50 protein-coding genes and 1 pseudogene are annotated in these 57671 nt (G+C 59.7%); 34 read left to right on the top strand and 17 right to left on the bottom strand.

Annotated elements, in window-relative coordinates:
* Positions 1-95 precede the first annotated feature (95 nt).
* A complete protein-coding gene (locus tag A8O26_RS26405) occupies positions 96-377 on the top strand; it encodes a DUF3509 domain-containing protein (RefSeq protein ID WP_064120581.1) in 282 nt (93 codons plus the stop codon).
* A 175-nt stretch (positions 378-552) separates the two neighbouring features.
* Here the strand turns inward: A8O26_RS26405 and A8O26_RS26400 are convergent, their stop codons facing one another.
* Both A8O26_RS26400 and A8O26_RS26395 read right to left on the bottom strand, forming a co-directional pair.
* On the bottom strand, positions 553-1512 hold the full coding sequence (locus A8O26_RS26400; protein ID WP_064120580.1) for a TIGR02285 family protein: 960 nt from the start codon (positions 1510-1512) through the stop codon (positions 553-555).
* Positions 1460-2659, bottom strand: a complete 1200-nt coding sequence (locus A8O26_RS26395) for a CaiB/BaiF CoA transferase family protein (protein ID WP_064120579.1) — start codon at positions 2657-2659, stop codon at positions 1460-1462. The genes A8O26_RS26400 and A8O26_RS26395 overlap by 53 nt, the downstream gene beginning before the upstream one ends.
* Before the next feature lie 146 nt (positions 2660-2805).
* On the opposite strand from A8O26_RS26395, the gene A8O26_RS26390 reads away from it, so the two are divergent.
* The 3 genes from A8O26_RS26390 (at position 2806) to A8O26_RS26380 (ending at position 6504) form a co-directional block, all read left to right on the top strand.
* Entirely contained in the window at positions 2806-3348 is a 543-nt protein-coding gene (locus A8O26_RS26390) for a YaeQ family protein (RefSeq protein ID WP_007908961.1), read from the top strand.
* A gap of 55 nt (positions 3349-3403) precedes the next feature.
* Positions 3404-5113 (top strand): single-stranded-DNA-specific exonuclease RecJ, encoded by a 1710-nt coding sequence (gene recJ / locus A8O26_RS26385; RefSeq protein ID WP_064120578.1) that lies wholly within the window; start codon positions 3404-3406, stop codon positions 5111-5113.
* A 284-nt stretch (positions 5114-5397) separates the two neighbouring features.
* The gene (locus tag A8O26_RS26380) at positions 5398-6504 is read left to right on the top strand and encodes an NADH:flavin oxidoreductase/NADH oxidase (RefSeq protein ID WP_064120577.1); all 1107 of its coding nucleotides are present in this window, start codon (positions 5398-5400) and stop codon (positions 6502-6504) included.
* Positions 6505-6711: 207 nt separating this feature from the next.
* Here A8O26_RS26380 and A8O26_RS26375 read toward each other — a convergent pair whose 3' ends face one another.
* Positions 6712-8340, bottom strand: a complete 1629-nt coding sequence (locus A8O26_RS26375) for a glucan biosynthesis protein D (protein ID WP_064120576.1) — start codon at positions 8338-8340, stop codon at positions 6712-6714.
* Between the two features lie 403 nt (positions 8341-8743).
* On the opposite strand from A8O26_RS26375, the gene A8O26_RS26370 reads away from it, so the two are divergent.
* The 3 genes from A8O26_RS26370 to A8O26_RS26360 all read left to right on the top strand — a co-directional run bounded on the left by A8O26_RS26370 (position 8744) and on the right by A8O26_RS26360 (position 10516).
* The gene (locus tag A8O26_RS26370; protein ID WP_016986386.1) at positions 8744-8929 is read left to right on the top strand and encodes a hypothetical protein; all 186 of its coding nucleotides are present in this window, start codon (positions 8744-8746) and stop codon (positions 8927-8929) included.
* 442 nt (positions 8930-9371) lie between these two features.
* Positions 9372-9953 carry a ComF family protein gene (locus A8O26_RS26365; protein WP_064120575.1) on the top strand — a complete coding sequence of 194 codons (582 nt, stop codon included), beginning with the start codon at positions 9372-9374 and terminating at the stop codon, positions 9951-9953.
* Positions 9954-9958: 5 nt separating this feature from the next.
* On the top strand, positions 9959-10516 hold the full coding sequence (locus tag A8O26_RS26360) for a hypothetical protein (RefSeq protein ID WP_064120574.1): 558 nt from the start codon (positions 9959-9961) through the stop codon (positions 10514-10516).
* Positions 10517-10574: 58 nt separating this feature from the next.
* Here A8O26_RS26360 and A8O26_RS26355 read toward each other — a convergent pair whose 3' ends face one another.
* The 8 genes from A8O26_RS26355 to A8O26_RS26320 form a co-directional block, all read right to left on the bottom strand.
* Positions 10575-12059 carry an APC family permease gene (locus A8O26_RS26355; RefSeq protein WP_064120573.1) on the bottom strand — a complete coding sequence of 495 codons (1485 nt, stop codon included), beginning with the start codon at positions 12057-12059 and terminating at the stop codon, positions 10575-10577.
* A 225-nt stretch (positions 12060-12284) separates the two neighbouring features.
* Positions 12285-13709: a gamma-aminobutyraldehyde dehydrogenase gene (locus tag A8O26_RS26350; protein WP_064120572.1), complete on the bottom strand. Its 1425-nt coding sequence runs from the start codon at positions 13707-13709 to the stop codon at positions 12285-12287.
* A gap of 164 nt (positions 13710-13873) precedes the next feature.
* On the bottom strand, positions 13874-14698 hold the full coding sequence (locus tag A8O26_RS26345; RefSeq protein WP_016986393.1) for an ABC transporter permease: 825 nt from the start codon (positions 14696-14698) through the stop codon (positions 13874-13876).
* On the bottom strand, positions 14688-15608 hold the full coding sequence (locus A8O26_RS26340) for an ABC transporter permease (RefSeq protein WP_400754107.1): 921 nt from the start codon (positions 15606-15608) through the stop codon (positions 14688-14690). Before A8O26_RS26340 ends, A8O26_RS26345 begins: the two co-directional genes overlap by 11 nt.
* 16 nt (positions 15609-15624) lie before the next feature.
* On the bottom strand, positions 15625-16662 hold the full coding sequence (locus A8O26_RS26335) for an ABC transporter ATP-binding protein (protein WP_064120570.1): 1038 nt from the start codon (positions 16660-16662) through the stop codon (positions 15625-15627).
* Positions 16663-16940: 278 nt separating this feature from the next.
* The gene (gene ydcS, locus A8O26_RS26330; RefSeq protein ID WP_064120569.1) at positions 16941-18092 is read right to left on the bottom strand and encodes a putative ABC transporter substrate-binding protein YdcS; all 1152 of its coding nucleotides are present in this window, start codon (positions 18090-18092) and stop codon (positions 16941-16943) included.
* Positions 18093-18175: 83 nt separating this feature from the next.
* Positions 18176-19633 (bottom strand): gamma-aminobutyraldehyde dehydrogenase, encoded by a 1458-nt coding sequence (locus A8O26_RS26325; protein WP_064120568.1) that lies wholly within the window; start codon positions 19631-19633, stop codon positions 18176-18178.
* Between the two features lie 131 nt (positions 19634-19764).
* Complete coding sequence (locus A8O26_RS26320; protein ID WP_064120567.1) at positions 19765-20679, bottom strand: LysR family transcriptional regulator; 915 nt, start codon at positions 20677-20679, stop codon at positions 19765-19767.
* A 189-nt stretch (positions 20680-20868) separates the two neighbouring features.
* Between A8O26_RS26320 and A8O26_RS26315 the strand changes: the two genes are divergently transcribed.
* From A8O26_RS26315 to A8O26_RS26220, 17 genes and pseudogenes are all read left to right on the top strand, one after another.
* Positions 20869-21591, top strand: a complete 723-nt coding sequence (locus A8O26_RS26315) for a tellurite resistance TerB family protein (RefSeq protein WP_064120566.1) — start codon at positions 20869-20871, stop codon at positions 21589-21591.
* A gap of 277 nt (positions 21592-21868) precedes the next feature.
* Positions 21869-22966, top strand: a pseudogene (locus A8O26_RS26305) (acyltransferase family protein).
* Positions 22963-24051, top strand: a complete 1089-nt coding sequence (locus A8O26_RS26300; RefSeq protein ID WP_253757039.1) for an acyltransferase family protein — start codon at positions 22963-22965, stop codon at positions 24049-24051. Before A8O26_RS26305 ends, A8O26_RS26300 begins: the two are co-directional and overlap by 4 nt.
* A 278-nt stretch (positions 24052-24329) precedes the next feature.
* Complete coding sequence (locus A8O26_RS26295; RefSeq protein ID WP_064120563.1) at positions 24330-25952, top strand: methyl-accepting chemotaxis protein; 1623 nt, start codon at positions 24330-24332, stop codon at positions 25950-25952.
* Positions 25952-26488, top strand: coding sequence for a chemotaxis protein CheW (locus A8O26_RS26290; RefSeq protein ID WP_064120562.1), 537 nt, complete (start codon positions 25952-25954; stop codon positions 26486-26488). Before A8O26_RS26295 ends, A8O26_RS26290 begins: the two co-directional genes overlap by 1 nt.
* Entirely contained in the window at positions 26485-27756 is a 1272-nt protein-coding gene (locus tag A8O26_RS26285) for a CheR family methyltransferase (RefSeq protein ID WP_064120561.1), read from the top strand. The genes A8O26_RS26290 and A8O26_RS26285 overlap by 4 nt, the downstream gene beginning before the upstream one ends.
* The gene (locus A8O26_RS26280; RefSeq protein WP_064120560.1) at positions 27753-28436 is read left to right on the top strand and encodes a chemotaxis protein CheW; all 684 of its coding nucleotides are present in this window, start codon (positions 27753-27755) and stop codon (positions 28434-28436) included. Before A8O26_RS26285 ends, A8O26_RS26280 begins: the two co-directional genes overlap by 4 nt.
* Positions 28433-30718 (top strand): hybrid sensor histidine kinase/response regulator, encoded by a 2286-nt coding sequence (locus A8O26_RS26275; protein WP_064120559.1) that lies wholly within the window; start codon positions 28433-28435, stop codon positions 30716-30718. Before A8O26_RS26280 ends, A8O26_RS26275 begins: the two co-directional genes overlap by 4 nt.
* Positions 30715-31725: a chemotaxis response regulator protein-glutamate methylesterase gene (locus A8O26_RS26270; RefSeq protein WP_064120558.1), complete on the top strand. Its 1011-nt coding sequence runs from the start codon at positions 30715-30717 to the stop codon at positions 31723-31725. Before A8O26_RS26275 ends, A8O26_RS26270 begins: the two co-directional genes overlap by 4 nt.
* Before the next feature lie 48 nt (positions 31726-31773).
* Positions 31774-32775: a response regulator gene (locus A8O26_RS26265; protein ID WP_064120557.1), complete on the top strand. Its 1002-nt coding sequence runs from the start codon at positions 31774-31776 to the stop codon at positions 32773-32775.
* 588 nt (positions 32776-33363) lie between these two features.
* Positions 33364-34459, top strand: a protein-coding gene (gene prfB, locus A8O26_RS29880) for a peptide chain release factor 2 (RefSeq protein WP_102358477.1) whose coding sequence is annotated in 2 segments (ribosomal slippage) — positions 33364-33435 and positions 33437-34459 — 1095 coding nt in all. Because the reading frame shifts where the segments join, the coding sequence is not laid out codon by codon here.
* A 112-nt stretch (positions 34460-34571) separates the two neighbouring features.
* Positions 34572-36074, top strand: coding sequence for a lysine--tRNA ligase (gene lysS, locus A8O26_RS26245; protein WP_064120555.1), 1503 nt, complete (start codon positions 34572-34574; stop codon positions 36072-36074).
* Positions 36075-36178: 104 nt separating this feature from the next.
* Positions 36179-36892 (top strand): TetR/AcrR family transcriptional regulator, encoded by a 714-nt coding sequence (locus A8O26_RS26240; RefSeq protein WP_064120554.1) that lies wholly within the window; start codon positions 36179-36181, stop codon positions 36890-36892.
* Between the two features lie 162 nt (positions 36893-37054).
* Entirely contained in the window at positions 37055-37609 is a 555-nt protein-coding gene (locus A8O26_RS26235) for a hypothetical protein (protein WP_064120553.1), read from the top strand.
* A gap of 60 nt (positions 37610-37669) precedes the next feature.
* Positions 37670-38920, top strand: coding sequence for a flavohemoglobin expression-modulating QEGLA motif protein (locus tag A8O26_RS26230; RefSeq protein ID WP_172828215.1), 1251 nt, complete (start codon positions 37670-37672; stop codon positions 38918-38920).
* 162 nt (positions 38921-39082) lie between these two features.
* Positions 39083-39988: an alpha/beta hydrolase gene (locus A8O26_RS26225; RefSeq protein ID WP_064120551.1), complete on the top strand. Its 906-nt coding sequence runs from the start codon at positions 39083-39085 to the stop codon at positions 39986-39988.
* On the top strand, positions 39985-40314 hold the full coding sequence (locus tag A8O26_RS26220) for a hypothetical protein (protein ID WP_034154859.1): 330 nt from the start codon (positions 39985-39987) through the stop codon (positions 40312-40314). The genes A8O26_RS26225 and A8O26_RS26220 overlap by 4 nt, the downstream gene beginning before the upstream one ends.
* 569 nt (positions 40315-40883) lie before the next feature.
* Here the strand turns inward: A8O26_RS26220 and A8O26_RS26215 are convergent.
* The 3 genes from A8O26_RS26215 to A8O26_RS26205 all read right to left on the bottom strand — a co-directional run bounded on the left by A8O26_RS26215 (position 40884) and on the right by A8O26_RS26205 (position 42855).
* Entirely contained in the window at positions 40884-41672 is a 789-nt protein-coding gene (locus A8O26_RS26215) for an OmpA family protein (protein WP_064120550.1), read from the bottom strand.
* Between the two features lie 55 nt (positions 41673-41727).
* Positions 41728-42132: a DUF4398 domain-containing protein gene (locus tag A8O26_RS26210; RefSeq protein WP_034154861.1), complete on the bottom strand. Its 405-nt coding sequence runs from the start codon at positions 42130-42132 to the stop codon at positions 41728-41730.
* A 378-nt stretch (positions 42133-42510) separates the two neighbouring features.
* Positions 42511-42855, bottom strand: coding sequence for a hypothetical protein (locus A8O26_RS26205; protein WP_064120549.1), 345 nt, complete (start codon positions 42853-42855; stop codon positions 42511-42513).
* Positions 42856-43068: 213 nt separating this feature from the next.
* Between A8O26_RS26205 and ppc the strand changes: the two genes are divergently transcribed.
* On the top strand, positions 43069-45699 hold the full coding sequence (gene ppc / locus A8O26_RS26200) for a phosphoenolpyruvate carboxylase (RefSeq protein ID WP_064120548.1): 2631 nt from the start codon (positions 43069-43071) through the stop codon (positions 45697-45699).
* A gap of 106 nt (positions 45700-45805) precedes the next feature.
* Here ppc and A8O26_RS29875 read toward each other — a convergent pair whose 3' ends face one another.
* On the bottom strand, positions 45806-46000 hold the full coding sequence (locus A8O26_RS29875; protein WP_155740692.1) for a hypothetical protein: 195 nt from the start codon (positions 45998-46000) through the stop codon (positions 45806-45808).
* On the opposite strand from A8O26_RS29875, the gene adk reads away from it, so the two are divergent.
* The 6 genes from adk to A8O26_RS26165 all read left to right on the top strand — a co-directional run bounded on the left by adk (position 45990) and on the right by A8O26_RS26165 (position 50396).
* Entirely contained in the window at positions 45990-46640 is a 651-nt protein-coding gene (adk, locus tag A8O26_RS26190) for an adenylate kinase (RefSeq protein ID WP_008078383.1), read from the top strand. The genes A8O26_RS29875 and adk overlap by 11 nt on opposite strands.
* A 93-nt stretch (positions 46641-46733) precedes the next feature.
* Positions 46734-47408 (top strand): tRNA (adenosine(37)-N6)-threonylcarbamoyltransferase complex dimerization subunit type 1 TsaB, encoded by a 675-nt coding sequence (gene tsaB / locus A8O26_RS26185; protein WP_064120546.1) that lies wholly within the window; start codon positions 46734-46736, stop codon positions 47406-47408.
* Between the two features lie 255 nt (positions 47409-47663).
* Entirely contained in the window at positions 47664-47972 is a 309-nt protein-coding gene (locus A8O26_RS26180) for a hypothetical protein (protein ID WP_064120545.1), read from the top strand.
* Positions 47972-48832: a DUF72 domain-containing protein gene (locus A8O26_RS26175; RefSeq protein WP_064120544.1), complete on the top strand. Its 861-nt coding sequence runs from the start codon at positions 47972-47974 to the stop codon at positions 48830-48832. The genes A8O26_RS26180 and A8O26_RS26175 overlap by 1 nt, the downstream gene beginning before the upstream one ends.
* A gap of 32 nt (positions 48833-48864) precedes the next feature.
* Positions 48865-49701, top strand: coding sequence for an isocitrate lyase/PEP mutase family protein (locus A8O26_RS26170; RefSeq protein ID WP_064120543.1), 837 nt, complete (start codon positions 48865-48867; stop codon positions 49699-49701).
* Positions 49702-49703: 2 nt separating this feature from the next.
* Entirely contained in the window at positions 49704-50396 is a 693-nt protein-coding gene (locus tag A8O26_RS26165; RefSeq protein ID WP_064120542.1) for an extensin-like domain-containing protein, read from the top strand.
* A gap of 3 nt (positions 50397-50399) precedes the next feature.
* On the opposite strand, the gene A8O26_RS26160 is transcribed toward A8O26_RS26165, so the two are convergent.
* Positions 50400-51020 (bottom strand): hypothetical protein, encoded by a 621-nt coding sequence (locus A8O26_RS26160; protein WP_064120541.1) that lies wholly within the window; start codon positions 51018-51020, stop codon positions 50400-50402.
* Positions 51021-51112: 92 nt separating this feature from the next.
* Between A8O26_RS26160 and A8O26_RS26155 the strand changes: the two genes are divergently transcribed.
* Positions 51113-51895, top strand: a complete 783-nt coding sequence (locus A8O26_RS26155; RefSeq protein WP_064120603.1) for a class I SAM-dependent methyltransferase — start codon at positions 51113-51115, stop codon at positions 51893-51895.
* Positions 51896-52002: 107 nt separating this feature from the next.
* Here the strand turns inward: A8O26_RS26155 and A8O26_RS26150 are convergent, their stop codons facing one another.
* On the bottom strand, positions 52003-52638 hold the full coding sequence (locus A8O26_RS26150; protein ID WP_064120540.1) for a TetR/AcrR family transcriptional regulator: 636 nt from the start codon (positions 52636-52638) through the stop codon (positions 52003-52005).
* A 94-nt stretch (positions 52639-52732) separates the two neighbouring features.
* On the opposite strand from A8O26_RS26150, the gene A8O26_RS26145 reads away from it, so the two are divergent.
* A complete protein-coding gene (locus A8O26_RS26145; protein WP_064120539.1) occupies positions 52733-53833 on the top strand; it encodes an efflux RND transporter periplasmic adaptor subunit in 1101 nt (366 codons plus the stop codon).
* A 6-nt stretch (positions 53834-53839) separates the two neighbouring features.
* Entirely contained in the window at positions 53840-56908 is a 3069-nt protein-coding gene (locus tag A8O26_RS26140) for an efflux RND transporter permease subunit (RefSeq protein ID WP_064120538.1), read from the top strand.
* The last annotated feature ends 763 nt before the right edge of the window (positions 56909-57671 follow it).

The raw sequence follows: 57671 nt of genomic DNA, 5'->3' as shown, positions 1-57671 counted from the left end.
CAGTCGGCAGGCAGAACTTTCTTCTCGGGCCGGTGGTCATTTACTGTGAACATGCCCCAGACACAATGTTTTCGGACTATTGAGTGGAGATCGAGATGGAAAGTATCAGTCTATTGCTCGGTGAGGCTCTGAGCCCGTATCAGGTTTCGTTGTCTGCAAGCGGTGCCCGTGGCGAATGCCGGGTGACCTTGAAAAACAGCAACGGTGCGATTGTGGTGGAACGCGAATTCAATCAGGCGCAATTGAGCGACAAGCGCTTGCTGACGGATGTGGTCGACGGGCTGCACCGTGACGTTCTTATCGCCGAAGGACGCCTGGAGCCCTGCGTGATCGCGGCATTGCGCAACGCGGCGCTGGATAAGCGTGCCGCGCTGTAAAGATGAAATATTTTTTGTGGGAACCTTCCTGCATCCCTGTCAGTCAGACCCCATAACAGCAGGATCAAGCATTGTGCTCCGGTGCTTGTCGCTTGCTGCTACGGGTCCTTTGTAGACCACGTTTAACCCCGAGTCGTCTCCCCACTTCTCGGGGTTTCTTTTGTCCGGCGTTTACCTACTGCGCGGCCTGCTGTTCGAAAAACAGGCGGGCCTGTTGCAGATAATCGGCTTGGCGCTCGGGGTCCAGCCACGCCGCGTAGAGCTGATTCAAATGCTCGTGGGGCAGGGTGCGCAGCAGTTGATTGATCTCGCTGATCGCCTGCCGTCCCTGTGTGGTGTCGGAACAGGCCACGTACCCGGAGATATATTTCCCGTTGCCCTGTATGGGATAAAACTCCAGCTCATCTTCGGCGATCTGCGCCTGTTTCGCCTGGTAGCGGATTTCCGGCCAGTAACCCAGCACCACCTGCAACCGACCCAAGCGCTGCATCGACAGCAGATTGGTCAACGCGTCGTTGCCGTAATGTGCTGTCAGCGCGCCGCTGGGCGCCTCATGCAAAATAGTGTCGATGACTTCGCCATAACTGCGTTCGGCAACCACGCCGACTTTTCTGTCGGTGGCGGCGAGCAGCGCCGACAGATCCACTTCGCCGTCCACCAGATAGGGTTTGAGCACCGCGCGATCCTGCTGTCGAACCACCAAACCATTACTCACCGCGCGGATCGCCGGAATCGAATAGGCGACCCATTGCGCACGTTGCTTGTTCCACAACAGCGCGGGGTCACAGGCGAAAGGATTTTCATGCAGCATTTGCAGACCGCGGGCGCGATTGACCCGCATCAGCGTGTGTTCGTACTGCGGCATGCCGGCGATCAGCAGCGGCATCAATTGATCGATCACGCCCTGGCCCTTTTTCGGGCCTTCGTAAATGGTCAGCGGCGGCAGGTCACGCAGCAACCAGATCAGCATCGGTTTAGCCTGAGCCCCGGCGGACAGGGCCAGCAGAAATAACAGACCGAACAGCCGCCATGTCCACCAGTGAAGGGCGCGGTTGTTCGGTGAGGTCTGCGCGCGCTTCAGCTTAAATGGCTCCGTCTTCGCGCAGTCGGGCGATCTGCTTCTCGTCGTAGCCAAGATCGTGGAGTACCTGCGCGTTGTGTTCACCGAGCTGCGGTCCGACCCATTCGGACGTGCCGGGTGTATCAGAGAGTTTCGGCACGATGCCCGGCATCTTGAAGTCCTTGCCGTCCGGCAGCTTGGCGTGGAGGAACATTTCTCGCGCCAGGTACTGCGGGTCGTTGAACATGTCTTCGGCACTGAAAATCCGGCTGGCCGGCACCTCGGCCTGATTGAGCAGGTCGAGTACGGATTGCAGCGGCAGCGAATTGACCCAGCGATCGATCACGCCATACAACTCGTCACGACGGTTGTCGCGCCCGTCGTTGCTGGCCAGCGTCGGGTCATTGGCCAGGTCTTCACGGCCGATGATCAACATGAAACGCTTGAAGATCGCGTCACCATTGGCGCCAATCTGCACGTGTCTGCCGTCGGCGCTGGTGTGGATCGACGACGGCGTGATGCCGGGCATGATGTTGCCGCTGCGTTCGCGAATGAAACCGAACACATCGAACTCCGGCACCATGCTTTCCATCATCGCGAAAATCGCTTCGTACAACGCCACATCGACGACCTGGCCGGTGCCACCGTTGACCTCACGATGCCGCAGCGCCATCAGCGCACCAATCACGCCCCACAGCGCGGCAATCGAGTCGCCGATGGAAATCCCGGTGCGCACCGGTGGCCGGTCTTCGAAACCAGTGATGTAGCGCAGGCCGCCCATGGATTCGCCGACCGCACCGAAGCCCGGCTGATCCTTCATCGGCCCGGTCTGGCCGAAACCGGACAGGCGCACCATCACCAGTTTCGGATTCAGTGCGTGCAGGGTTTCCCAGCTCAGGCCGAGTTTTTCCAGCACGCCGGGGCGGAAGTTCTCAATGAGGATGTCGGCTTCGCTGAGCAGTTGTTTGAGGATCGCCAAACCGTCGGGGTGTTTGAGGTTCAGCGTCAGTGACTTTTTGTTGCGCGCCTGCACGAACCACCACAACGACGTGCCTTCATACAACTTGCGCCACTTGCGCAGCGGATCACCGCCATCCGGCGATTCGATCTTGATCACTTCGGCGCCGAACTCGCCGCAAATGCGCGAGGCAAACGGCCCGGCAATCAACGTACCCAATTCAATGACTTTCAGACCCGAGAGCGGTTTGCTGGTGAACGGCATGCGAAATCCTGTAGGACAAGGCTGAGCAGATACAGCGTTTTAACATAGCCGGCTGTCAGGCGCCGCAGGTTGATCGCCATCAATTCGAAGATTGCCTACAGCATCGGTTAGACTTGCCGACTTTCCTCGTATCAAGAAGCCCGTTCATGGCCCAGCCTTCGACCACCTACAAGTTTGAACTGAACCTCACCGACCTCGACCGCAGCGTCTACGAGAGCGTCAAGCAGACCATTGCCCGTCACCCTTCGGAGACCGAAGAGCGCATGACCGTGCGACTGCTGGCCTACGCCCTCTGGTACAACGAGCAGTTGTCGTTTGGTCGCGGTCTGTCAGACGTGGATGAACCTGCGCTGTGGGAAAAGAGCCTGGACGATCGTGTTCTGCACTGGATCGAAGTTGGTCAACCGGATGCCGATCGCCTGACCTGGTGCTCGCGTCGCACCGAGCGCACCAGCCTGCTCGCCTACGGCAGCCTGCGCGTGTGGGAAACCAAGGTGATCCCGGCGATCAAGAACCTGAAAAACGTCAATATCGCCGCCGTCCCGCAAGAAGTGCTGGAGACCCTGGCCAAGGACATGCCGCGCGTGATCAAGTGGGACGTGATGATCAGCGAAGGGACGATCTTCGTCACCGACGACCGTGGTCAGCACGAAGTCCAGTTGCAATGGCTGCAAGGTGAGCGCGGCTGATCCCGCGTCATCAACTGATTAATCCCACGTATTAAAGAGAAGTCTCCGTCACCCCATGCGTATCGAATCTCGTCCGTTACCCGCCACGCTGCCCTTTCTGGGTGAATTGCCACCGCTGCTGACCCGCCTGTACGCGGCGCGGGGCGTGCAGTCCGAGGCAGAGCTGGACAAGAGCCTGGCGCGGTTGATCCCGTTCCGGCAACTCAAGGGCATCGACGCGGCGGTGGACCTGTTGGTGACGGCGCTGGAACAACGCCAGCGCATCCTTATCGTCGGCGACTTTGATGCGGACGGCGCAACGGCCAGCACCGTCGGCATGCTTGGCTTGCGTTTGTTGGGTGCGGCGCATGTCGATTATCTGGTGCCGAACCGTTTCGAATACGGCTACGGCCTGACCCCGGAAATCGTCGAAGTTGCCTTGACGCGCGAGCCGCATTTGCTGGTGACCGTCGACAACGGTATCTCCAGTGTCGAAGGCGTGGCAGCGGCGAAAAAGGCTGGGCTCAAAGTGCTGATCACCGACCACCACTTGCCCGGCGATGAACTGCCGCAGGCCGATGCGCTGGTCAACCCGAACCAGCCGGGTTGCGAATTCCCAAGCAAGGCGCTGGCCGGCGTCGGCGTAATTTTCTATGTGTTAATGGCGTTGCGCGCGCGCTTGCGCAGCCTCGGCTGGTACGAAAACAAGCCGCAGCCGAACATCGGCGAGCTGCTCGATCTGGTGGCGCTGGGCAGCGTTGCCGACGTGGTGCCACTGGACGCCAACAACCGGATTCTGGTGCATCAAGGTCTTGAACGCATTCGCGCCGGCCGCGCACGGCCGGGGATCAAAGCGATTCTTGAAGTGGCCAAGCGTGATGCCGCACGTATTACCTCTACGGATCTCGGTTTCATCGTCGGCCCGCGCCTGAACGCCGCCGGGCGTCTGGACGACATGAGTCTGGGCATCGAATGCCTGCTCACTGCCGACGCCAATCTGGCCCGGGAAATGGCCGCGCAACTCGACGGCATGAACCAGGACCGCAAATCCATCGAGCAGGGCATGCAGCGTGAAGCGCTGGCGCAGCTCAAGGACTTGCCGGTGGAGTCGATGCCGTTTGGCCTGTGCCTGTTCGATCCGGAATGGCACCAGGGCGTGATCGGTATTCTCGCTTCGCGCATGAAAGAGCGTTATTTCCGCCCGACCATCGCCTTCGCCGATGCCGGTGATGGCCTGCTCAAAGGCTCGGGGCGTTCGGTGCAGGGCTTCCATATTCGTGACGCGCTGAGCGTCGTGGCGGCGCAGCATCCGAACCTGATCGCCAAGTACGGTGGCCACGCGATGGCCGCCGGTCTGACCTTGCCGCAAGAGAATTTTCCGCTGTTCGCCGAGGCATTCGACGCTGAAGTGCGTAGGCAACTTCGCGAGGAAGACCTGACCGGACGTTTGCTCTCGGACGGCACGCTGGCGGTGGAAGAATTCCACCTCGAACTGGCCCGCGCGCTGCGCCACGCCGGGCCTTGGGGGCAGCACTTCCCGGAGCCGTTGTTCCATGGCGTGTTTCAGTTGGTCGAGCAGCGCGTGGTCGGCGAGCGGCACCTGAAAGTGGTGCTGAAAAGTGAATGCGGCTCGGTGAAACTCGATGGCATTGCGTTTGGTATTGACCGGGATATCTGGCCGAATCCGACGATTCAGTGGGTTGAGCTGGCTTATAAGCTTGACGTTAACGAGTTTCGGGGTAATGAGACTGTTCAGTTGATGATTGCTCATATCGAACCGCGTTAAGTCCTTCGCGAGCAGGCTCGCTCCCACATTTGGAATGCATTCCACTGTGGGAGCGACGGTGCGACGATTCGACCTGCTCGCGAAAGCGTCCTTTCACACGCTGAATCACTCTGAACCCTCCCTCATCCCCGGTTGTCGACTAGGCTCTAAGCACTGCTTGATTGGCCTTGTGACGTCTTGTCGAATTTTTTGCCCGCGGGGGCGGGTGCTGCACCTTTTTCCTGTCACTCGTCGACTATTCAAACAGAACCCTGGAGCCTGCCCACTGATTTGAGAGGTGCCCCATGAGTCTGCTGCTTGAACCCTTCACCCTTCGCCAACTGACCTTGCCCAACCGCATCGCCGTGTCGCCGATGTGCCAGTACTCCAGTGTCGACGGCCTGGCCAACGACTGGCACCTCGTTCACCTCGGTAGCCGCGCCGTGGGTGGCGCCGGTCTGGTCTTCACCGAAGCCACGGCAGTCACCGCCGACGGGCGGATCACCGGCGAAGACCTTGGCCTGTGGAACGACGAACAGATCGAACCACTGCAACGCATCACCCGCTTCATTACGTCTCAGGGCGCGGTCGCCGGCATTCAACTGGCCCATGCCGGGCGCAAGGCCAGCACCCATCGGCCGTGGATCGGCAAGCATGGCAGCGTCAAACCCGATGATGGCGGCTGGACCCCGGTCGGGCCGTCGCCGATTGCCTTCGACCCACAACACACGCAACCGAAACAGCTCGATGAAGGGCAGATTACCGACGTCATCCAAGCCTTTGTCGATGCCGCCAAACGCGCGCTGAAGGCCGGATTCAGTGTGGTTGAGGTGCATGCGGCGCATGGTTATCTGCTGCATCAGTTTCTCTCGCCGCTGAGCAATCAGCGCCGCGATCAGTACGGGGGCTCGTTTGAAAACCGCATTCGTCTGGTGCTGCAAGTGACCGAAGCGGTGCGGGCGGTCTGGCCTGAGGAGTTGCCGCTGTTTGTCCGCGTGTCGGCCACAGATTGGGTTGAGGATGGCTGGAACCCGGATGAGACCGTCGAGCTGGCGCGCCGCCTGCACACCCTTGGCGCGGATCTGATCGACGTGTCGTCGGGTGGCACCGCAGCCAACGCCGAGATTCCGGTGGGGCCGGGTTATCAGACGCGCTTCGCCGAACGGGTACGCAAGGAGTCAGGCATCGCCACCGGCACTGTCGGAATGATTACCGAGCCGGCCCAGGCCGAGCACATCCTGCGCACCTGTCAGGCCGACATCATCTTCCTTGCTCGCGAGCTGCTGCGTGATCCGTACTGGCCGCTGCACGCCGATGATGATCTGGGTGGGCGCAAAGCGGTGTGGCCGGCGCAGTATCAGCGCGCGACGCATCGGGATCAGCCGATTCATGAGTCTGATTTGCGCGATTGAGTCAGTCGCGATAAAGCAAAAAGCCCCGGTCAGTGATGGCCGGGGCTTTGTTTTTTTGTCTGCTGAATGTTGTTTTGCCTGGGCCTCCTTCGCGAGCAGGCTCGCTCCCACATTGGATCATGCCGGTCATGACTTTTGTGATCGGCCGAGATCAACTGTGGGAGCGAGCCTGCTCGCGAAGAGGCCCGCCCAGACGCTAGAGAAACATCAAGGGTATTTGCGTTTATCCGGCGCCGGCGGGAAGTACTGGTACAACCACGTCTCGCTCAACGTACGATCGTTGGTGCGGATAAACAACCGCAGCTCCACCGGCTCAACACTGTCACTGGTCGGGTACCAGTCGAACAGAATCCGGTAACCCTTGATGTCATCCAGCACCAGCACGCTGAAATCCTGCACCTTGCCGTTCGAGCACGTCACCACCGGCTCAATCCCGGTGCCCTGCGGCAGACGATCGAGACCGCCACCGGTAAAGTCCACGGCAAAACGACGCGCCCACACTGGCGGGTAATGCTCGCCCGGTGCCCAGCCCTCAACGAAACCGCCCATGCCGGAACGAGTCGCCTGCACCCGCGCCAACGGCGTGCTCACCGGTGGCAGCGCGCTCCAGTAAAGCTTGTAGCCGTAGTTCAGCGAATCGCCGGCAGCCACCGGTTTTTTCGGTGTCCAGAACGCGACGATGTTGTCGAGGGTTTCGCCGGTGGTAGGAATTTCCAGCAGATCGATCGAGCCTTCGCCCCACGCGGTGGTCGGTTCGACCCACAGACTCGGGCGCTTGCTGTACCAGTCGACGGTGTCCTGATAGTTGGCGAACTCATGGTCGGTCTGCACCAGGCCGAAACCTTTCGGATCAGTATCGGCGAAGGCGTTGAACTGCAGGGTCGCCGGGTTGTTCAGCGGACGGCAGATCCACTCGCCGTTGCCGCGCCACATGGCCAGGCGATCCGAGTCGTGGATTTGCGGATGAATGGTGTCGCACATGCGCCGTTCGTGGTTGCCGCAGCTGAACATGCTGGTCATCGGCGAGATGCCCAGTTGCTCGATGGCGGTGCGCGCATTGATGTGTGCGTCGATCTCCATCACCACGCGTTCGGCCTGGCAATCGATGTCGAAGCGGTAGGCGCCGGTCGCGCTTGGCGAGTCGAGCAGGGCGTAGACCACAAAACGTGTGGCGTTCTTGTCCGGGGTCTCGAACCAGAACTTGGTGAAGTCAGGGAATTCTTCGCGCTTCTTGGCGTAAGTGTCGATCGCCAGGCCACGCGCGGAGAGGCCATATTGGCCAGTCGCATCGACTGCACGGAAATAACTGGCGCCGAGGAACGACACCACGTCATGGCGATCGAGTTCCGGCGCCTTGAACAGCTTGAAGCCGGCAAAACCCAAATCGCCTTTCAACTGTTGAGTGTCGACCGAAGTGTTTTCATAGTTGAACAGCGCCGGACGGAAATGCACCTCACGCGCGGTACGAGTCTTGGGATCGACGCTGTACATGCGCACCGGCTGGCGGAAACCCATGCCGACGTGGAAGAACTGCACGTCCAGTTGGCCCTTGTTTTCCTTCCACAGCGAATGCTCGCCGTCGTAGCGGATCGCGTTGAAGTTTTGCGGGGTCATGGTCGCCAGCGTCGGCGGCAGCACCTGCTTGGTGTCCTGATAGGCACTGCCAGCCAGTTGCTTGGCCTGGCGCTTCAGCGCTTCGAAGTCAAACGCCTGCGCCTCGCCATCGGCGGCGCCACCATTGGCCGCCCACGCACGGGTGGCCAGCAGGCCGGTGGCCGAAAGACCGGTGTAAGCCGCAATGGCCATGGACGCTTTGAGCAAATTCCTGCGGTGCATAAATACAACCTGTCGTGTGCAATCCCGCGCCGTTCCTGGCACGTGCTGGATCAGAAATAACGGTTCGGACAAGCCTTCGGCCAAACGCAACGGACTATAAACAGATGCCGGCTAGCTTAAACGGTTCGCTCGCATTGCAAAATTCGTTGATTCACTGCTCCAGTGTGTCAATGAAACAAGACATGTCGGTTAAAAGTCTGACAGGACCTTCTGATTTACACGGCATATCTGCTTTTCTCGACTAATTACTCTAAAAACAGCTTTTCAGCGCCGAATTAATTTCTATTCTATGGGCATGACCGGTGCGACCCATCTGACCGGTAGGGCACACGGCGCTGCTGTAAGGGGCAGGGCGATGTGGTGTTTAAGCAATTCTTTGCAGTATTAGAGAAGGACATCGTCCATGGCAAAAATCCAAGGTATCACCGACATGCTGGGCATTTTTCCTTGCCTGGGCAGCGGCCGCAAAAGACGCCGGCTCAGCTCCGACGAGCTGAAACTGGTAGAGCGTTATCGAGAGCTCTCAGAAGGGGACCGGATTGCGATGCGTTATCTGGTGGATGCGATGCGGAGTGTTTCGCGGTTTTAACGCTGGGGTGGGCACCGTGAAAGCCATTTGGCTTTGACGGTGGCCAGGTCAATCAACCTACGAGTTAACCCCCGTGGCGAGGGAGCTTGCTCCCGCTGGACTGCGCAGCAGTCCCCTGCTTTTTCAAGAGGGGCCGCTACGCGACCCAGCGGGAGCAAGCTCCCTCGCCACAGGTTTTTTCATTCGGGCCGTTGACTGGTGAGAAGAAGCCTATCTGCTGATCATGTATGACACCAAGTCGGTTCTATCGATACCTTCTGTAGGAAAGAGGATTTATCGCTGAGGGTCGTATCTGTAGGAAATGCCTGTTTTTGCATTGGCGTCAGCGAGACCGCCCCTCACCAGTGTTTTTTCCGTTATTTGTTTGAATCTTGCGCATCGTTGCAGATGCCGGCCCGTCGTTTCAGGGCTCAAAGGATTGTGACGAATAAAGGAGAATTCAATGAAGGTGTCTCTCAAGCAGATCAACGGCCCTTGGGATCAGGGCTGGGTGCTGGACAAACACATGGTAAGTAGTACCTTTCTTGGCAACGATGATCGCGGACACCCATGCTTCGATAATCAGCGAACTGAGATTGGTGAGGCGACCTACCAGCTCAAATACCAGAAGGATTGGACTCAGGTCAGTCCACTTGCCCAGGCAGTAGCGACAAATGTGTTCCCAAAACTGAATCAGGTCGGGTTTGTAGTGCCTATGCCCGCTTCAAATATTCGTCAGCGACAACCGGTGACTGAAGTTGCCCTGGCGTTGGGACGAATTATCGGTCGGCCGGTTTTCACGGATTTGCTTCGAAAAGCGACTACGGGAAAGTCGCTCAAGGATTTACATTCCAAAGCCGACAAGGTTGCCGCGATTGGAGACAGTTTCACTGTCAATGATGAAATCACCACCGATGGATGCTGGAATGTTTTGGTTGTAGATGATTTGTTTGATAGCGGAGCGTCGATGGACGCGGCCTGCGCTGTTCTGCGTAAATATCCGAAAGTAGGGAAAATTTACGTCGCAGCGCTAACTTGGAAGTGAATTCAATGACCACTGTATTTATTGCTGGCTCTATCAACATCAAGAACCTTGATCCGAAGGTTAAAGAGCGCATCAATAATATCGTCGCGTCAGATTTTGAGGTGGTGGTTGGGGATGCAGGTGGCGCCGATACCTCCATTCAGGAGTACCTGCTGAGTCTCGAACGATCCAGAACCACGGTGTTCTGCAGCGGTTCTGCTCCTAGGAATAATCTTGGACAGTGGCCCGCCAGAACAGTCGACTCCAAGCATTCCAAGGGGTCGAGAGCCTTCTTCACCGAGAAAGACGTCGTCATGGCCGAAGCAGCTGACTACGGTTTGATGATCTGGGACGCAAAGAGCACCGGTACGCTCAGTAACGTCATTGAACTGTTGTCGAGAAAGAAGAAGTCGCTTGTTTTCGTCAACAAGGAAAAGGAATTCAAGGTGGTCGGAGACGTCAGTCAGCTCGAAGAATTGATTGCATTCATGTCCGATCACGCCAAGCAAAAAGCCAATGAAAAAATCAAACTGTTCGACCGTATTTCCCTGTTGAAGCACGATCAGGCGGAGCTTTCTTTTTGATGAGGTTTCACGGCTTACCTGAACCTCGGCACCTTGTCGGTGCCGGGATCAAACGCTCTTAGCGACTCACCTTCCAGGCATCTCCAGCCGGCGCCTTGCCATGGTCATACGGCTTGCCAATCCACATATAAACCAAGCCCAAGCCAATCACGATCGCCGTGCTCAACACCATCGCATAGTTCACATACCACGCCGCATCCGGCGTGCGTGGCCAGGCCATGTTGATGATTGCGCCGACGCCGTACACCAGCGCGCCGATGTTCACCGGCCAGCCCCATGCGCCGAGGGTGAATTTGCCGCTCGGTTTCCAGCCTTTGCTGCGGGCGTACAGCGCGGCCAGCACGATCATCTGGAACGCGAGGTAGATGCCGATGGCGGCGAAGCTGACGATGGTGGCGACGGCGTCTTGCAGGAAGAAGCCGAGGGCGATGATCAGCGCGGGCAGGACGCCGGACACGAACAGCGCGGCAACCGGTACTTGGGTGGTAGGAGAAATCTTTTTCAGCAGTCGGCTGCCGATGACCATTTCATCGCGCGCGTAGGAGTACAGCAGACGGCTCGCCGCGGCTTGTAGGCTGATGACGCAGGAGATGAAGGAAATCATCACCACGCCCATCACTACTTTCGAACCGACCGGGCCGAAGGCATTGTTGAGGATGGTGGTGACCGGGTCTTTGTCGGTGCCGTTGATCACCGCTTGCATGTCCGGCACGGCGAGGATCAGTGCCAGGCAGGCGAACATCGCGGCGATGCCGCCGATGTAGATGGTCATGCGCATGGCCACCGGAATTTTCGCGCTCGGGTTCGGGGTTTCTTCGGCGACGTCGCCGCAGGCCTCGAAGCCGTAGTAGAGGAACATCCCCGCCAGCGACGCGGTGAGGAAGGCCGGCAGGTACGAGCCGTCGACGCTGATGTCGAAGGTGTTGAACAGCACGCTGAGCGGTTGATGGCGTTCGAATACCAGCAGGTACACGCCGACGATCACCGCGCCAACCAGTTCGCAGAGGAAGCCGAACATGGCGATGCGCGCCAGCACTTTGGTGCCGCTGAGATTGACCAGAGTGGCGAACAGGGTCAGCACCAGGGCGATGACGATGTTGGTGTTGTTGCTTGGCTCGAAACCGAGCATGGCGGCCAGGTACGGGCCAGCGCCGACCGCAACGGCAGCGATGGTCACGCAAAGGGCGATGGAGTAGATCCAGCCAACCATCCACGCCCATTTCTTACCGACCAACCGGCGCGCCCAAGGGTAAACACCGCCGGAAATCGGGAATTGCGAAACCACTTCGCCGAAGACCAGGCACACCAGCAACTGGCCGCAACCCACCAGCAAGTAGGCCCAGAACATCGGTGGGCCGCCTGCGGCGAGGCACAGGCCGAAGAGGGTATAAACCCCTACGACCGGTGACAGATAAGTGAAGCCCAACGCGAAGTTTTCCCACAGGCTCATGCTGCGGTTGAAGTTCGAGGTGTAGCCCAGTTTGCGCAGTTGTTCGGCATCGCTGTCGGCAACGGCTGTGGCGAGATCGGGTGAGGAACTCATGTGTGTTTGCTCCGTGAAATCGGCAGATTTCGGATGGCCGAGGCCGTGGCGGGGCTTTGTGGGCGCCGCCCGGTTCGGTAGTTATTGTTAGGTATTGAATCCTGGTGGTGCGCAGAGCCGGTTTCTGCCTTGAAGCCGGGGGTGACGCCTTCGCGAGCAAGCTCGCTCCCACAGGGGATTGCATTTCAATGTGGGAGCGAGCTTGCTCGCGAAGCTTTTAAAGGCTTAGTGCTTGAACATCACATGCCGAACGGTGGTGTAGTCCTCCAGCCCATACATGGACATGTCCTTCCCGTAACCAGACAATTTCTGACCGCCATGGGGCATTTCGCTGACGAGCATGAAGTGCGTATTCACCCAAGTGCAGCCGTACTGCAAGCGTGCCGAGATGCGATGCGCGCGTCCTACATCCGCTGTCCACACCGAGGAAGCGAGGCCGTAGTCCGAATCGTTGGCCCATTCCAGCGCCTGCGCTTCATCGGTGAATTTGGTCACCGAAACCACCGGCCCAAACACTTCGCGGCGGACGATTTCGTCGTCCTGCTGGGCATCGGCCAACACCGTCGGCTCGAAGAAGAAACCATTGCCATCAACAGCCTTGCCGCCAGTGATCAAACGAATGTGCGGCTGCGCCACGGCGCGTTCGACAAACCCGGCAACGCGGTCGCGATGTTGCGCGGTGATCAACGGCCCCAGTTCGGTCGACGGATCATCCTGCAAGCCGTACTTGATGCTGCTGACCGCCGCGCCGAGCTTCTCGACGAACTTGTCGTAGATGCCTTGCTGCGCATAGATCCGGCACGCGGCGGTGCAATCCTGCCCGGCGTTGTAAAAACCAAAGGTACGAATGCCTTCAACCGCTGCATCGATATCAGCGTCGTCGAAAATGATCACCGGCGCCTTGCCACCCAGTTCCATGTGCATGCGTTTAACGCTGTCAGCGGTGCTGGAAATGATGTTGGCGCCCGTCGCGATGGACCCGGTCAGCGAAACCATGCGCACTTTCGGATGGGTAACCAACGGACTGCCGACGGTAGGACCGCGACCAAATACCAGATTGAGTACACCGGCCGGGAAGATTTCCGACGCCAGTTCGGCCAGACGCAACGCGGTCAGCGGGGTTTGTTCCGACGGCTTGAGCACTACGGTATTACCCGCGGCCAGCGCCGGGGCAATTTTCCAGGCGACCATCATCAGCGGGTAGTTCCATGGCGCGATGGAGGCAATCACGCCGACCGGGTCGCGACGGATCATTGAGGTATGGCCGGGCAGGTATTCGCCTGCGGCCGAGCCGCTCATGCAACGGCTGGCGCCGGCGAAGAAGCGGAACACGTCGGCAATCGCCGGGATCTCGTCGTTGAGCGCGGCGCTGTAGGGTTTGCCGCAGTTGTCAGATTCGAGTTTGGCCAGTTCTTCGCCGTGGGCTTCGATGGCGTCGGCCAGTTTGAGCAGCAACAGCGAGCGATCTTTCGGCGCGGTTTGCGACCACTCGGGGAAAGCGTTGTCGGCGGCGCGTACGGCGGCATCGACCTGGGCTTCAGTGGCTTCGTTGATCTCTACCAGCACTTCGCCAAGCGACGGGTTGAGCACCGGTTGCGCCGGGCCTTCGCCGTTGATGAGTTGGCCGTTGATCAAGAGTTTGGTTTGCATGTCTGTTGTCCTCACTAACACTTTTATTGTTCTGGCCGAATCGAGAACCCTGTGGGAGCGAGCTTGCTCGCGAAAGCGGTGTGTCAGTCACCGGAGATGCTGGCTGTGCCGGCCTCTTCGCGAGCAAGCTCGCTCCCACATTTGATCTCGGTTCTTCCCGTAATCTATTTACCGCCGCTACCGGCAACGCTCTCGCCACCGCGCGTCAGGTAGTACGCGCCGAGGATCGGCAGCATCGTCACCATCATCACCAGCATGGCGACGACGTTGGTCACCGGCACATCCCGTGGCCGGCTCAGTTGGTTGAGCAACCACAACGGCAACGTGCGCTCATGCCCGGCGGTGAACGTGGTGACGATGATTTCGTCGAACGACAGCGCAAACGCCAACATGCCACCGGCGAGCAACGCCGAGCCGAGATTTGGCAGGATGATGTAGCGAAAGGTCTGCCAGCCATCGGCGCCGAGGTCCATCGAGGCCTCGATCAAACTGTGCGAAGTGCGGCGCAGGCGGGCAATGACGTTGTTGTAGACGATCACCACGCAGAAGGTCGCGTGGCCGACGATGATGGTGAACATCCCCGGCTCGATGCCCAGCGTCTTGAACGTCGCCAGCAGCGCGATCCCGGTGATGATCCCCGGCAGCGCAATCGGCAAGATCAGCATCAGCGAAATGCCCTGTTTGCCGAAGAAGTCGCGGCGATACAGCGCTGCCGAGGCGAGCGTGCCAAGCACCATCGCAATCAACGTGGCGATCGCTGCGATCTGCAATGAGAGCTTGATCGACTCCAGAACATCCGGCCGCGAAAACGCCACGCTGAACCAGTGCAACGTGAAACCCTTTGGCGGAAAGCTGAACGCGGCCTCTTCGGTGTTGAAGGCATAAAGGAAGATGATCAGGATCGGAAAGTGCAGAAACACCAACCCGCCCCACGCTGCGATTTTCAGGCCTAGAGAGGCATGCCCTTGTGATGAAGAATCAGAGCGCATCGAAAGCCCCCAGTCGTTTGACGATGGACAGGTACACCGCGATCAACACAATCGGCACCAGCGTGAACGCCGCCGCCATCGGCATATTGCCAATCGCACCTTGCTGCGCGTACACCATGCTGCCGACGAAGTAGCCCGGCGGGCCGACCAGTTGCGGCACGATGAAGTCACCCAAGGTCAGCGAAAACGTGAAGATCGAACCCGCCGCGATGCCCGGAATCGACAGCGGCAAAATCACCTGCATAAAGGTCTGACGCGGCTTGGCGCCAAGGTCAGCGGAGGCCTGCAACAGCGATGGCGGCAGACGTTCCAGCGACGCCTGAATCGGCAGGATCATGAACGGCAGCCAGATGTACACAAACACCATGAATCGCCCCAGATGCGAGGTCGACAAGGTGCTGCCGCCCACCCCGGGAATCCCCAAGATGAACTGCAAAACCGGCTCCAATCCCAAGTGCTGCACGAACCACTGCGCCACGCCGCCCTTGGCCAGCAGCAACGTCCACGCATACGCCTTGACGATGTAACTGGCCCACATCGGCATCATCACGGCGATGTAGAAAAACGCCTTGGTTTTGCCCGTGGTGTAGCGCGCCATGTAATAGGCGATCGGGAAGGCGACGATGGCGCTGGCGATCGACACGACGATGGCCATGCTCAGCGTGCGCAGGATGATGTCGAAGTTCGACGGCTGAAACAGCGCGGCGAAATTGGCCAGGGTCAGGTCAGGGGTGACCGCCATGGTGAAGTCGTCGAAGGTGTAGAAACCCTGCCACAACAGCACCAGCAGCGAGCCGAGGTAGATCGCGCCAAACCACAGCAATGGCGGCACCAGCAGCATCGACAGATACAGGTTCGGCTTGCGGTAGAGCAGGTTGGAAAACCTGCGCAACGGCGGCGATGTTGTCATCGCGAGCGTGCTCATGTCACACCCCGCTCGCCACGGTGTCGTGCAGCGCAATCATCGCTTCCCGCGCCCAACGTGCGCTCAGACGCTGGCCGGTCTGATGCTGCGCGCTGCTGTCGATCCACTGATTGTTGGCGTGGCTGATGCTCAGGGTCTGGCCGTTTTCCAGCTTCAATTCATAACGCGTGGCGCTGCCTTGGTATTGGATGTCGTGGAGCAGGCCGCTGACTTCAATTTCATGACTGGCCAGTGGGCCTTCGGCGAAACGAACGTGCTCCGGGCGGATCGAAAACGGCTGCGGGTGACCGCTGATTTCACGGGCCAGATCGCCACGAATCACGTTCGAGGTGCCGACGAACTCAGCGACAAATGTGGTGGTCGGTTTCATGTACAGATTGCGCGGCGTGTCGACTTGTTCGATGCGGCCCTTGTTAAACACGGCGACGCGGTCGGACATCGACAGCGCTTCGGTTTGATCGTGGGTGACGAAGATGAAAGTGATGCCGAGCTGGCGTTGCAGCTTCTTCAATTCGCTTTGCATTTGTTCGCGCAGTTTCAGGTCGAGCGCGCCCAAAGGCTCATCGAGCAACAGCACCCGCGGACGATTGACCAAGGCGCGGGCGAGGGCGACACGTTGGCGCTGACCGCCGGACAACTGCACCGGTTTGCGCGCGCCGTAACCGCCGAGGGCGACCATGTCCAAAGCTTCTTCGGCGCGTTTGTGCCGCTCGGTTTTGCCGACGCCTTTGACCTTTAATCCGTAAGCGACATTGTCGAGGACGTTCATGTGCGGGAACAGCGCGTAATCCTGAAACACCGTGTTGACGTCACGTTGATACGGCGGCAACCCGGCCGCTTCAGCGCCGTGAATGCGAATCGAGCCGGCGCTCGGTTGTTCGAACCCGGCGATCAGGCGCAGGCAGGTGGTTTTGCCCGAGCCGGAAGGGCCGAGCATGGAAAAGAACTCGCCGTCCTCGATATCGATGGAAACCCGGTCAACGGCTTTTACATCGCCGAACTGCCGGGAAACGTTGGTGAACTGGACTGCAAGCGTCATGGTGCGGTGCTCCAAAAAGGCGAAGGCCGTCGCAGCGGCCCTGCCTGGACTTCTGAAAAATCTGAATCGTTTTACGGTTTGCTTGGCTCACACATTCGGCGGACGAGATGCGATCCGCTTTTAGCTCCCTCTCCCTCCGGGAGAGGGCGGGGGGTGAGGGTGGCTTTATTGGCCATTGCTCTGAGGTCAAGAGCAAGGTCAAAAGCTACCCCCTCACCCCAGCCCTCTCCCCCAGGGGGGAGAGGGGGAAAGGGAGCCCGACCGAGTTGTTCCCGGACTTAACGGCCGCCCATGATCGCGATGTAGTCCTGAGTCCAGCGGCTATACGGCACAAACTTGCCACCTTCAGCCTGCGGGGTTTTCCAGAAGGCGATCTTGTCGAACTGGTCGAAACCGTTGGTCTTGCAGCCTTCAGCGCCAAGCAATTCGCTCTCCTTGCACGCCGCTGGCACCGCCGGCAACGAACCAAACCACGCCGCCACATCACCCTGGACTTTCGGTTTCAGCGACCAGTCCATCCACTTGTACGCGCAGTTCGGGTGCTTGGCCTCGGCGTGCAACATGGTGGTATCAGCCCAACCCGTGGCGCCTTCTTTCGGAATGGTCGACGCGATCGGCTGCTTCTCGTTCATCAAACCGTTGACCTGATACGGCCATGCGCTCGACGCCACCACGCCTTCGTTTTTGAAGTCGCTCATCTGCACCGTGGTGTCGTGCCAGTAGCGGTGGATCAGTGGCTGCTGCGCGCGCAACAGGTCGAGCACGGCTTTGTACTGATCTTCGGTGAGTTGGTATGGATCCTTGATACCCAATTCAGGCTTGGTCGATTTCAGATACAGCGCCGCATCGGCGATATAGATCGGGCCGTCGTAGGCCTGCACGCGGCCCTTGTTCGGCTTGCCGTCGGGCAGATTCTGCGCGGCGAACACCACGCTCCAACTGGTCGGTGCGGTCTTGAATACGTTGGTGTTGTACATCAACACGTTCGGGCCCCACTGATACGGGGTGCCGTAAGTCTGGTTGTTGACTACGTACCACGGCGCGTCTTTGAGGCGTGGGTCGAGGGTGTTCCAGTTCGGGATCAACGCAGTGTTGATCGGTTGCACACGCTTGCCGACGATCAATCGCAACGACGCATCGCCCGACGCGGTGACCAGATCGTAACCGCCCTTGGCCATCAGGCTGACCATTTCGTCAGAGGTGGCCGCTGTCTTCACGTTGACCTTGCAACCGGTTTCTTTTTCGAAACCGGTGACCCAGTCGTAGGCTTTATCGCTCTCGCCACGTTCGATGTAACCCGGCCACGCAACGATATCCAGCTGACCTTCGCCAGCGCCGACAGCCTTGAGCGGCTCGGCAGCTGAAAGGCTGGCGCTGGCCAGCAGGGCCGTGGTGATTGCACTGAGCAGTGCGGTCTTGTGCACGAACATGGTTGAACCCTCTTCTTTAAATTATGGTCGGGGCAGTTGTGAACGCGGTGCAGCATGCCGTTGGCGGCTTGTTATTAGCGTAGTCAGAGATGCTGGCCGTGGCGGGCCATGATGTGCCGCACCACGCTGTAGTCCTGCAGCGAATCACTGGATAAGTCTTTGCCGTAACCGGAGCGTTTCAGCCCGCCGTGGGGCATCTCACTGACGAGCATGAAATGGCTGTTGATCCACGTGCAGCCGTACTGCAAACGCGCTGCGACCTGCATCGCTTTGTCCAGATTCTGTGTCCACACCGACGAGGCGAGGCCGTATTCCGAATCGTTAGCCCAGTCGACGGCCTGCGAGAGTTCGTCAAAACGGGTCACGGTGACCACCGGGCCGAACACTTCGCGCTGGACGATTTCGTCAGTCTGTTTGCAACCGGCGAGCAGCGTCGGTTGATAGTAGAAACCGGCGCCGGAGTGCACGGCTGCACCGGTCACGCGTTCAATGTGCGGCTGGCCGAGGGCGCGTTCGACGAAACTGGCGACGCGGTCGCGCTGGCGGGTGCTGATCAGCGGACCGATCTCGTTGTCGGCGTCACGTTTTCCGGCGAAGCGCAGGCTGCTGACGGCGGCGCCGAGTTCGGCGACCAATTTGTCGTGAATCCCGGCCTGCGCGTAGATCCGGCACGCGGCGGTGCAATCCTGCCCGGCGTTGTAGTAGCCGTAAGTGCGCACGCCGTCGACCACGGCCTGAATGTCGGCGTCGTTGCAGACGATCACCGGGGCTTTACCGCCGAGTTCGAGGTGTGTGCGTTTCAGGGTTTTCGCGGCGGCCTGGAGGATTTTCTGCCCGGTGACGATATCGCCGGTCAGCGAGACCATGCGCACTTTCGCGTGGCCGACCAAGTGGCTGCCGACGCCTTCACCGCCACCGCAGATGATGTTGATCACCCCGCGCGGGAGGATTTCGGCCAGCGCTGGCGCCAGTGCAAGGATCGACAGCGGTGTGTGTTCGGACGGTTTGAACACCAGCGTGTTGCCGGCGGCGAGGGCCGGGGCGATTTTCCACGCGGCCATCATGATCGGGTAATTCCACGGCGCAATCGAGGCGACCACGCCAATCGGATCGCGACGGACCATGCTGGTGTAGCCCGGCAGGTATTCGCCACTGAGTTGGCCGGTCTGGCAACGCACGGCGCCGGCAAAGAAACGGAAGACATCGACGGTCGCGGTCAGATCATCCTGACGTGCCAGGTGCAGCGGCTTGCCGCAGTTCAGCGATTCGAGGCGGGCGAGGTGATCGGCGTGTTTTTCGACGGCGTTGGCGATGTCCAGCAACAGGTTTGAACGTTGCTGCGGCGTGGTGCGCGACCACTCGGCAAAGGCGCGGTGGGCCGCGAGGATCGCGGCTTCGACCTGCTCGGTGCTGGCCTCGGCGATGTGCGTGAGGATTTCGCCAGTGGCCGGATTGAGGATCGGCTCGACGAAACCTTCTCCGGCGACCAGTTCGCCGTCGATCAACAACGCGGTACACATCGGGGTTTGCGCGCCAGCCATTTTTCGCGATCTCTTTTCTTGTGTGGCCATTGTTGCTCCCAGATACCGGGAGCCGACCGTCTTATAGATGCAGCAAGACTAGTGCGCGGCTCCGAGGTCGACAAATGCTAAATACTGAAGGTGGCGTTCGATTAAATAGATGGCTTGCGCCCGCCGTGAGGTTGCTCGCGAGCGACGGTGAGGAATGGGTCGACGAGCGCCGGCCGCGCGGTGCCACGGCGCCAGGCCAGGCCTACGTCGAGGGTCTGGTTCAGATCGGCGATCGGTCGCGCTTCGATGATGTCGCCCTCCAGAGACCACGGTCGGTAAGTCATGTCGGGCTGGATCGACACGCCCAAACCGGCGGCGACCAGACTTCGCACGGCCTCGGTGGACGCGGTTCTCAGAGTGATTTTCGGTTGCAGCCCGGAACCGCGCCAGAAACGCTGTGCGTTGCGATCCATTTCATCGACGTTGAGTTGAATCAGCGGCTCGCGAGCGACGTCGGCAAGGTTGATGCTGTCGTGTTCCAGCAGTGGATGCTGGGCTGGGAGCCACAAGCGATGTGGCGAGTGGGTCAACACTTCGGTCTGCAAGGCGTGGCGATCTTCCAGATTGGAAAGGATCAGCACACCGACATCGATCTCGCCACTGACCAGCAAATGCTCGATGTAGGGCCGTTCATCCTCCATTACGCGAATTTCGACGTTGGGATAGGCGCGTTGGAATCGCGTGAGCAAATCTGCGAGGTAATACCCGGCCACCAGGCTGGTCACGCCGATGATTAACTGCCCTGCAACCTGATCGGTGCTCTGCTGCAAGCTGCGCTTGGCGTTGTCCACGGTTGCCAGAATCAAGTGCGCCTGGCGTAGGAATTGATGACCTTGATGCGTAAGAGTCATGCCTTTGGCGTGACGGCTGAACAGGCTGACACCGATTTCCTCTTCCAGTTGCTGGATCGCCAGGGTCAGGGTCGATTGGGAAATGAATGCGGTTTGCGCGGCCGCGGAGATCGAGCCGGTTTCAGCCACGGCGATGAAATGTCGAATCTGACGCAGGGTCATCATGAGCAGGCTACCCAGTGGGCGGTTTTTATAGATTGGCCTGAGTGTATATCGTTTTTTTTGAGGGAAGCTGTGAGCAGCGAGCCAACGCGCAAGCAACATCTGGAAGCACACTCGAACGCAGGGCGGAGGCACTTTCGATCTAGGCTGAGGGCCTTGTAGATCCGGATAACCCCTGTTTGGAGGCGGAACATGAACACCCGTGGATTACTCGATCAATTACTCAAATCTGGCCAGGATCTGTTGCAGAGCAAGGCTGGCGGTACCCAGAACAAACCCGCTGCCGGCGGTTTGGGCGGTTTGCTTGGCGGTGCTTCAGGTTCGAGTGGCCTGGGCGGTTTGCTCTCAGGCGCGGGCGGCGGTGCCCTGGCGGCGGGTGCCATGGGCTTGTTACTCGGCAGTAAAAAGGCCCGCAAGGTCGGTGGCAAAGTCGCGGTTTACGGTGGTCTCGCTGCGTTGGGCGTGCTGGCCTACAAAGCCTACGGCAACTGGAACGCGCAAAAAGGCGTGGTCCCGCAACGTGAGCCGCAGACCCTCGATCGCCTCCCCGCGGCGCAAGTCGAGCAACACAGTCAGGCGATTCTCAAAGCATTGGTCGCTGCCGCCAAGGCCGACGGCCACATCGATGACCGTGAACGCCAACTGATCGAAGGTGAATTCAGCAAACTCGACAACGATCAGCAATTGCAGCACTGGCTGCACGCCGAGCTCAACAAACCCCTCGACCCGACGGATGTCGCTCGCGCTGCCAGCACGCCGGAAATGGCCGCTGAAATGTACATCGCCAGCGTGATGCTGGTGGACGAGGAAAACTTCATGGAAAAGTCCTACCTCGATGAACTGGCACGCCAACTCAAGCTTGAACCGGGGTTGAAGACCGAGCTTGAAAAGCAGGTGCGACAGGCGACCCAGTAACCTTTCAGATGTCATCACGTGGAGGTCAATGCTGACTGGGCATTGACCTCCACGAGTGTGGCGCTCGTTGTTCTCTCAGGCTTTGCGACCTTCATTGCAAGTTTGAGTGCGAACATCCGTTGGCGTCCTGCGCCAAAAAGCCAGAAACCAGAAAACCGAGGCCATGAAGTGAATCCTCGGATAAACTTCCGTCGCTTTTTTTGGGTTCGTCCGAATATAAATACGGGCAACTCGCTCAACGGAGCAACTTTCACTGAAGAAGGATTCTTCAAGCAAAATGATCAGCCCCCATCGTTTGACTTACCTCGATTCTGTCAGAGCACTGGCAGCATTGGCCGTGGTCATTTCTCACTATGTTGAAAGAACGCCCCTGTTCAATTGGGCGGTTTTCGATTACTTGCGTCCCGGTCAGTTCGGCGTCGTGGTTTTTTTCATGGTCAGCGGTTTCGTGATCCCGTTCAGTTTCAAGGACGGCCCGGGAAAAAACAGGCGTTTCATACTTTCAAGATTTTTCAGGCTGTACCCTGCCTATTGGCTTTCAATAGTGCTGGCCTGTTTTGCCATTACGTTTTTTGTTTCGGGCGAACTTTAGAGGGGGAGAGTGCTGGCGAATATCACCATGCTTCAAACGATGATCGGATACTCCAACTTGTTCGGCGTGTATTGGACTTTATTTGTAGAGTTGGTTTTTTATGGCCTTTGTATCGCACTGAGTCTGGTCGGGTTGCTGGGGCATCTCAAGGCACGGTTCTGGTTGGCAATAGCATTGCTGATGCTCGCGCTGGCAGGCGCCGCAGGCCGCTATTATTACGCCGTCCCGGCCCCCGTTGGAATCTTGTCATCGCTTTCGTTGATGTTGTTTGGAGGGTTGTGGCGCAACTTTCAAATCGACCGCCATCCCAAGGCAAAACGCTACAGCATCATCTGGATTGCTGCATTTGTTGTCACCTTTCCGATCATCGCGCTGTTGGCTTACGATGTTGATCAAGGACTGCGAGAAAGTGCCTGGAATTTTATCGGCAGTTATTTCGCTGCGCTGATCTTCTTCATGTTGACTACCACAGTATTGAAGCTGGAGAACCGAGTACTTGCCTTTCTCGGGACGATCAGCTACTCCGTCTACTTGACCCACCCGTTTTTTCTGGAGTTGGCTGACTCGAGAGTTCATTTGCAGAACGGTTTCAATCTTCCCGTATTTGTTCTTTATTGCCTGGGCACGCTTGTCCTCTCATCGCTCTGTTATTTCCTGATAGAGAAACGCTCGATCGGATGGGGGCGGCGTATCAATGCGCTCCTCGATGCACGGTTGACGAGCCGGAGTGCGATCGGCAAAGCGAAGGCATCATCGCTCGAAGCGGGAGTTCAAGTTCGTTGAACACATTGACTTTCGCTGATAACGCGGCAGCAAGCCAACGGCATCGACTGACGCATCTGGATGCCTTGAGGGGCATCGCTGCAGTGTTGGTGGTGGTTGCGCACTTCATTGAAAGAACCCCGCTCAAGGACACGTTTTTTTTCACCTGTGTGAACCTGGGGCAAGTGGGCGTGGTGATCTTCTTCCTGCTCAGCGGGATGGTCATTCCCTACAGTCTGAAGGAGGGGCGGCATGCGCTGGCGGCTTTTGCCGTCTCGCGGTTTTTCAGGCTGTACCCGGCGTACTGGTTTTCCATTGCACTGGCGGTTGCGAGTTCGGACTGGTTTTTGTCGACACCTGTATCGCTGTCGACTGTGTTGATCAACATGACGATGTTCCAGGCTGTTCTGAAAACGCCGGATCTGTTCGGCGTTTACTGGACGCTGATCATCGAGATGTTTTTCTACGTGGCCTGCGCGGCGCTATTCAGCGTGGGACTTCTGGGCAAAGCCTGGGTGCGATTCAGCGTGGCAATCAGCCTGCTGGCCGTGGCGCTGATCTTTGCGATCAGCAGATTCTATCTGGCCAAAAAGATCCCCGTGGCGCTGCCGCTGTGCCTGTCGATCATGTTTTTTGGCAGTCTGTGGCGCGACGTCAGCCTTGGCGTGGCGGATATACGCGCTCGCCGGTTGGTCGCTGTCTGGCTGGCATTGTTTGTGGTTTTGCTGGCACCTATCTGCCTGCTGGCTTACAGCGCCGATCATGGGCACAAGGAAAACCCGTTCACCTATTTGATCAGTTACCTGATCGGAATGGCTTTTGCCCTGGTCGTGACCTTGTACCTGCGCAGATCCATCAAGAGCCTGACGTTTTTGGGCGCGATCAGTTATTCGGTGTATCTGCTACACCCGTTTTTTCTGGAGTGGGCGGCGTACGCGACAGACCTGCAGGCCGAATTCAACGGGGTGGTTTTTCTGAGCTATCTGATGGCAACGCTGGTGCTGGCCAGTTTCAGTCATGCGTTGCTGGAGAAGCCAGGTATCGGCATCGCAAGGGCGATCAATTCGAGATTGCAAGGCAGCTTCAAGCAAAGAGCGCAGGCCTGAGACAAGCTGCAATTTCCGGTAAAAGTGGGCCTCGGTTTTTGTGTGCGGCCGCAATATGCGTTTACGTTTTCGGCGGCGTAGCGACCGCAATGACCGATCCATCGCCCCTTTTTGCCATTACCCCACTGGCACGCCGACCCCCAGTTGTCGGACAGTCCCACCCCAGAGCCTTCCCGGCAACCACGCCGGACAGGCCCGGGGGTTAAAAAGCGTCTTATAAATGAAACACCGCCCTCGGCTATACTCCCCGCATTTCGACCTGGGCATGAGGAATCACTGTGAAGAACTGGACGTTGCGCCAACGCATTTTGGCGAGCTTTGCGGTGATTATCGCCATCATGTTGCTGATGGTCGTCGTCTCGTATTCGCGACTGTTGAAGATTGAAACCAGTGAAAACAGCGTGCGCGATGACGCGATTCCCGGCGTCTATTACAGCTCGATGATCCGTGGCGCCTGGGTCGACAGCTATCTGCAAACGCAAGAATTGCTCGGGCTCAAGGAAGGTCAGGGGATTTCCAGCGAGGACGCAGCGGACTACAAGGCGTTCGAGGCGCGTTTGCAGGAGCAGATGGCCAATTATCGCAAGACCATGGCGACCGAAGAGGATCGTATCGAGTTCACCGCGTTCGAGAAGTACCACGACGCCTACATTCAGATTCAGGATGCCGTGCTGGACCTGCACAAGCGCAATCTGGAAGCGGACGCCGTGAAAATGTTTCACGAAAAGCTCACGCCGGCCTGGTATTCCGGGCGCATGAAGCTTAACGACATCATCGGCGAAAACAAGAAAGTCGCCGATCAGGCCATGAACAATATCGACGATGCCGTGGCCGCCGCCAAAGTCAGCATGTTCATTTCCCTGTTCGTCGCGGTCCTGGCCGCCGGCCTGTGTGGCTTGTTGTTGATGCGTGCAATCATGGCGCCGATGAACCGCATCGTGAAGATCCTTGAAACCATGCGTACCGGCGACCTCAGTTCGCGTCTGAACCTCGACCGCAAGGACGAGTTCGGCGCCGTGGAAACCGGCTTCAACGACATGATGACCGAGCTGACCGCGCTGGTGTCGCAAGCCCAACGCTCCTCGGTACAAGTGACCACCTCGGTGACCGAGATCGCCGCGACCTCCAAGCAGCAGCAAGCCACCGCCACCGAAACTGCAGCGACCACTACCGAAATCGGCGCGACGTCCCGCGAGATTGCCGCCACTTCGCGCGATCTGGTGCGCACCATGACGGAAGTTTCCACCGCAGCCGATCAAGCCTCGGTGCTTGCCGGTTCCGGTCAGCAAGGCCTGGCGCGCATGGAAGACACCATGCACTCGGTGATGGGCGCGGCCGATCTGGTCAACGCCAAACTGGCGATCCTCAACGAGAAGGCCGGCAACATCAATCAGGTGGTGGTGACCATCGTCAAAGTCGCTGACCAGACCAACCTGTTGTCGCTCAACGCCGCGATTGAAGCCGAGAAGGCCGGTGAATACGGGCGCGGTTTTGCCGTGGTCGCCACCGAAGTGCGGCGTCTGGCCGATCAGACCGCGGTCGCCACCTATGACATCGAACAAATGGTCCGCGAGATCCAGTCGGCGGTGTCGGCGGGTGTCATGGGCATGGACAAGTTTTCCGAAGAAGTGCGTCGCGGCATGTCCGAAGTGCAGCAGGTTGGCGAGCAGTTGTCGCAGATCATCCACCAGGTTCAGGCGCTGGCGCCGCGGGTGTTGATGGTCAACGAGGGCATGCAGGCGCAGGCCACCGGCGCCGAGCAGATCAACCATGCGCTGGTGCAGTTGGGCGACGCCAGCAGCCAGACCGTCGAGTCATTGCGTCAGGCCAGTTTCGCTATCGACGAACTGAGCCAGGTGGCCGTCGGGCTGCGCAGCGGCGTTTCGCGATTCAAAGTCTGATGAGCGACATCATCGCCAAACGCAACACCACTCAAGTGGCGAAGCCGGCGTTGTTCCTGCTGTTTCGCATCGGCAGCGAGCGTTACGCCTTGCGCGCCACCGAAGTCGCCGAAGTATTGCCGCGCCTGCCATTGAAGCCGATCGCCCGGGCGCCGCAATGGGTTGCCGGCGTGTTCGCCTATCGTGGCGCGGTAGTGCCGGTCATCGACCTCAGTGCGTTGACCTTTGGCCATCCCGCTCAGGCGCGCACCAGTACGCGTCTTGTGCTGGTCAATTACCAGCCTGATGAATCGCGGCCGGTGCAATGGCTCGGACTGATTCTCGAACAGGCCACCGACACGCTGCGCTGCCATCCACAGGAATTTCAGCCGTATGGCCTCGACAACCGCGAGGCGCCGTACCTCGGTCCCGTACGCGAAGATGCTCAGGGCTTGGTGCAATGGGTACGGGTCAATGATTTGCTCGATGACGCAGTGCGCACCGTGCTGTTCCCCGATCCGCCGATGAATCCGACGCAGCTTGAGGCGCAGGCATGAGCAGCGATCAGCGCTTTTTCGACTTCCTCAAGGAACGCATCGGCCTCGATGTGACGTCGGTGGGGCCGGCGATCATCGAGCGCGCGGTGCGTCAGCGCACCACGCTCTCGCAAGCGGCGCATGCCGATGAGTATTGGCAGTTGCTGCAAGGCTCGCGGGATGAACAACAGGCGCTGATCGAAGCGGTGATCGTTCCCGAGACTTGGTTCTTCCGTTATCCGGAGTCCTTCGCCACGCTGGGCAAATTGGCGCGCAACCGCCTCGCCGAGCTGAACAATATGCGTGCGCTGCGCATTCTCAGCCTGCCGTGTTCCACCGGCGAGGAACCGTATTCGATTGCCATGGCCTTGCTCGATGCCGGGCTCAAGCCGCATCAGTTCAAGGTCGACGGCATGGACGTCAGTCCGCTGTCGGTGGAAAAGGCCCGGCGCGCGTTGTACGGCAAGAACTCGTTTCGCGGTCAGGATCTGGACTTTCGCGAACGCCACTTCACGTCTGAGCAGGATGGCCATCGGGTCAACGAAAACGTCCGTGAGCAAGTCCGTTTGCAGGTCGGCAACGTGCTCGATCCAACGCTGTTGGCCAGTGAGCCAGCCTTCGATTTTGTCTTCTGTCGTAACCTGCTGATCTATTTCGATCAGCCCACCCAGCAGCAAGTGTTCGAAGTGCTCAAGCGCCTGACCCATTTCGATGGCGTGCTGTTTATCGGCCCGGCCGAGGGCAGTTTGCTCGGACGTCTGGGCATGCGTTCGATCGGCATCCCGCAGTCGTTTGCGTTCAGCCGTCACAGCGACCCGCACCCCGAGCCATTGCCGACACCGAAACCGATCGCGGTGCCGCTCAGCCAACCGCCACGCAGCACACCGCCAGCGCCGGTGCGCACTCGGCCGTTTGCCGCAGTGACGCCGTTGCCGACCGTCGGCAAAAGCGCGAACCCGGACGCGGCGAGCCTGCTGGCGAACATCGCCGCGCTGGCCAATGAAGGCAAAAGTGCCGAGGCCCGCGCCGCGTGCGAACAGTATTTGCGTAGCCACGAACCGGTGGCTCAAGTGTTTTATTGGCTCGGCCTGCTCAGCGATGTCGCCGGTCTGACTCTCGAAGCCCAGGGTTTTTACCGCAAGGCGTTGTACCTCGAGCCGCAACACCCCGAAGCGTTGATGCACCTGGCCGCGTTGCTGCAGGCTCAGGGCGACAGCGCCGGTGCCAGACGATTGCAGGAACGTGCCGCCCGCAGCGGCCGCACCGCCGACAGTGAGCGTAAACGATGATCCCGTCCGACACCTTGAACGTCACCCACGAAGACGCCCGGGCCATCGACGATTGCTGGAACCGCATCGGCATCCACGGCGAGAAGTCCTGTCCGCTGCTGGCCGAGCACATTCATTGCCGCAATTGTTCGGTGTACTCCGCCGCCGCCACGCGACTGCTCGATCGTTATGCGTTGCAGCAGGACGAGCGCGATCCGGTGGCCACGGCGGTTGAAACGGACGTGAAAACCCGTTCATTGCTGATGTTCCGTCTCGGCGAAGAATGGCTGGGCCTGGCGACCCGCAGCCTGGTTGAAGTGGCGCCACTGCAGGCGATTCACTCGTTGCCGCACCAGCGCTCGCGGGCCCTGCTTGGCGTGGCCAATGTGCGCGGCGCGCTGGTGGCGTGCCTGTCGCTGGTTGAATTGCTCGATCTGGATGCCAGCGCCGCTCCGGCTGTCAGCGGGCGAATCATGCCGCGCATGTTGATCATCGCTGCCCATGGCGGGCCGGTGGTGGTGCCGGTGGATGAGGTGTACGGCATCCATGCCATCGATGAGCGGATCCTCGACGCCGCGTCGCAATCCGGCGCCCAGGCCAGTGCCAAATACACCCGTGGCGTCCTGCAATTTCGCGGTCGCAGTTTGCGTTGGCTGGATGAAGAACAGCTGCTGTCCGCCGTGACCCGGAGCCTCACATGACCCCCGAGCAAATGCGCGACGCCTCGCTGCTTGAGCTGTTCAGCCTCGAAGCCGAGGCCCAGACCCAAGTGCTCAGCGCCGGGCTGCTGGCGCTGGAGCGCAATCCGACTCAGGCCGATCAACTGGAATCGTGCATGCGCGCGGCGCACTCGCTCAAAGGTGCGGCGCGCATCGTCGGCATCGACAGCGGTGTCAGCGTCGCGCATGTCATGGAAGATTGTCTGGTCAGCGCGCAGGAAGGGCGCCTGCTGCTGCGCCCCGAACACATCGATGCGTTGTTGCAGGGCACTGATTTGCTGATGCGCATTGCGACGCCGGCGAATGCTCCGCAACCGGCTGACATCGAAGCGTATGTGACGTTGATGGCGCAGTTGCTCGATCCATCATCCGCGCCTGCCGTCGCCGCGCCAGTCATGGCCGAATTGCAACTGGAGGCTCCGCGCGCTGAGCCGACGCCGCCAGCGCCCATCATCGACGTTGCCAGTGAGCCACCAGAACCGGCACCGCGCAAAAACAAACGCACCACCGAAGGTGGCGAACGCGTCTTGCGTGTTACCGCCGAGCGCCTGAACAGCCTGCTCGATCTGTCGAGCAAATCGCTGGTCGAAACCCAACGTCTGAAACCGCATCTGGCGACCATGCAGCGTCTCAAGCGCATGCAGAGCAACGGTCTGCGCGCGCTGGAAAACCTCAATGTGCACCTCAAGGAACATGCGCTGAGCCTTGAAGCGCTGGAAGCACTGGAAGATGCGCGGCGTCTGCTCGCCGAATCGCAGCAACTGCTGAGCGAAAAAAACGCCGAACTCGACGAGTTCGCCTGGCAGGCCAGCCAGCGCGCACAAGTGCTCTACGACACCGCGCTGGCCTGCCGCATGCGGCCCTTTGCCGATGTGCTCACCGGTCAGGTGCGCATGGTCCGTGATCTGGGCCGCAGCTTGGGCAAGCAGGTACGTCTGGAGATCGAGGGCGAGAAAACCCAAGTCGACCGCGACGTGCTTGAGAAACTCGAAGCGCCGCTGACGCATTTGCTGCGCAACGCCGTCGATCACGGCATCGAAACCCCGGAGCAACGGCTGCTCAAGGGCAAACCTGAAGAGGGCGTGATCCGCCTGCGCGCTTCGCACCAGGCCGGTCTGCTGGTGTTGGAATTGAGCGATGACGGCAACGGCGTCGATCTGCAAAAAGTCCGCCGCAGCATCGTCGAGCGGCAGTTATCCCCAGCGGAAACGGCGGCGCAGTTGAGCGAGGAAGAACTGCTGACCTTCCTGTTCCTGCCCGGTTTCAGTCTGCGCGATACCGTCACCGAAGTGTCTGGCCGGGGCGTCGGTCTGGATGCCGTTCAACACATGGTTCGCCAGTTGCGCGGGGCCGTGGTGCTGGAACAGACGGCGGGCGAGGGCAGTCGCTTCCATCTGGAAGTGCCGCTGACCTTGTCGGTGGTGCGCAGTCTGGTGGTGGAGGTCGGCGAAGAAGCCTACGCCTTCCCGCTGGCGCACATCGAGCGCATGTGCGATCTGGCGCCGGAAGACATTGTGCAGGTCGAAGGTCGTCAGCATTTCTGGCATGAAGGCCAGCACGTCGGACTGGTCGCGGCCAGCCAGTTGCTCAACCGCCCGGCCAGCCAGAACAGCGGCGAAACCCTTAAAGTCGTGGTGATCCGCGAGCGCGATGCGGTTTATGGCGTTGCCGTGGAACGCTTCATTGGCGAGCGCACGCTGGTGGTCTTGCCACTCGACGAGCGTCTGGGCAAAGTGCAGGACATCTCCGCGGGCGCCTTGCTCGACGACGGTTCGGTGGTGTTGATCGTCGACGTCGAAGACATGCTGCGTTCCGTGGATAAACTGCTCAACACCGGACGCCTGGAGCGCATTGCCCGCCGCGGCAATCAGGCCGCCGAGGCGGCGCGCAAGCGGGTGCTGGTGGTCGACGATTCGCTGACCGTGCGCGAGTTGCAACGCAAGCTGCTGCTCAATCGCGGCTACGACGTCGCGGTGGCGGTGGACGGCATGGACGGTTGGAACGCACTGCGTTCGGAGGACTTTGATTTGCTGATCACCGACATCGACATGCCGCGCATGGACGGCATCGAACTGGTCACGCTGCTGCGCCGCGACAACCGTCTGCAATCGCTGCCGGTGATGGTCGTGTCGTACAAGGATCGCGAAGAGGACCGCCGCCGTGGACTGGACGCCGGGGCGGACTATTATTTAGCCAAAGCCAGTTTTCATGACGACGCCCTGCTCGACGCAGTGGTCGAGCTCATCGGAGGAGCGCGGGCATGAAGATCGCAATCGTCAACGATATGCCAATGGCGGTGGAGGCGCTGCGCCGGGCGCTCGCCTTCGAGCCGGCGCACCAAGTGGTCTGGGTCGCCAGAAATGGCGCCGAGGCGGTGCAACTGTGTGCCGAAAACACCCCGGATCTGATCCTCATGGACTTGATCATGCCGGTGATGGACGGCGTCGAAGCCACCCGGCGGATCATGGCCGAAAGCCCGTGCGCCATCGTCATTGTGACCGTCGACCGTCAGCAGAACGTGCACCGGGTGTTCGAAGCCATGGGCCACGGCGCGCTGGACGTGGTCGATACCCCGGCCCTCGGCGCCGGCAATGCGCAGGAAGCAGCCGCGCCGTTACTGCGCAAGATCCTCAATATTGGCTGGCTGATTGGCGACAAGCCGCAACGCTCACGCCCGACGCCGACACCCCAGCGCAGCTCCGCTTCGCGCCAGCGGCTGGTGGCGATCGGCTCGTCCGCCGGTGGGCCGGCAGCGCTGGAAGTATTACTCAAAGGCTTGCCGAAGGATTTCTCGGCAGCCATCGTGCTGGTGCAGCATGTCGATCAGGTCTTCGCCGCCGGCATGGCCGAATGGCTGGCCAGCGCCAGTGGCCTCAATGTGCGCCTGGCCCGCGAGGGCGAACCGCCGCAGGCCGGTGCGGTATTGCTGGCGGGCACCAATCACCATATTCGCTTGTTGAAAAACGGCACGCTGGCTTACACCGCCGAGCCGGTGAACGAGATTTACCGTCCCTCGATCGACGTGTTTTTCGAGAGTGTCGCCAGCTATTGGAATGGCGACGCCGTCGGGGTTTTATTGACCGGGATGGGACGCGACGGGGCGCAAGGGCTTAAGCTCATGCGCCAACAGGGTTATCTGACCATCGCGCAGGATCAGCACAGCAGTGCGGTGTATGGCATGCCCAAGGCCGCTGCGGCCATTGATGCCGCCGTAGAAATACGTCCACTGGAAAGAATAGCGCCACGATTGCAGGAGATTTTCCCCAAATGATCAGGTCAATCCGCAATCCTGGCCCCCGCAGTACTCAGGTGACCGCCCATGAATGACTTACAGATCGACGACATTAAAACCGACGAAAACGCCGCCATGGTGTTGTTGGTGGACGATCAGGCCATGATCGGCGAAGCCGTGCGCCGTGGGCTGTCGAACGAAGAGAACATCGACTTCCACTTTTGTTCCGACCCGCATCAGGCCATTGCGCAAGCGGTGCGGATCAAGCCGACGGTGATTCTGCAGGACTTGGTGATGCCCGGCCTCGATGGCCTGAGCCTGGTGCGTGAGTACCGCAATCACCCGGCGACCAAGGACATTCCGATCATCGTCCTGTCGACCAAGGAAGACCCGCTGATCAAGAGTGCGGCATTCTCGGCCGGGGCCAACGATTATCTGGTGAAACTGCCGGACACCATCGAACTGGTGGCGCGCATCCGCTATCACTCGCGCTCCTACATGACGTTGCTGCAACGTGATGCCGCATATCGTGCATTGCGGGTCAGCCAGCAGCAATTGCTCGATACCAACCTGGTGCTGCAACGGTTGATGAACTCCGATGGCCTGACCGGGTTGTCCAATCGCCGCCATTTCGACGAATACCTGGAGCTGGAATGGCGTCGTTCGTTGCGGGATCAGAGCCAGTTGTCGCTGCTGATGATCGATGTCGATTACTTCAAGTCGTACAACGACAGCTTTGGTCACGTTGAAGGGGATGAGGCGTTGCGCAAGGTCGCCACGGCGATCCGCGACGCCAGCGCGCGACCGTCGGACTTGCCGGCGCGTTATGGCGGGGAAGAGTTTGTGCTGGTGTTGCCGAACACCTCGCCGGGTGGTGCGCGGCTGGTTGCAGAGAAATTGCGTCAGACCGTGGCCGCGCTGAATATTCCGCATAACGCCCCGGCTGAAGGCGCCAGCCTGACCATCAGCATCGGCCTGGCGACGATGGTGCCGCAGTCGGGTACGGATTGCCGCTTGCTGATCTCGGCGGCGGATCGCGGGTTGTACCTGGCCAAAAACAATGGCCGCAACCAGGTCGGGATCGAGTAACGGCTGACCCTCATCGGAACGCCGCCCGCCCAGCCCTCTCCCGGAGGGAGAGGGGGCCGACCGTGGTGTCTGGCGCTGTACATCGACCTGATCGAACGAGTCGATTATGGATCTGCAAGCTTGGCACTTCCGGATTCAGCAAAGCCCTCTCACGTCGGCGTACCTCTCAAATATCCCCCGATCGGTCCCCTCTACCTCTGGGAGAGGGCTAGGGTGAGGGCCGGCCCGTACGCCAATTTCCGCCCGAAAGCCTTGGCGATCATGGATTCGGCAAAGCCCTTTCACGTCGGCGTACCTCCCGAACATCCCCCAATCAGTCCCCTCTCCCTCTGGGAGAGGGCTAGGGTGAGGGCAGGCCTATACGCCAATTTCCGCCTGAAAGCCTTGGCGATCATGGATTCAGCATAGCCATTTCAGGTCGGCGTACCTTCCGAATATCCCCCAATCAGTCCCCTCTACCTCTGGGAGAGGGCTAGGGTGAGGGCAAAGGGTTTAATGATCCCCACACCCGCCAGACGGGCTGCCGTCCCAGCCTGATTACGTTATACTCGCCGGCTTTCAAAAGTTCGCCAACGAGTGCTGCCCGTCATGGAAATCAACCCGATCCTGAACACCATCAAGGACCTGTCCGAGCGCTCCGAAACTATTCGGGGGTATCTTTGACTACGATCAAAAGCATGAGCGTCTGACTGAGGTCAATCGCGAGCTTGAAGATCCGAGTGTCTGGAACAAACCTGAATACGCCCAGGAGCTGGGCCGCGAGCGTTCGGCGCTGGCGCAGATCGTCGATACCCTCGACGAATTGAACGCTGGCCTGGCCGATTGCCGCGACCTGCTGGACATGGCCGTCGAAGAAAACGACGAAGGCGCAGTGGGCGATGTCGTCGCCGAGCTGGCCCGTCTCGAGGAAAACCTCGCCAAACTCGAATTCCGCCGTATGTTCAGCCATGAAATGGACCCGAACAACGCCTACCTGGACATCCAGGCCGGTTCTGGCGGCACCGAAGCCCAGGACTGGGCCAACATCCTCCTGCGCATGTACCTGCGCTGGGCGGATAAACGCGGTTTCGACGCGACTATCATGGAACTGTCGGCCGGTGAAGTCGCCGGTATCAAAGGTGCGACCGTGCACATCAAGGGCGAATACGCCTTTGGCTGGCTGCGTACCGAGATCGGCGTGCACCGTCTGGTGCGCAAGAGCCCGTTCGACTCCGGCAACCGTCGCCACACCTCGTTCTCCGCGGTGTTCGTCTCGCCAGAGATCGACGACAAGGTCGAAATCGAAATCAACCCGGCAGACCTGCGGATCGACACCTATCGTTCCTCCGGTGCCGGTGGTCAGCACGTAAACACCACCGACTCGGCCGTACGGATTACTCACGTACCGACCAACACCGTGGTCAGCTGCCAGAACGAACGTTCCCAGCACGCCAACAAGGATACCGCCATGAAAATGTTGCGGGCCAAGTTGTACGAGCAGGAAATGCAGAAACGCAACGCCGCGTCGCAAGCGCTGGAAGACACCAAGTCCGACATCGGCTGGGGTCACCAGATTCGCTCGTACGTGCTCGATGCGTCGCGGATCAAGGATCTGCGCACCAACATCGAACGCAGCGACTGCGACAAGGTACTCGACGGTGATATCGACGAATACCTGTATGCCAGCCTGAAATCAGGGCTGTAAAAGACGCAATACAGGGCGACTGATTCACCTCGATCCCTGTAGGAGCCAGCCTGCTGGCGATCCCCGGGCCGCAAGGCCCGGAGGCAATGAACCTGATGGAATATCTAAAGACATGAGCGACCAACAACTCGACCCGCAAGCCCTGCAACAGGAAGAAAACTCCCTGATCGCCCTGCGCAAGGAAAAGCTGGCTGCCGAGCGCGCCAAGGGCAACGCCTTCCCGAACGACTTCCGCCGCGAAAACTACTGCGAAGATCTGCAGAAGAAATACGCGGACAAGACCAAGGAAGAGCTGGCAGAGGCTGCAATCCCGGTCAAGGTTGCCGGTCGCATCATGCTCAACCGTGGCTCGTTCATGGTGATTCAGGACATGACCGGTCGCATCCAGGTCTACGTCAACCGTAAAACCCTGTCGGAAGACACCCTGGCCGCGGTGAAAACCTGGGACATGGGCGACATCATTGCCGCCGAAGGCACCCTGGCGCGTTCCGGCAAGGGCGACCTGTACGTTGAAATGACCAGCGTGCGTCTGCTGACCAAATCGCTGCGCCCGCTGCCGGACAAGCACCACGGCCTGACCGACACCGAACAGCGCTACCGTCAGCGTTACGTTGACCTGATCGTCAACGATGAAGTGCGCCAGACGTTCCGCGTGCGTTCGCAAGTGATCGCGCACATCCGCAGCTTCCTGATGAAGCGCGACTTCCTCGAAGTCGAAACGCCGATGCTGCAGACCATTCCGGGCGGCGCGGCGGCCAAGCCGTTCGAAACCCACCACAACGCGCTGGACATGGAAATGTTCCTGCGTATCGCCCCGGAGCTGTACCTCAAGCGTCTGGTGGTTGGTGGTTTTGAAAAGGTCTTCGAGATCAACCGCAACTTCCGTAACGAAGGCGTCTCGACCCGTCACAACCCGGAATTCACCATGTTGGAGTTCTATCAGGCGTACGCCGATTACGAAGACAACATGGACCTGACCGAAGAACTGTTCCGTGAACTGGCGCAGCTGGTACTGGGCAGCACCGACGTGCCGTACGGCGACAAGGTGTTCCATTTCGGCGAGCCGTTCGTGCGTCTGTCGGTGTTCGACTCGATCCTCAAGTACAACCCTGAGCTGACCGCCGATGATCTGAACGACATCGACAAGGCCCGCGCCATCGCCAAGAAGGCCGGCGCCAAGGTGCTGGGCTTCGAAGGTCTGGGCAAGTTGCAGGTGATGATTTTCGAAGAACTGGTCGAGCACAAGCTGGAACAGCCGCACTTCATTACTCAGTACCCGTTCGAAGTGTCGCCACTGGCGCGTCGTAACGATGACAACCCGAACGTCACCGACCGTTTCGAGCTGTTCATCGGTGGCCGTGAAATCGCCAACGCCTACTCCGAGTTGAACGACGCGGAAGACCAGGCCGAGCGCTTCATGGCGCAGGTGGCCGACAAGGACGCCGGCGACGACGAAGCCATGCACTATGACGCCGACTTCGTTCGCGCGCTGGAGTACGGCATGCCGCCAACGGCCGGTGAAGGTATCGGCATCGATCGTCTGGTGATGTTGTTGACCAACTCGCCGTCGATCCGCGATGTGATCCTGTTCCCGCACATGCGACCGCAAGCGTAAACGTTTCAGTTAAAAAGCCGCCTAAAACAGGCGGCTTTTTATTGCCTGTCTGGTACAAATGTATCAATTGGTTACTTTTGAATTGCAGAGGAAGTTCTGTCGTGATGGGTGCATTAGCTCAAGAAGGTGCAGCGGGTATCGCCACTGCGGTCGCTGAAAGTGTTCAGTACCAGGGCCGCAAGGCCAGCCGACAGGGCAGTGAGCAGCGTCGCCAGGACATTCTCGACGCCGCGATGCGCATTGTCGTGCGCGACGGCGTACGTGCGGTGCGCCACCGCGCAGTCGCCGCTGAAGCCGGCGTGCCGCTGTCGGCGACCACGTATTACTTCAAGGACATCGATGACCTGCTCACCGATACCTTCGCCCAATACGTCGAGCGCAGCGCGGCCTACATGGCCAAGTTGTGGGTCAACAATGAAGGTCTGTTGCGTGACATGGTCGTCAGCGGCGACGGCAGCCCCGAGTCGCGCTCGCAACTGGCGGACGACATTGCGCGGTTAATGGCCGACTATGTGCACCGGCAATTGGTTAACCGGCGTGAGCATTTGATGGCCGAGCAGGCGTTCCGCCAGGAAGCGCTGCTTAATCCGCGTCTGGCGATTCTGGTGCGCTCGCATCAGCAGATTCTGTTGCAGGGCACCTGCCAGTTGTTCCAGGTGCTGGGCTCGCGTGAACCGCAACAGGATGCCAAGGTGTTGACGGCGATTATCGGACGGATGGAATATCAGGGCCTGCTCAACGACGCCGAGCCTTTGGCCGAAGAGGACATGCTCGGCATTCTGACGCGTTACATGCACCTGGTGCTTGCGTCGGTCTGACCCTCTGGGGGAAACACCTGACCCTGTGGGAGCGAGCTTGCTCGCGAAGACGGACTGACATTCAACATTAATGTTGGCAGTACCACCGCTTTCGCGAGCAAGCTCGCTCCCACAGGTTCAGTGGTGTATTCGAGGGCGGCCAATGTTCATAGGGAGTTTTGAATGAAAGCCTGGCGTGGCGTGCTGATCGCCTTGTCGTTCCTGCTGCTCAGTGGTTGTCTGGTGACCTTCAAGGAACCGCTGGCCGCCAGTGACCCGGCGCCCAAGGGCCTGCTCGGCAAATGGTCGAGCACCAATGCCTGGGGCGAGCCGATGAACCTTGAGCTGACCCGCCTGGGCAATGACCGCTATCAGGCCGTCACCTATTTCAAGGCCAAACCTCACGAGCGCGAAGCCTATCCCTTCACCGTGTCGCGCCATGGCAGCCGCTGGTATCTGTCGGCGAAAGTCCCGGCGCGCTTCGGCGGCCACTTCATCATTGCCGGTTTCGAACTCACCGATAAACACGAATTGGTGGTCTATAACCTCGATCTCGAACAGATCAATCAGGCAATCAAACAAAAAGCCCTCGACGGTCAGGCCTTCGCGACCGACGATGGCGACGGCGTACTGGTCGACAGCAACCTCGACAAGGTCTTTGCTTACCTCGACGATCCGGCCAATTCCGATGTCTTCGTCGAAGCCGTGCGCTACCAGCGCCAGGCCCGCGCTAAATAATTCAGAACGTCAGGTTTTCTACAGGAGTTTCGGGTGGACGATTACCAGCAGACGATACGCATGTTGTCCGACCGCATTGTGCTGGCGCAGACGCCGATCCGTGTGCTCGACGCGGTCAAGTGGGACGAGAACATCCGCAAGGGTTTCCTCAGGGCCAAAGGCAAGGAAATGCCGGCGGTGGATCGCGACTATTACCTCAATCGGCCGCTGAGTTTCGATTCGAGCAAGGTCAAACTGGAATTCCAGAACATCGAGCGCGACATCACCCGCCAGCTCGGCCAGTTCAATCCGGTCGGGCAGATCATGCGGCGCATGTGCAAGGAATACCGCATGGTGGTGCGCATGCTCGAAGCGCGCGGCACCGAGGATTTCGGCCTGATCTCGCAAGAGCTGTATGGCGCCGCGTCCGATGCGTTCCACGCCGGTGACCCGACCCTGGCCGACCTCGGCCTGATGATGTCCGACTACCTGAACAACATTGATGGCCGTGGCGATCTGAAGGACGAGCCGAAAATCCTCACCGCCAAAGACGCCGTGCACCTGCTGCAAACCCGTTTGAACAAAGTCTTCGGCGAGGCCGAGGAAACCATTCGCGTGTTTGAGTCCGACGGCATCGTTGCTGACGCCGCAGCGGGCGCTGACTACATCAAGATCCGCACCGATGCGATGTTCAACGACCGCGACGTGCGTGCGCTGGAAGTCCACGAAGGTCTGGTGCACGTCGGCACCACGCTCAATGGTCTGAACCAGCCGATCTGCACCTTCCTCTCCAAAGGCCCGCCGTCGTCGACGGTGACGCAGGAAGGCCTGGCGATCCTGATGGAAATCATCACCTTCGCCTCCTATCCGAGTCGCCTGCGCAAACTGACGAACCGTACGCGCGCCATTCACATGGTCGAGGAGGGCGCCGACTTCCTGCAGATCTTCGAGTTCTTCCGCGAGCAGGGTTTTGAAATGGCGGAAAGTTACGGCAATGCCAGTCGGGTTTTCCGTGGCTCAACGCCGACCGGTCTGCCATTCACCAAAGACTTGTCCTACCTCAAGGGCTTTATCATGGTTTACAACTACATTCAGTTGGCCGTGCGTAAGGGCAAGCTTGAGCAGATTCCGCTGTTGTTCTGTGGCAAGACCACCCTGGAAGACATGCGTACCCTGCGCCAGTTGGTGGATGAAGGGTTGGTGGTGCCGCCGAAGTATCTGCCGGATCAGTTCCGCGATTTGAATGCGTTGTCGGCGTGGATGTGCTTCTCCAACTTCCTCAACCATTTGAGCCTGGACCGGATCGAAGCGGATTACTCCAATATCCTCTAGGCGATGAGTTACCCCTGTGGGAGCGAGCTTGCTCGCGAAAGCGGTCTGACATTCAGACTATTTGTCGACTGACACTCCGCCTTCGCGAGCAAGCTCGCTCCCACAGGGATATTTGCTTTTCTCTGGATCGTATTGCCAACTTCTTTTGCGAGGTTTCACCGGATGAGAATCCTCGGCATTTTCTGCCTGCTCCTGACCCTCAGTGGTTGCAGTTCTTTGTTGTTCTACCCCGAACCCGGTCAGATTTTTACCCCGGAAAAAGCCAAACTCGAATACCGCACCGTCACGCTGGTGACAGCGGATGGCTTGAAGCTCAACGCCTGGTGGCTGCCGGCCAAACCCGGCGTCGAGGTCAAAGGCACGGTGCTGCACCTGCATGGCAACGGCGGAAATCTGCCGATGCACTTGGGTGGCAGTTGGTGGTTGCCTAAAAACGGCTATCAGGTGCTGTTGGTGGACTATCGTGGTTATGGTTTGTCCGAGGGCCAGCCGAGTTTGCCGGCGATCTATCAGGACATCGACGCGGCGTTTGCCTGGCTCGACAAGGCGCCGCAAGTCAAAGGCAAACCGCTGGTGCTGCTCGGCCAGAGCCTTGGCGGTTCGATGGCGGTGCATTGGCTGGTACAACATCCCGAAAGACAAAAGCAGCTCAAGGCTTTGGTGCTCGACGGCGTGCCCGCCAGTTACCGCAGCGTTGGCCAATACGCGCTCAGTACCTCGTGGCTGACCTGGCCATTCCAGGTGCCGCTGTCGTGGCTGGTGCCCGATGGCGACAGCGCGATCAATTCCATGCCGCAACTCAACGGCGTGCCGAAGCTGATCTTTCACAGCATCGACGACCCGCTGGTACCGCTTTCCAACGGCATCCGCCTGTATCAGGCTGCGCCGCCACCCCGTGTGCTGCAACTGACCCGTGGCGGCCATGTGCAGACCTTTGGCGACCCGGTGTGGCGCCAGGTCATGCTGCGCTACCTCGACGATCCCGAGCATTTCAACGGCCTGCGCCGCCTCGGCGAAATCCCCAATTACTCGACACCCCCGAATTCTGAAGATGAGAGTCCGCAATGACTGAAGAACGTAACGCCATCCCGCTGATCATCACCGGTATCTGCAGCATCCTCGGCACCGTCGGGGCGCTGTGGTACTACGGCTACCTGCACTTCGCCAAACCCGAGGATGCGTTGCTGCTCAACGAATTCACCATGCTCAAGACTGTGCCGGGTGAGGATTACAAGGTTTCGCTGGACCCGGCGCCGCAGGTGGCGCAGTGCATCGATGGCGTGCTGGTGTTATTTGATACCGAGCAGAAAGGCTTGACCGGTGTGCTGATCAACGCGCAGAAGAAAGCGGTGCGTTGCATGGGTGAAGAGACCCCGCAGAAGCTGGAACAGTGATTCTGCAGGGCCAGCCCTCACCCTAACCCTCTCCCAGAGGGAGAGGGGACTGACCGAGGTGTCTTTCGAGTTACGCCGACCTGATCCATCGTGTCGAATACAAATTCTGAAAGCACCACAAATCGGCTCCCTCTCCCTTGGGAGAGGGCTGGGGTGAGGGGCCGCGATTTCAGCCCGCACAAAAAAGCCCCGCCTGATCCATCGTGTCGAACACAATTCTGAAAGCACCACAAATCGGCTCCCTCTCCCTCGGGAGAGGGCTGGGGTGAGGGGCTGCGATTTCGCCCGCACAAAAAAGCCCAGCCTGATCCATCGTGTCGAACACAAATTCTGAAAGCACCACAAAGCGACTCCCTCTCCCTCGGGAGAGGGCTGGGGTGAGGGGCTGCGATTTCGCCCGCACAAAAAAGCCCCGCCTGATCCATCGTGTCGAACACAAATTCTGAAAGCACTACAAAGCGGCTCCCTCTCCCTCGGGAGAGGGCTGGGGTGAGGGGCTGCGATGTCAGCCAGCACAAAAAAGCCCCGCCTGATCACTCAGGCGGGGCTTTTGCGTTACAGCAGGGCGCTTAGTTCGAGCTGACTGCCGAACGTGGCATCACTGGCTGGTTGTCGTTGGAAATGGTCACTTCCACACGACGGTTCATCGCACGGCCGGAAACACTGCCGTTCTCGGCAACCGGGTATTCCTTGCCATAGCCTTGGGTGACGATGCGCGCTGGATCAACGCCCATTTTCACCAGTGCGGTGCGCACGGAGTTGGCGCGACGCTCGGACAGCGACTGGTTGTGGCTGGCAGAACCGGTGCTGTCGGTGTAACCCTCAACGATCACTTTGCGATCCGGGTTTTCCTGAAGGAATTGCGCCAGTTTGTTGATGTTCACCAGACCGCTGGATTTCAGGTCGGCACGGTCGGTGGCGAACAGCACGTCACCGAAAGTCACCAGCGTACCGCGATCGGTCTGCTTGGCGTTCAGGCTGTCCTGCAGCTGTTTGATCTGCTGATCACGGGCATCCAGACGCGCCTGGGCACGTTGCGCAGCGGCGTTTTTCAGGTTGTTTTCAGCGGTGCGCAGGGCGATGGTCTGCTTGGCCACTTCCACGCGCTGGTTGGTCAGGTATGCCAGTTGGTCAACCTTGGCCGCGTCTTGCTTGTCCAGATAAGCCTTGTCGGCCTTGTCCAGGTAATCGCTGGCGTCTTTGGTTTCCAGAGCCGCGACTTTGCTGGCTTGCGGGTTGGCTTGCAGACCGGCGTAGTTGGTGCGCGCGTTTTCCAGATTCGGGTTAGGTGGAGTGGAGCACGCAGCCAGGGCAACGCTTGCGGCCAGAAGAGCTGGGATCATCAGTTGCTTACGCATAATTTTTCGTCCTTTCTATCGATAAAAGTTTCAGCCTTGCGATCGGGATGCGCGCTTACTGCACGGTGCGCTGACTTTCCTGACGCAGTTCCTGAACACCTTTCTGGGAATCCTTCACAGCCTGTTCGGCTTTCGCGGCCTGAGCCTTGCGTTCGGCTACACGAGCGTCCCACTCGGCTTGCTCGGACAGGGTGCGTGCCTCGTCATACTTCTTGTCGTGCATGGCGATTTCGGCTTGTTTCAGTTTGTCCTGCGCTTGCTTCATCTCAACCGCGGCGAACTCGGTACCACCGGCGCTGACTGCGCTGTTCACAGCCGACTGGGTCACGGCGTATTGCTCGGTCGGTGGGTTACCGGCGCAACCGGCCAGCACGAAGCTGGTACCGATAGCCAGAGCCGCCAGTTTCAGACCGCGCAGGTGGGTAAACGAGGTTTGGTTTTTCATGGTCTTCAACTCCATTAGGCATCTCCTGAAAACATCTGAATCCATCCTGGTCGAGGAGCCGAAAAGCGTCGTGTGAAAGGCGTTTTTGAAACGCTCGTTCCAGGCGTGGTTACAGGTTCCGACCGGAGTGATTTTTCAAAAGTTCAGAAAAGATGGCCTATCGCCAAAATAATTTTTGACCGAATGGACAAGGCTCTAAAGCGGGAACTTTGGCGGCAGAGAGTGGTACGCGCGGGCGTTTTCAATACTGGAAAAACGTCGATCTGGAGGCAGAAATGCAGTCAATGTGGGAGCGAGCCTGCTCGCGAAAGCGGTATGCCAGTCACCATCAATGTCGACTGATATAGCGCTTTCGCGAGCAGGCTCGCTCCCACAGTTTTGGACTAGGTTGTGTCAGTGTTTTTGTTTGCCGGCAGCGGCCGAGAGGTCATGCAAGTGCCTTCTCGACAACGCCAGAAAACGCGGCGTAGGGCCGACATCCTCGTACAGCGGATCACCTTCCTCATCCGTCGCTACCACCGTCGAACCCTTCACATACGGCAGGCTCGCTTCAAACTCCTCAAGCGCCGCGCCGATCAGTTCGCCGAGCAGTTCTTCGGGATGGCGTTTGGGGTACATCTCGGCAATCGCTGCCAGACGCGCAGCGGCTTCAACGTCCAGATGAATCGTGTAGCCAGTGTCGGTCAGGCGACCCTTGGCGTTTTCTTCCCAATGCTGGGCGAGTTCACGAATTTTCATGATGACCTCATTTCGCACCTGCTCATGGCAGGTCTGGGTGAGTGTCCGCCGGGGCCGGCGGCAAGCCGTTGTACGGCTTACTGTTGAGACTAGCTTTCGCCCTCAAGGTTTAACGTCCCTTGGTCGGATGCTTGTAAGAAGCGTCGTAGAGCGGCACTCTCTAGCCCATGCACTCGTTTCTAAGCCGTCCGGATTACTGCTGGGGAATTGCTGATGACCGATATTGATGCACGCTTGCGCGAAGACGTTCACCTGCTCGGAGAGCTGTTGGGCAATACGATTCGAGACCAGTACGGCGAGGCGTTCCTCGACAAGATCGAGCAGATTCGCAAAGGCGCCAAGGCCGACCGCCGTGGCTCGATGGACGCTGAGCTGAGCGCCAGCCTCAATCAATTGAGCGAAGACGAATTGCTCCCCGTGGCGCGGGCGTTCAACCAGTTTCTCAATCTGGCGAACATCGCCGAGCAGTATCAGTTGATCCACCGCCGCGAGGAGTCGCAGCCGGCGCCATTCGAATCCCGCGTGCTGCCGGAATTGCTCGCCCGTTTGCGCAACGAAGGTCACAGCGCCGAGTCGCTGGCCCGGCAATTGGCACGCCTGGAAATCGAACTGGTGCTGACCGCGCACCCGACCGAAGTGGCGCGGCGCACGCTGATCCAGAAGTACGACGCGATCGCCGGGCAACTTGCCGCGCAAGATCATCGCGACCTGACCACTGCTGAACGCGAACAGATTCAAAACACCCTGCAACGGCTGATCGCCGAAGCCTGGCACACCGAAGAAATCCGCCGCACGCGACCGACGCCGGTCGACGAAGCCAAGTGGGGTTTTGCGGTGATCGAGCACTCGCTGTGGCAGGCGATTCCCAACCATATGCGCAAGGCCGACAAGGCCTTGTTTGAAGCGACCGGCCTGCGTCTACCATTGGAAGCGGCGCCGATTCGCTTCGCCTCGTGGATGGGCGGCGACCGCGATGGCAACCCCAACGTCACCGCCGCAGTGACCCGCGAAGTGTTGCTGCTGGCGCGCTGGATGGCCGCTGATTTGTACCTGCGCGATGTCGATCATCTGGCCGCCGAACTGTCGATGCAGCAGGCCAGTGATGCCCTCAAAGCCAAGGCCGGCGACAGCGCCGAACCCTATCGCGCGGTGCTCAAACAACTGCGCGAACGCTTGCGTGCCACGCGCAACTGGGCACACGCCGCGCTGACCGCACCAACCCCGGCGCCGCCTGATGTGCTGAGCAACAATCGCGATTTGCTCGATCCGCTGGAGCTGTGTTTCAACTCGCTGCACGAATGCGGCATGGGCGTGATTGCTGACGGCCCGCTGCTCGATTGCCTGCGGCGCGCGGTGACCTTCGGTCTGTTCCTCGTGCGTCTCGATGTGCGTCAGGATTCTTCGCGGCACAGCTCGGCGATGACCGAAATCACCGATTACCTTGGCCTCGGCCGCTATGAGGATTGGGACGAAGAGCAGCGCATCAGCTTCCTGACCCGCGAATTGAGCAATCGCCGGCCATTGCTGCCGGCGCACTTCAAGCCTTCTGCTGATACCGCAGAAGTACTCAACACCTGCAAGGAAATCGCCGCCGCACCGGGTGCGTCGCTTGGTTCCTACGTAATCTCCATGGCTGGCGCCGCTTCCGATGTACTCGCCGTGCAACTGCTGCTCAAAGAGTCCGGCGTACTGCGGCCGATGCGTGTGGTGCCGCTGTTCGAAACCCTCGCCGACTTAGATAACGCCGGGCCGGTGATGGAGCGGCTGTTGCTGCTGCCGGGTTATCGCGCACGGCTGCAAGGCCCGCAGGAAGTGATGATCGGTTACTCCGATTCGGCCAAGGACGCCGGCACCACGGCGGCGGCCTGGGCACAATATCGCGCGCAGGAACGGCTGGTGGAAATTTGCCGTGAGCAACAAGTTGAACTGCTGCTGTTCCACGGTCGCGGCGGCACCGTAGGCCGTGGCGGTGGCCCGGCCCACGCAGCGATTCTGTCGCAGCCGCCAGGTTCGGTGGCGGGGCGATTCCGCACCACCGAGCAGGGCGAAATGATTCGATTCAAATTCGGCCTGCCGGACATCGCCGAACAAAACCTCAATCTGTATCTGGCGGCGGTGCTCGAAGCGACGTTGCTGCCGCCACCACCGCCAACGCCGCAATGGCGCCATCTGATGGACGAATTGGCGGCTGACGGTGTCAGCGCTTATCGCCAGGTGGTGCGGGAAAATCCGCAGTTCGTCGAGTACTTCCGTCAGTCCACTCCGGAGCAGGAATTGGGTCGTTTGCCGCTTGGCAGTCGCCCGGCCAAACGTCGTGCTGGCGGCATCGAAAGTCTGCGGGCGATCCCGTGGATCTTCGGCTGGACGCAAACGCGGCTGATGCTGCCGGCGTGGCTCGGCTGGGAGTCGGCGCTGAGCAAAGCGCTGGAGCGCGGCGAAGGCGAGTTGCTCGGGCAGATGCGCGAGCAATGGCCGTTCTTCCGCACCCGCATCGACATGCTGGAAATGGTCCTGGCCAAGGCTGACGCAGATATTGCGCTGTCCTACGATCAGCGTCTGGTCGAGCCAGACTTGCTGCCGTTGGGCGCGCAGTTACGCGACCTATTGTCGCAGGCGTGCGCGGTGGTGCTTGGCCTGACTGGCCAGTCGCAGCTGCTGGCACATAGCCCCGACACCTTGGAATTTATCCGCTTGCGCAATACCTACCTCGACCCGCTGCATCTATTGCAGGCCGAACTGTTGGCCCGTTCGCGGCAGCAGAATGTCGAACAGGGCAGCCCGGTGGAACAGGCGTTACTGGTGTCTGTGGCGGGGATTGCTGCCGGTTTGCGCAATACCGGCTAAGGTTTGCTGCGCGGCGCGAGGCATCCGCCAATACGGGTGGATGTCGCGCACCAACCGGCCGGAAAGTACCGCCAGGCGACAGTTAATGATGGGGTTGCGACTTGGGTTACCGCGTCGCAAGGTCGCGGCGGGCGTTGGTTTCTCCGACTTTTGGCGTCTTGTGTGGGCGCAGCCTGCTGTGTATCTTGATCAGCCTTTGGCCGTTTGTGCGGCCACGACCCGTATTTTTAAGATTGGCCCCAAGAGGCGAATCCTGTTGTTTTCTATATAAAAAATTGAGGAGCACATCGATGCGCGTCATTCTGCTGGGAGCTCCCGGGGCCGGTAAAGGTACTCAGGCAAAGTTCATCACCGAGAAATTCGGCATTCCGCAAATCTCCACCGGCGACATGCTGCGTGCTGCGGTCAAGGCCGGCACACCACTGGGCGTTCAAGCCAAGAGCATCATGGATGCCGGCGGCCTGGTGTCGGATGACCTGATCATCGCACTGGTTCAGGATCGTATCGCTCAGCCAGACTGCGCCAACGGTTTCCTGTTCGACGGTTTCCCGCGCACCATTCCGCAGGCTGAAGCACTGGTCACTGCCGGCGTTGAGCTGGATGCCGTGGTTGAAATCGCTGTTGAAGACGAAGAAATCGTTCAACGCATCGCCGGCCGTCGTGTTCACGAAGCCAGCGGCCGCGTTTACCACATCGTCTACAACCCGCCGAAAATCGCTGGTAAAGACGACATCACCGGCGAAGAGCTGGTACAGCGCAAGGACGACACCGAAGAAACCGTACGTCATCGCCTGTCGGTCTACCATTCGCAGACCAAGCCGCTGGTGGAGTTCTATCAGAGCCTGTCCGCGAAAAACGCCGGCAAGCCGAAGTACAGTCACATCCCGGGCGTAGGTTCGGTTGATGCGATCACCGCCAAGGTGCTGGCCGCGCTGAGCTGAAAAGTCTGATCGGCTACATCATCCACGGCCCGCTTGCGGGCCGTAGTTGTTTATACTGACGCACTTTTTCCCACCCCTGTTTTGGAAACATCGATGAGCACCTTGCTGGCCCTGGACACCGCGACTGAAGCTTGCTCTGTTGCCTTGCTGCATGACGGCAAGGTCACAAGCCATTACGAGGTGATCCCGCGCCTGCACGCGCAGAAGCTGCTGCCGATGATCCAGCAACTGCTGGCCGACGCTGGCACAACGTTGCAGGCCGTCGATGCGATTGCCTTTGGTCGTGGGCCGGGTGCGTTTACCGGTGTGCGGATCGCCATTGGTGTGGTTCAGGGGCTGGCGTTTGCGCTGGAGCGTCCGGTGTTGCCGGTGTCTAACCTTGCGGTGCTGGCGCAGCGGGCGTTGCGTGAGCACGGTGTGAGCCAGGTCGCGGCGGCCATTGATGCGCGGATGGATGAGGTGTATTGGGGCTGCTACCGCGAGACGGCGGGGGAGATGCGCCTTGTGGGTGCCGAAGCGGTATTGCCGCCGGAAGTGGTTGCGCTGCCGGCCGATGCCAGTGGCGAGTGGTTCGGTGCCGGCACGGGTTGGGGTTATGCCGAGCGCATCGCCGTCAATCTGAGCGGCTCGGATGCCGGCATGTTGCCCCATGCCGAAGACCTGCTGACACTGGCGCGCTTCGCCTGGGAACGCGGCGAGTCGATCCCGGCGGACGATGCGCAACCGGTTTACCTGCGCGATAAAGTCGCCACCCCGAAAGCCCGCTGATTCACCACAAAACCTGTGGGAGCGAGCTTGCTCGCGAAGGCGTCCGGCCAGTCAATATCAATGTTGAATGTGCTGGACTCTTCGTGAGCAAGCTCACTCCCACAGGTTTTGTGTCTCCTCCAAATTGGCCAATCGTCAGTTTCTAACCCCAGGCTTTAAACCTTTTGCGCTTTATGTGTTCTAGTTATCACTCGGCGGTTTGCTAAGTCGGTCAAGTGCCGCTAAATTGCCATCATTGATACCGAGCATGAAATTATGCGTATAGACGGCCTTTCCTCTCAGTCCTACCCCATCAAGCGCAAGCCTCGCAAAGGCAATGTGACTGTGGATGAGTCCGTCGACGATATCGACGGCGAGCTGGAATTCCCGACTGAAGAGCAATTGGCCGCCCGCGCTGCCAAAGCCTCGGCACAACGCCTGAGCAATCTGCCCGCCCGCCAACAAGACATGATTTACCACCGTGCCATGAGCAAAAGTGTAGCGATGGCCCTCGCCAGCTACCTGAGCACCGCCGGTTTTGTCGATTGGGATGCAGACGTGCTGGGCCTCGATCTGTACATCTGATGGATCTGCCTTACTACCTCGGTTGCCCGTCCTGGAGCGAAAACGCCTGGCGCGAGTATCTGTACCCGGTAGATGCCAAAACCTCCGATTTCCTCGGTCTCTATTGCCAAGTGTTCAACGCCGTTGAAGGCAACACGACCTTCTACGCGAGTCCGTCGCCGGCCACCGTGCAGCGTTGGGCCGAAGTCATGCCCGAACACTTTCGCTTCACCGCCAAATTCCCCGGCGACATCAGCCACAGTGGTGATCTGCGCGAGCAACTGAGCGCCGCCGAGACCTTCCTGCAATTACTCAAGCCGCTCGGTGAACGCGTCTCGCCGCTTTGGCTGCAACTGTCGAAGAGCTTCACGCCGCAGCGACTGCCGGAACTGGCAGCGTTCATTGATGCGCTGGATTGCCCGCTGGCAGTGGAAGTGCGCCATGAACAGTTCTTCGCCAAGGGCGAGAGCGAGCGTCTGCTCAATCGCCTGCTGCTCGACCGTGGCGTCGAGCGCATCTGCCTTGACCCGCGTGCACTGTTCAGTTGCCTGTCGACCGAGTCTTCGGTGATCCACGCGCAATCGAAAAAGCCCCGCGTGCCAACGCGCCCGGCGGCGTTTACCCAATTCCCGCAAGTGCGCTTTATCGGCCATCCCGAGTTGGAAGCCAACGACCCGTTCCTGGTGCCGTGGGTGGCGAAAATTGCCGAGTGGATCGAAGAGGGCCGCACGCCGTACATCTTTCTGCACACCGCCGACAATCTCCTCGCGGCGAAACTGGCGCAACGTTTTCACGCACAACTGATGCAACGTTTGCCTGGCCTGCCATCGCTGCCTGAGCTATACAGAGAACCCGCCGCCGAGCAACTTGGCCTGCTTTGAGGCGGATTCGTTTTCCTGCCCGGAGCCTGCCGATGGACGCTTCAGCCCTTCAAGAACAAGTCCGTAAAGCCCACGCCTTCAAAGCCCTGCATGAACAACCGGGGATTTTCATCATTCCCAATCCGTGGGATGCAGGTTCGGCGAAGATGCTTGCCAGTCTCGGCTATCCGGCCTTGGCGACGACCAGCGCCGGTTATGCGTTTTCCCAAGGCAAGGCCGATGGCGCGTTGAGCCTTGATGAGACGTTGACCAATGTCCGCGCGATTGTCGCCGCGACAGAGCTGCCGGTGGCGGTGGATCTGGAAAACGGTTTTTCCGATGACCCGGCCGAGGCGGCGAAAAGTTTGCTCCGTGCCGCCGAAGCGGGCGCCGTCGGTGGCTCGATCGAAGATGCCACGGGCCGCGCGGATGCGCCGATCTATTGCTTTGAACATGCGGTGGCCCGAATCGAAGCCGCCGTCGCGGCGGTGCGCACGCTGCCATTTCCCTTCATCCTCACCGCGCGGGCGGAAAACTATCTGCACGGCAATCCTGACATCAACGACACCATTCGCCGCTTGCAGGCCTTCGCCGAAGCGGGCGCCGACGTGCTGTATGCGCCGGGATTGCGCAGCGCCGAAGAAGTGCTGGCGGTGGTACGTGCGGTGGCGCCGAAACCGGTCAACGTGTTGATGTCCGGCGGTTTGAAGCTGACCGTGCAGGAATTGCAGGAAATGGGCGTGCGCCGCATCAGTACCGGTTCGGCATTGGCGTTGGCGGCGTTCGGCGAGTTCTTTCGCGCGGCTGAAGAAATTCAGCAGTCCGGCACCTTCGGGTTTACCTCGCACTCGATGCCGTACGCCAAAGCCAACCAGTTTTTCAAAGGCTGAACATGGGGCGATGGATATTCTGGTCGGTGCTGCTGATGATTGGCGGCGCTGCGGTCAGTATCTGGCGCGGCTGGCTGGACGTGCCGGCGCAATGGAACCCCTGGGCACCACTGGACGTGAAAGCCGCGCCCGACTGGCTGACCGGCTACAAGCTGATGCGTTTGCGCAGCGACCCTGAACTCTGTGCTCAGGCGCTGAGCAGCGCTGATCTGCGCGTCACGCGGCAATCCGATAGCCCGGACGCCAAGTGCCCGCTGATCGGCGCTTTGCGCGTACAGGGCGGTGAGGTGGCGCTGAGCAGCAGCTTCCTCGCCAGTTGTCCGCTGGCGGTGGCCTACGCGATGTTCGAGCGCCACACCCTGCAAACCGCCGCGCAATCTGTTTACGGGCAGAAGGTCACCCGTCTCGATCACCTCGGCAGCTTCGCCTGTCGCAATGTCTACAATCGCGAAAGCGGCGCGCTCAGCCGTCATGCCAGCGCCGATGCGCTGGACATTGCCGGGTTTCGACTGGCCGACGGTCGCAGCATCAGCGTGCTCAAGGACTGGTCCAGGCAAAATCAGGACGCACAGTTTCTGCGTCAGGTGCGCGATGGCGCCTGCGAGGCATTCAGTGTGGTGTTGAGTCCGGATTACAACGCCGCCCATCGCAATCACTTTCATGTCGATGTCGGGCGCTGGAGCGTGTGTCGCTGAAGTTTAAGCGGCGAGGCGCAGGTTCTGCAGAACGATCGGGCGCGCCCAACCGTTGTCGAAGTCCAGGGCCTTCTGTTGCTCGACGATTTCTTCTGGCGGGAACGGCGGGTAAGGCTTCTGCATCAGGTCGAGGTCGAACTCGGCAATTGGCAGGTACAGCGGCTTCTTCTGCGGCGCCGGACCAGGCTCTGGAACGGGCTGACCGTTGTTGATCACGACCGGACGCACCCAACTGCTGTCGAAATCCTGTTGGGCTTGCTGAGCCTTGAGTTCTTCTGCCGGGAACGGTGGGAATGGTTTGTCCAGCAGCTCCATTTCGAACTCGGCGATTGGCAGGAACAGCGGCTCCGGCGGACGCACTTCGGTTTCCACCACATCGCATTCGCGCTGGCTGACGATGTGCGCGTGCAACTCGCTGCCGACGGTCGGCTCTTCCGGGCTGCTCAGGTCAACCGGCGGAAACGTACCGCAGGCAGGCACCACTTCACTCGTCTGTTCGGCCATCGCCTGGGCAAAGAAATCCTGCCACAGGTGACTGACGCCGCTCAGTGCTTGAGTGTTGTGACGGCTAAAGTCGCCATGGGGCGAGATGTAGCCAATCGATGTGGGAAGAATGCCTGACATTTTTTTCGGTTGACGCTCAGCTCTGGCAAAATGCGCGTTGAATGAGTTATCGGCGGTTTTTGCCGCTCCTTGAATTTTTGAGCGTGTTTTCCATGATTGAGCAACCCGCGGCCTGCCGCATCCATGTCGAAGCCCTCGGCGCGTCGTTCGAAGCGCAAGCGGCGCAGTGGGCCGAGCGTCTCGGTCTGCCGCGTGAAGTGGCGGACGGCGAGTTTGCCCTGCAGGTCGGCGAGCAGGGTTTGCAGCTGCAACAACTCGGCCCGGATGCACCGGGGCCGGTGCGCGTGGACTTCGTTGAAGGTGGCGCGGCACATCGGCGCTTATACGGTGGCGGCAGCGGACAGATGATCGCCAAGGCTGTCGGCATTGCCCAAGGCGTGCGACCGCGCGTGCTGGATGCCACGGCGGGGTTGGGCAAGGATGCGTTCGTGCTGGCCAGTCTCGGTTGCGAGATGAGCCTGATCGAGCGTCAGCCGCTGATTGGCGCGTTGCTGGAAGATGGCCTGGCGCGCGCGGCGGAGGATTTCGACGTGGCGCCGATTGTGGCGCGGATGACCTTGCTCAAGGGCAATTCCATCGAGGTCATGCAGAACTGGGAAGGCGAGCCACCGCAGGTGATTTATCTCGACCCGATGTTTCCGCATCGCGAGAAGACCGCGCTGGTGAAGAAGGAAATGCGTCTGTTCCGGCCGTTGGTGGGGGATGATCCGGATGCGCCGGCGTTGCTCGAAGCCGCGTTGGCGCTGGCGACGCACCGGGTGGTGGTCAAGCGACCGCGCAAGGCGCCGTGCATTGCGGGGCCGAAGCCGAGTCATGCGCTGGATGGCAAATCGAGCCGGTATGACATTTACCCGAAGAAAGCGCTAAAGCCTTAATACCGAGTCGCCCCTATTCGCGAGCAAGCTCGCTCCCACCTTGGAATGCATTCCAATGTGGGAGCGAGCTTGCTCGCGAAAGCGTCCGCTCAGACACCGCAAAGCTGTCAGGGGCGATAGGCGCGCATAAACAACGCTACAACTTCCTGCACATGGCTCTCTGCAGCCTCTTCGCTCAACGGCTCACCACACCCATACAACAGCCGAAAATTCCCCGCACCCTTGATCAGGCAAAAGAAATGCTCGGCGGCATTACGCGGCAGGTCGATGCTTAGCGCGCCGCTGTCATGGATCTGCGTCAGCAACCGCTCCATCCCTTGCACCATGCGCTGCGGGCCGGCCTCGAAGAAGATCAGCGACAGTTTCGGATCCTGCACCCCCAGCGCCATGATCAAGCGGTGCAGATTCACCGACTCATCGCTGTTGATCAGGTGATGGAAGCCTCGGGCAATGTTCAGCAACACATTTTCCACGGCGATGCCTTCGGGCAATTCGAAGAACAGCGGCGGTAATTGCTCCTCGCACTTGGCCACCACAGCGGAGGAGAAGAGCGTCTCCTTGTCGTTGAAATGGCTGTAGACCGTCAGTTTCGACACGCCCGCCTCGCTGGCGACCGCGTCCATGCTGGTGTTGGCGTAGCCATGACTCAGAAACAGAATTTTCGCCGCGTCGAGGATCGCCTGGCGCTTGGCCAGATCCTTGGGGCGGCCCGGGCCGTTTGGAGCTGAAAGATTGTTCGACATTCTTCGCTTTTAATACTGGACTGGTGAGTTTGCTATTAATACCATACCCGCCAGTATAATTATTCCAAGCACCATTAGCGAAAGGTCCGTCACCATGTTCCGCCATGCGTTGTCCTTTGCGTTGCCAGCGAGTCTGGCGTTGTTATTGTCCGCATGCGGTCAGGAAGAGGCGACGCAAGTCACCGTGCGACCGGCCATGGTGGTGCAGCCAGAGCCTTCGGCGCAGGCGATGGAAAGTTATCCGGGCGAGGTGCGCGCCCGTTACGAACCCGATCTGGCGTTCCGTATCGGCGGCAAAGTCAGCCGACGACTGGTCGACGAAGGTCAGCGCGTGAAGGCCGATCAGCCCCTCGCCGAACTCGATCCGCAGGACGTGCGCCTGCAACTGGAAGCCACCCGTGCTCAAGTCGCCGCCGCCGAAGCCAATCTGAATCTGGTGCGTGCCGAGCGTGATCGCTACAAGACCCTGATGGATCGGCAGATGGTCAGCCGCTCGGCCTATGACAACGCCGAAAACCTTTACCGTTCCGGTGAGGCCCGCCTCAAACAAATCAAAGCCGAATTCAACGTATCGACCAATCAGGCCAGTTACGCGGTGCTGCGTGCGCCGCAGGATGGCGTGGTGGCCAAGCGTTCGGTCGAGGTGGGGCAGGTGGTCGCCGCCGGACAAACCGTGTTTACCCTCGCCACCGACGGCGAGCGCGAGGTGCTGATCAGCCTGCCGGAGCAGAGCTTCGGGCGCTTCAAGGTCGGTCAGCCAGTGACCGTTGAGTTATGGACGCAGCAGAACCAGCGTTTCGCCGGGCAGATCCGCGAACTGTCGCCCGCCGCCGATCCGCGCTCTCGGACCTTCGCTGCACGCATCTCCTTTACCAGCGGCAAAGTCCCGGCCGAACTGGGCCAGAGCGCCCGGGTGTTCGTGCAATCGGCCGATAACGTGTCCCTGTCAGTGCCGTTGTCGGCACTCACCGCGGAAAACGGCGCGACTTACGTCTGGGTCGTCAACGGCAACAACACCTTGAAGAAAACCCCGGTGCGCATCGGGCCGTTCGGCGAGAAAAGCGTGCCGGTGCTCGAAGGCTTGAACGCCAGCGACTGGGTGGTGGCGGCTGGCGTGCATGTGTTGCTCGAAGGGCAGCAGGTGCGGCCCGTGGATCGCTCCAACCGTGTGGTCAATCTGGCGGACAAGGAGTAAGCCCCGATGCGCTTCAACCTTTCCGAATGGGCGCTGCGTAATCGCCAGATCGTACTGTTCCTGATGCTTTTGCTGGCCATCGTCGGCGCCTTGTCCTACACCAAACTCGGCCAGAGTGAAGACCCGCCGTTCACCTTCAAGGCCATGGTTATACAGACCCGCTGGCCGGGGGCGACCGCGCAGGAAGTCTCGCGCCAGGTCACCGAGCGTATTGAAAAGAAACTGATGGAAACCGGCGAGTACGAGCGCATCGTGTCGTTCTCGCGCCCAGGCGAATCGCAAGTCACGTTCATTGCCCGCGACTCGATGCACTCCAAGGAAATTCCCGACCTCTGGTATCAGGTGCGCAAGAAGGTCAGCGACATTCGCCAGACCTTGCCGCCGGACATTCAGGGGCCGTTTTTCAACGATGAATTCGGTACCACGTTCGGCAATATCTATGCGCTGACCGGTGACGGTTTCGACTACGCGGTGCTCAAGGATTACGCCGACCGTATCCAGATCCAGCTGCAACGGGTCAAGGATGTCGGCAAGGTTGATCTGCTCGGTTTGCAGGACGAAAAAATCTGGGTCGAGCTGTCCAACGTCAAACTGGCGACCCTCGGTTTGCCGCTGGCGGCGGTGCAACAAGCACTGCAAGAGCAGAACGCGGTGTCGACCGCCGGATTCTTTGAAACCGGCAGCGAGAGATTGCAGCTACGGGTCTCGGGGAATTTTCAGACAGTCGATGAGATAAAAAACTTCCCGATCCGCGTCGGTGATCGGACTTTCCGCATCTCTGATGTCGCCGATGTGCGTCGTGGTTTTAACGACCCACCGGCGCCGCGTATGCGCTTTATGGGCGAAGACGCGATTGGTCTGGCCGTGGCGATGAAGGATGGCGGTGACATTCTGGTGCTCGGTAAAGCACTGGAAGGCGAGTTCTCGCGCATCCAGAAAAACCTTCCGGCCGGCATGCAATTGCGCAAGGTGTCTGATCAACCGGCGGCGGTGAAAACCGGGGTCGGTGAGTTCGTCCAGGTGTTGGTCGAAGCGCTGGCGATCGTCTTGCTGGTGAGCTTCTTCTCCCTCGGCGTGCGCACCGGCATGGTTGTGGCGCTGACCATTCCGCTGGTGTTGGCGATGACCTTCGCCTGCATGTATTACCTCGGCATCGGCCTGCACAAGATCTCCCTTGGCGCGTTGGTGTTGGCGTTGGGCCTGCTGGTGGACGACGCGATCATTGCCGTGGAAATGATGGCGATCAAAATGGAGCAGGGTTTCGACCGTATCCGCGCGGCGAGCTACGCCTGGACCAGCACCGCGTTTCCGATGCTCACCGGGACGTTGATTACTGCCGCCGGGTTCCTGCCGATTGCCACGGCGCAGTCCGGCACTGGCGAATACACCCGTTCGATCTTCCAGGTGGTGACCATCGCGTTGCTCGCGTCCTGGGTCGCGGCGGTGATGTTCGTGCCGTATCTGGGGGAAAAACTCCTGCCGGATCTGGCGAAAATTCATGCGGCCAAACATGGCACCGGCGATGGCCAGCCTGATCCGTATGGCACGCCGTTTTATCAGCGCGTTCGTCGTTTGGTGGAATGGTGTGTGGCGCACCGCAAGACTGTGATCGTGTTAACGGTGGGGCTGTTTATCGCCTCGGTGATGTTGTTCCGTTTCGTCCCGCAGCAGTTTTTCCCGGCCTCCAATCGGCTGGAGTTGATGGTTGATCTGAAACTGGCTGAAGGCGCTTCTCTGGCCAATACCACCGGTGAGGTCAAACGACTGGAAGCGATGCTCAAGGAGCATGCCGGCATCGACAATTACGTCGCTTATGTCGGCACCGGATCGCCGCGTTTCTATCTGCCGCTGGATCAGCAACTGCCGGCGGCAAGCTTCGCGCAGTTTGTGGTGTTGGCGAAGACCATCGAAGAGCGGGAAGCGCTGCGCAGCTGGTTGATCGAGACGCTTAACGAGCAGTTCCCGGCCCTGCGTTCGCGGGTCACACGGTTGGAGAACGGTCCGCCGGTTGGTTATCCGGTGCAGTTCCGCGTCACTGGTGAACACATCGAAGAAGTCCGTGCGTTGGCGCGCAAGGTGGCGGCCAAGGTTCGTGAGAATCCGCATGTGGTCAACGTGCATCTGGATTGGGAAGAGCCGAGCAAGGTGGTCTATCTGAACATTGATCAGGATCGTGCCCGGGCCTTGGGTGTGAGCACGGCCAATCTGGCGAAATTCCTGCAGAGTTCGTTGACCGGGTCGAGTGTCAGCCAGTATCGCGAAGACAACGAGTTGATCGAGATTCTGCTGCGCGGCACGGTGCATGAGCGCACTGAATTGTCGTTGTTGCCGAGCCTGGCGGTGCCGACGGATAACGGTCGCAGTGTGGCGTTGTCGCAGATCGCCACGCTGGAATACGGCTTTGAGGAAGGGATCATCTGGCATCGCAATCGGCTGCCGAACGTGACCGTGCGCGCGGACATTTATGGCAAGGAGCAGCCGGCGACGCTGGTGAAGCAGATCATGCCGACGCTGGATTCGATTCGCGCCGAGTTGCCCGATGGTTACCTGTTGGATGTCGGCGGGACGGTGGAGGATTCCGAGCGTGGGCAGAAGTCGGTGAATGCCGGGGTGCCGATGTTCATCGTTGTGGTGCTGACGCTGTTGATGGTGCAGTTGCGCAGTTTTTCGCGTACGGCGATGGTGTTTCTGACGGCGCCGCTGGGGTTGATCGGGGTGACGTTGTTCTTGATGGTGTTCCGCCAGCCGTTCGGGTTTGTGGCGATGTTGGGGACCATCGCGTTGTCCGGGATGATCATGCGTAATTCGGTGATTCTGGTGGATCAGATTGAGCAGGATATTGCTTCGGGGCTTAAGCCTTGGCAGGCGATTATCGAGGCTACGGTTCGACGCTTCAGGCCGATTGTGTTGACGGCTTTGGCGGCGGTGCTGGCGATGATTCCGTTGTCGCGGAGTGTGTTTTTTGGGCCGATGGCGGTGGCGATCATGGGCGGGTTGATTGTGGCTACGGCGTTGACGCTGTTGTTTTTGCCGGCGTTGTATGCGGCCTGGTTCCGGGTGCGTAAGGACGCTTGATTCTTTTTGTGACGTGGCGGTCTTTGGGCCGACCATGCTGTTTGGGGGGTGGGTGAATATCCGTTGCTTCGGGTGTCGCTGCTGGCGGTTTCGCTCTTACAGCGAGTCCCTTTGGCAAACGCCCCAAAGGAACCAAAGGTCTGTGCCCTGACGTTCGGCCCGCTCGCTAAGGCTCGGGGTTCCTTCGTTCCGGGATTGATCCGGGGGCATCGCCTCCGGTTTGCTTCGCTGCACCTCCTCTCGATGTGTTCGACTTCGTCGAACGGTCGCTGCGCTCCCACCCCCGGATCAATCCCTCCACTCAGCCTGCCGACGGGCCTTCAGATCAAAAGCTGTACTCGAGCTAACGCTCATTGTGTTGAGTGGTGAGGAGCAGAAGCGGTCTGCTCTTGCTCTTCTGTGGGAGCGAGCCTGCTCGCGAAGGCGGCCTGAGAGCCGACCTGTTTTTTGCAGATGTAATCAATCCAACTGTGGGAGCGAGCTTGCTCGCGAAGGCGGCCTGAGAGCCGACCTGTTTTTGCAGATGTACTCAATCCAGCTGTGGGAGCGAGCCTGCTCGCGAAGGCGGCCTGAGAGCCGACCTGTTTTTGCAGATGTACTCAATCCCACTGTGGGAGCGAGCCTGCTCGCGATGGCGGCCTGACAGCCGACCTGTTTTTTGCAGATGTACTCAATCCAACTGTGGGAGCGAGCTTGCTCGCGAAGGCGGCCTGAGAGCCGACCTGTTTTCTGCAGATGTACGCAATCCAACTAATGAAATGGT

This window comes from Pseudomonas fluorescens, assembly GCF_001648775.1.
GTDB classification, from domain to species: Bacteria; Pseudomonadota; Gammaproteobacteria; order Pseudomonadales; family Pseudomonadaceae; genus Aquipseudomonas; species Aquipseudomonas fluorescens_M.
Note: the sequence above shows the minus strand (reverse complement) of the source record. Positions and strands in the feature narration are given on the sequence as shown.

Excerpts from the sequence above, each read along its gene's own strand:
- A8O26_RS26230 (WP_172828215.1), top strand. The coding sequence starts at position 37,670 with ATGTTGTCCGACCGCATTGTGCTGGCGCAGACGCCGATCCGTGTGCTC.
- adk (WP_008078383.1), top strand. The coding sequence starts at position 45,990 with ATGCGCGTCATTCTGCTGGGAGCTCCCGGGGCCGGTAAAGGTACTCAG.
- A8O26_RS26225 (WP_064120551.1), top strand. The coding sequence starts at position 39,083 with ATGAGAATCCTCGGCATTTTCTGCCTGCTCCTGACCCTCAGTGGTTGC.
- A8O26_RS26180 (WP_064120545.1), top strand. The coding sequence starts at position 47,664 with ATGCGTATAGACGGCCTTTCCTCTCAGTCCTACCCCATCAAGCGCAAG.
- recJ (WP_064120578.1), top strand. The coding sequence starts at position 3,404 with ATGCGTATCGAATCTCGTCCGTTACCCGCCACGCTGCCCTTTCTGGGT.
- A8O26_RS26360 (WP_064120574.1), top strand. The coding sequence starts at position 9,959 with ATGACCACTGTATTTATTGCTGGCTCTATCAACATCAAGAACCTTGAT.
- A8O26_RS26405 (WP_064120581.1), top strand. The coding sequence starts at position 96 with ATGGAAAGTATCAGTCTATTGCTCGGTGAGGCTCTGAGCCCGTATCAG.
- A8O26_RS26160 (WP_064120541.1), bottom strand. The coding sequence starts at position 51,020 with ATGTCAGGCATTCTTCCCACATCGATTGGCTACATCTCGCCCCATGGC.
- A8O26_RS26380 (WP_064120577.1), top strand. The coding sequence starts at position 5,398 with ATGAGTCTGCTGCTTGAACCCTTCACCCTTCGCCAACTGACCTTGCCC.
- A8O26_RS26280 (WP_064120560.1), top strand. The coding sequence starts at position 27,753 with ATGATCCCGTCCGACACCTTGAACGTCACCCACGAAGACGCCCGGGCC.
- A8O26_RS26345 (WP_016986393.1), bottom strand. The coding sequence starts at position 14,698 with ATGCGCTCTGATTCTTCATCACAAGGGCATGCCTCTCTAGGCCTGAAA.
- A8O26_RS26320 (WP_064120567.1), bottom strand. The coding sequence starts at position 20,679 with ATGATGACCCTGCGTCAGATTCGACATTTCATCGCCGTGGCTGAAACC.
- A8O26_RS26220 (WP_034154859.1), top strand. The coding sequence starts at position 39,985 with ATGACTGAAGAACGTAACGCCATCCCGCTGATCATCACCGGTATCTGC.
- A8O26_RS29875 (WP_155740692.1), bottom strand. The coding sequence starts at position 46,000 with ATGACGCGCATCGATGTGCTCCTCAATTTTTTATATAGAAAACAACAG.
- A8O26_RS26165 (WP_064120542.1), top strand. The coding sequence starts at position 49,704 with ATGGGGCGATGGATATTCTGGTCGGTGCTGCTGATGATTGGCGGCGCT.
- A8O26_RS26290 (WP_064120562.1), top strand. The coding sequence starts at position 25,952 with ATGAGCGACATCATCGCCAAACGCAACACCACTCAAGTGGCGAAGCCG.
- A8O26_RS26315 (WP_064120566.1), top strand. The coding sequence starts at position 20,869 with ATGAACACCCGTGGATTACTCGATCAATTACTCAAATCTGGCCAGGAT.
- A8O26_RS26265 (WP_064120557.1), top strand. The coding sequence starts at position 31,774 with ATGAATGACTTACAGATCGACGACATTAAAACCGACGAAAACGCCGCC.
- A8O26_RS26145 (WP_064120539.1), top strand. The coding sequence starts at position 52,733 with ATGTTCCGCCATGCGTTGTCCTTTGCGTTGCCAGCGAGTCTGGCGTTG.
- A8O26_RS26155 (WP_064120603.1), top strand. The coding sequence starts at position 51,113 with ATGATTGAGCAACCCGCGGCCTGCCGCATCCATGTCGAAGCCCTCGGC.
- A8O26_RS26235 (WP_064120553.1), top strand. The coding sequence starts at position 37,055 with ATGAAAGCCTGGCGTGGCGTGCTGATCGCCTTGTCGTTCCTGCTGCTC.
- A8O26_RS26170 (WP_064120543.1), top strand. The coding sequence starts at position 48,865 with ATGGACGCTTCAGCCCTTCAAGAACAAGTCCGTAAAGCCCACGCCTTC.
- A8O26_RS26270 (WP_064120558.1), top strand. The coding sequence starts at position 30,715 with ATGAAGATCGCAATCGTCAACGATATGCCAATGGCGGTGGAGGCGCTG.
- A8O26_RS26340 (WP_400754107.1), bottom strand. The coding sequence starts at position 15,608 with ATGACAACATCGCCGCCGTTGCGCAGGTTTTCCAACCTGCTCTACCGC.
- A8O26_RS26395 (WP_064120579.1), bottom strand. The coding sequence starts at position 2,659 with ATGCCGTTCACCAGCAAACCGCTCTCGGGTCTGAAAGTCATTGAATTG.
- A8O26_RS26390 (WP_007908961.1), top strand. The coding sequence starts at position 2,806 with ATGGCCCAGCCTTCGACCACCTACAAGTTTGAACTGAACCTCACCGAC.
- lysS (WP_064120555.1), top strand. The coding sequence starts at position 34,572 with ATGAGCGACCAACAACTCGACCCGCAAGCCCTGCAACAGGAAGAAAAC.
- A8O26_RS26285 (WP_064120561.1), top strand. The coding sequence starts at position 26,485 with ATGAGCAGCGATCAGCGCTTTTTCGACTTCCTCAAGGAACGCATCGGC.
- tsaB (WP_064120546.1), top strand. The coding sequence starts at position 46,734 with ATGAGCACCTTGCTGGCCCTGGACACCGCGACTGAAGCTTGCTCTGTT.
- A8O26_RS26355 (WP_064120573.1), bottom strand. The coding sequence starts at position 12,059 with ATGAGTTCCTCACCCGATCTCGCCACAGCCGTTGCCGACAGCGATGCC.
- A8O26_RS26240 (WP_064120554.1), top strand. The coding sequence starts at position 36,179 with ATGGGTGCATTAGCTCAAGAAGGTGCAGCGGGTATCGCCACTGCGGTC.
- A8O26_RS26210 (WP_034154861.1), bottom strand. The coding sequence starts at position 42,132 with ATGGAGTTGAAGACCATGAAAAACCAAACCTCGTTTACCCACCTGCGC.
- A8O26_RS26335 (WP_064120570.1), bottom strand. The coding sequence starts at position 16,662 with ATGACGCTTGCAGTCCAGTTCACCAACGTTTCCCGGCAGTTCGGCGAT.
- A8O26_RS26215 (WP_064120550.1), bottom strand. The coding sequence starts at position 41,672 with ATGCGTAAGCAACTGATGATCCCAGCTCTTCTGGCCGCAAGCGTTGCC.
- A8O26_RS26350 (WP_064120572.1), bottom strand. The coding sequence starts at position 13,709 with ATGCAAACCAAACTCTTGATCAACGGCCAACTCATCAACGGCGAAGGC.
- A8O26_RS26370 (WP_016986386.1), top strand. The coding sequence starts at position 8,744 with ATGGCAAAAATCCAAGGTATCACCGACATGCTGGGCATTTTTCCTTGC.
- A8O26_RS26275 (WP_064120559.1), top strand. The coding sequence starts at position 28,433 with ATGACCCCCGAGCAAATGCGCGACGCCTCGCTGCTTGAGCTGTTCAGC.
- A8O26_RS26150 (WP_064120540.1), bottom strand. The coding sequence starts at position 52,638 with ATGTCGAACAATCTTTCAGCTCCAAACGGCCCGGGCCGCCCCAAGGAT.
- ppc (WP_064120548.1), top strand. The coding sequence starts at position 43,069 with ATGACCGATATTGATGCACGCTTGCGCGAAGACGTTCACCTGCTCGGA.
- A8O26_RS26205 (WP_064120549.1), bottom strand. The coding sequence starts at position 42,855 with ATGAAAATTCGTGAACTCGCCCAGCATTGGGAAGAAAACGCCAAGGGT.
- A8O26_RS26175 (WP_064120544.1), top strand. The coding sequence starts at position 47,972 with ATGGATCTGCCTTACTACCTCGGTTGCCCGTCCTGGAGCGAAAACGCC.
- A8O26_RS26140 (WP_064120538.1), top strand. The coding sequence starts at position 53,840 with ATGCGCTTCAACCTTTCCGAATGGGCGCTGCGTAATCGCCAGATCGTA.
- A8O26_RS26325 (WP_064120568.1), bottom strand. The coding sequence starts at position 19,633 with ATGGCTGGCGCGCAAACCCCGATGTGTACCGCGTTGTTGATCGACGGC.
- A8O26_RS26365 (WP_064120575.1), top strand. The coding sequence starts at position 9,372 with ATGAAGGTGTCTCTCAAGCAGATCAACGGCCCTTGGGATCAGGGCTGG.
- ydcS (WP_064120569.1), bottom strand. The coding sequence starts at position 18,092 with ATGTTCGTGCACAAGACCGCACTGCTCAGTGCAATCACCACGGCCCTG.
- A8O26_RS26375 (WP_064120576.1), bottom strand. The coding sequence starts at position 8,340 with ATGCACCGCAGGAATTTGCTCAAAGCGTCCATGGCCATTGCGGCTTAC.